This window comes from Paraburkholderia caffeinitolerans (assembly GCF_902859945.1).
Taxonomy (GTDB): Bacteria; Pseudomonadota; Gammaproteobacteria; order Burkholderiales; family Burkholderiaceae; genus Paraburkholderia; species Paraburkholderia caffeinitolerans.
Genome location: NZ_CADIKL010000037.1, coordinates 1 through 56,179 on the forward strand (window position 1 = coordinate 1; position 56,179 = coordinate 56,179).

Consider the following 56,179-nt stretch of genomic DNA (forward strand, 5'->3'; position numbering starts at 1 on the left):
CGGCCCTCGGGCCGCTGCCTGAGACGCCACCGTACGTTTCTTCTTCATCGGCATATCCATGATTTTTACCTCTCATGATATGCCTCGCCCACAAAATGCCGGATAGGTCCGCGTCCAGCGGTACCAGCGCGTGATATACCGCCCCATTCGAGAGCAAATCGGAAAAGGGCATCTGCAGTCGCCCCGCCGCTAAATCGGCCTCGATAGTAGGAAACGGTCCGATGCCAAATCCGAACCCATCGACCACGGCCTGCAACGTCACAAAAAAATGATCGAACCGCATAGTCCGGCTCGCCCGAAGCCCTGGGTGACCGACGGCCGTCAACCACGCTTCCCAATCGCCGGGACGTGTCTCGCTGGTGAGCCAGGTTTGGGCGGCCAACTGCCCGACATTCGTCAGTCCGGATCGCGCAATCAATTGGGGGCTGGCAATGACCGTGTTGCGCTCCTGGAATAACTGCCAGCTCTGAAACTGTCCGCCGGGCGGCACGTGGCGCCGTATCGCCAAATCGAAAGTGCCTCGCAATGCAGGCTCCGTTGACATCGCGGTCGAGATGCGCACGTCGACGTCCGGGCAAATCTCGGCAAAACGCGGCAGCAGCGGAATCAGCCAATGCATCGCCGCCGTTGCCGACGCGCTCACTCGAATAACCTTGACGCGCTGATTCTTCCCGTACCGCTCGGCCGCATCGGCAATATGGTCGAACGCCGCACTGATTTCGCGCGCAAAAGCGCGTGCGTGCGACGTTGCCACTATGCTCTGTCCTTCGCGCGCGAAGAGTGGCTGGCCGAGCCAGTCTTCGAGAATCGCAATGTGCCGGCTGACGGCGCCGTGCGTGAGGTTCAGTTCGCGCGCCGCAGCCGAATAGCTGCCCGCGCGCGCGGCAACTTCGAACTGATCAAGTACCGACCGCGCAACCCTGCGTGGTATGTGGGCTATCCCAACATCCCGATGCGATAGCCTTCTCGCCTTGAGTCGTTCCCGATGGCGGGCCGCTTGCATCCGGTGTCGGAGCAGCGCGAAGTGCAGACGGATCGGACCGAAGCGCGACAGGAATGCCTGCGTGCGGCGTGGATCCCGGAAACCCTGCATCTGGCAGGGTGTAGAAAGGCGCGCGCTTACTGGCGCATGAGCGCCATCATCGCGCCGAAGCCGACGAACACGCCGCCCGTCACGCGGTTGAATGCCTTCGCCACGCGGCGACTCTTGAGCGTCGCGCCGATGCGCGTGCCAAAGCCCGCATAGACCAGATACCAGCTCACCTCGCACACCGCGAAGGTCGTCACCAGCACGCCGAACTGGGGCAGCGTGGGGCGGCTCGCGTCGATGAACTGCGGCAGCAGCGCGGCTGCGAACAGGATGGCTTTGGGGTTGCTGCCCCCCACGAGGAAGCCATTGCGAAACAGCGCGGCCGGTGAGCGCCCGGCGCGAGTGGCGAGCGCTTCGGCCATGGCGTCGCTGGCATCGGCGCCGCTTTCGCTCACGGGCGAGCGCCACGCCTTCACGCCCAGATAGACGAGATAGGCCGCGCCAACGATGCGCAGCGCGTTGAACAGCGTCGGCCACGCCTGGAGGACCGCGCCAAGGCCGGCGGCCGAGACGGCCAGCATCAGCACGAGTGCGGAGAGGCAGCCGCCCATGGTCGCGCTGGTTCGGCGCAGGCCGTATTGCGCGCCGTGCGACATGATCAGCAGCATATTGGGGCCAGGAATGGCGCAAACGACGAAGACAGTGGCGAGGAACAGCCACCAAGTGTGGAGATTCATGGCGACAACCGGCAGAAAAGCAAAACCAGAATTATGCCAGCACGCGCGGGTTGGGAGGGGCGAGTGAGCTGGCGGCTTTGGGTTTCGGGTGTAGGCGAAAAGAAAAAAACGCAAGAATCGTAAGTAATTCGAACCATTAACAACCGTTAACCATTGTCAGTTCTCGAGATATATGATTGCCGTGCGTACCGCGCAAGCCCAGAATACTTCCACATCCATCGTCCTCGGCGAGCACCATGGACGCTGGGCGCGAGCGCGCGGCAGCAATGGCCTTTAATCAGGCAAAACCAGGCAGTTTCAGGCAAACGATCTGCAATCAACCGGAGGAATCAAATGGGCATTCTTGACGAAGTGGGCAAGGTCGCGGGGGCGATTGCGGCGGTGGAAGCAACGGAAAAGGTCGACGCCGATGCCGGCTTCCTGACGAAAGCGGCCGCTGCGGTCGCGGGCTTCGAAGGTGCGGGCGCGCTCGAGAAAATGGTCGAGAAGAAAGAGGATGAAAAGCCGGCCGACGACACCCAGCAAGCCGACGCAGGCGATGCGGCACAGGATTCGCAAACCTGACCCCGCAGATCCGGCCGGGGGATTCGCAACGCTCGGCATGAGAATTCCCGCGCGTGCCGCTTGAGGGAGCGGCACGCGCGGCCGATAAGAGTGGCAGAAACCTGTCTACCGCGGTCCGATGACCGCGGTTTTTTTTTGCCGCTCGAATACGCTGGCCGAATTCACGCGCCCGCTTTGCCGATTGTATCGAGCCGCGCGAGCACTTCGTCGTTCAATTCGAGCGTTTGCGCCTGCATGTTCTCGCGCAGATGCGCGAGCGACGATGTGCCGGGAATCAGCAGGATATTGGGTGCGCGATGCAGGAGCCACGCGAGCGCGACGGTCATCGGCGCGACGCCGAGCGACTGCGCGATCTCCGAGAGCGCCGTCGACTGGATCGGCGTGAAGCCGCCGAGCGGGAAGAACGGCACATAGGCGATGCCACGCGTTGCGAGCGAGTCGATCAGCGTGTCGTCGGCGCGGTTCACCAGGTTGTAGTGGTTCTGAACACCGACAATCGGGGCAATGCGCCCGGCATCCTCGATCTGCTTTGCCGTTGCGTTGGAGATGCCGATATGGCGCACGAGACCGCGTTCCTGCAGCGCCGCGAGCGTTTCCATTTGCCTTTCGATGGGGCCTTCGGCGGGCTTGTGCTGGTCGCCCATGACGCGCAGATTGACCACGTCGAGCGTATCCAGCCCCAGATTGCGCAAATTGTCCTGCACGGCGCGCTCGATATCGGCGGGCTCCTGAGCGGGCAGCCACGCACCCGCGGCGTCGCGCACCGCGCCCACCTTCGTGACGATCGTGAGATCGGCGGGATAGGGGTGGAGCGCCTCGCGGATGATCTGGTTCGTCACGTGCGGGCCGTAAAAGTCGCTCGTGTCGAGATGATTCACCCCTAGCGCGAGCGCCTCGCGCAGCACGGCGACGGCTGTCGCGCGGTCCTTGGGCGGGCCGAATACGCCGGGGCCGGCGAGTTGCATGGCGCCGTAGCCCATGCGGTTGACGGTGCGGCCCGCGAACGCGAACGTGCGGGAAGGTTGGCTGGACGATTGCGGCATGTCGTGCTCCTCGTGAACGGATGGCGCCAGTATGGGCGCGTTCGCGTTGTTGGATAATCCCACCTGATCCGCACGGGTTGTTCGAAATTCCGCACAATGCGCATGTACCCGAAGCCCGACCGACATGAGCCACGAAAGCCCTCCGCCCAAGAATTCTTCGCTCGCCGCGTTCGAAATGAACGATCTGGCCGCTTTCGCCGCCGTTGCGCGCGCGGGTGGGTTTCGCGACGCGGCGCGTGCGGGCGGTGTCTCGGCCTCGAGCCTGAGCACTGCTGTGCGCCGGCTCGAGGCGAAGCTCGGCCTGCGCCTCCTGAATCGCACCACGCGCAGCGTCGCTCCCACGGATGCGGGCCAGCGCCTGCTCGAATCGATCACGCCGCTGTTTGCCGAAATGAAAGCCGCGCTGGACGTCCTGAACGGTTATCGCGACCGCCCGGCCGGCGTGCTGCGCCTGAACGTGCCCGCCAACGTGGCGCGCAGCATTCTGCCACCGATCCTCACGCGGTTCGTGGCCGCGTATCCCGAGATTCGCGTGGAAGTGGTCGTGGAAGATGGTTTCGTCGACGTGCTACTGGCGGGCTGCGACGCGGGCATCCGCTACGACGAGCGGCTGGAGCAGGACATGATCGCGATTCCGGTCGGCCCGCGCGTGCAGCGTTTCGCGACAGCGGCGTCGCCCGCGTATCTCGCCGCGCATGGCCGGCCCGCGCATCCGCGTGATCTGCTCGGGCATGTTTGTTTGCGCGTGCGTTTTTCGGGTGGCGCGATGGCGGTCTGGGAATACGAGCGCGACGGCGAGACGCTGCGTGTCGATCCGCCCGGCGCGCTCGTGGTGAAGCCGGCGGCGGCGTTCGATCTCGCCATGGAGATGGCGTTGGGCGGCGCGGGTGTGATCGCGTTGTTCGAGGACATGCTTGAGCCACACTTCGCAAGCGGCGCGCTGGAGCCGCTTCTCCGCGACTGGTGGCCGAAATTCACCGGGCCATTTCTCTACTATCCGGGCCGGCGCCATTTGCCTGCGCCGCTCAGGGCATTCGTCGATTTCCTCAAAGCGGACGGCAGCGATCTTTAACGCGCGGCCGTTTTTTTCCAGCCGAATTCCACGAACACACGGCACAGTTCGGCCATGCCTTTGGCGTCTTCTTCGTCGAAGCGCGCGAGATGCGGGCTATCCACGTCCCACACGCCGATGAGCGCGCCGTCCGCCGCGACGAGCGGCACGACGATCTCCGATTGCGAAGCCGAATCGCAGGCGATATGGCCCGCGAATGCATGCACGTCGGCGACCACCTGGATTTCGCGTGTCTGGGCCGCGGTGCCGCACACGCCCTTGCCGAGCGGAATGCGCACGCAGGCGGGCTTGCCCTGGAACGGACCGACCACGAGTTCGGCGCCGTCGAAGAAGTAGAAGCCGGCCCAGTTCAGCCCGTCGAGCGAATTGAACACGAGCGACGAGAAGTTCGCCGCGTTCGCAACGGCATCGGCTTCGCCTTCGATCAGCGCGCGCGCTTGCGCGGCGAGGGTTTCGTAGAGGGCGGGTTTGTCGGCGGGCAGGGCGTCGGAAAGCGAAAACATGGGGAGGTACCGGGTTGGGCAAAAAGCGCGATCGCCATTGCGGCGATCGAGGGCGCCAGTTTAGGCTACTTCGCCCGCTTTTGCCGGGGCCGCGTCAGACGAGTGCGTGCGGATAGCCCTGAGCAACGAGCCACTGGCGAATCGTGTGGGCGGTGTCGGCATCGAGGGATTTAAGCGCTTCGTGCGCACTTTCGTGTGGCTTTTCGCGCGCGTTTTCGTGCATGAGCGCCTGCACGATGGGTGCGAGCGGCACGCCTTGCAGATGCCAGACGCCAAGTGGTTGGTCGGGGCTCGCGACGACGTCGGCCTCGCCGATGAGATCGCCGTCGATCACCGGCGCGCGGGCGATTGCAAGCTGGCCGAAGTCGGGAACCTGATGAGTGGGCTCGTCGTCCGGCCATTGGCTGCGTGCCTGCCAGAAGGGGCCTGCGCCAAAACGCTGCTCGAGCGCGTAGACGTCGCGGCCGGTGCGGGCGAAGTGCTTGAACAGGTGCTCGATGCGCTGTTGATGAAAGCGCAGCGCAAGCTCGGCGCGTTCGGGCCGGCTGAGGAGCGTGTGAATCACGGCGGGCGCCTGCAAGGCCGACGAAAGCGACTGCAAGATGCCGTTGCCCGCGAGCGGATCGACCGCCATCGCGGCGTCGCCTACGCGCAGCCAGTTGCGCGCGCCGGTGCGCCCGCACAGCGTGGCGGTGCTGCTGCGCGCATGAAGCCGTGCGTGTTCGCCCGTCTCGCCGGCGAAAAACGCGCTCGCGAGCGGCGAGCGCCGCATGCGCGCGCAGAACGCGAGCAACTCGTCGCGTTGCGGCAACTCTGCGCATGCGACGTCGAGCGTCATCTGCCAATAGCACCGGCCGTCCGGCAGGCGCGCCATCCATGCCCAGCCGTCTTGCAGGCTTTCGAAGGCCGAGCCGGCGGAAGCGGCAGCGGCGGGTGCACCTTGCCAGGCGTTGAGCAGGCTCAGCGTTTGCGGGCCGCGCGTGGCGTCGCGCATGAGCGGCGCAAGCCGTCCGCGGGCCTCGACGAGAAAATCGGCGTTCAGCGAGAGCGGTCCATCGGCGGTCTCGATCATCAGATCGTGCGTGTGCGCCGTGGTTTGTACCGAGCGCACCGCCGCTTCGACGATCTCGACGCCTGCTTCACGCAGATCGTCGCGCAAGGCCGCGTCGAACGCGTGCCGGTCGACCAGAAACTCCGCGTTGGCCGTCTGCATGGCGCCGTTCCAGAGCGTGGTGCGCACGCCCGGTCCTTGTGCGCACAGGGCGGCCCGAAACAGGCCTGCGCGGCGCAGTCCGTCGAGTGCGCGCAGCGACAGGCTTTCCACAGCGTCGAAGCGGCGCCGCTCGCTCACCACGGTGACCGCGTAGCCAAGCGTGGCAAGCGCGCGCGCCACGGTGGCGCCCGCTGGCCCCGCGCCGAGCACGACGATATGCGGGGCTTTCATGACGCGAGTGAGCGCGGTTCGGCGCAGAGCATCGCGCCAATTTGTTTAGACATGCCAGGCATGTGCAGAGGGTCTGGAAGTACGGCTCCGGGAGGAAGAAAGTCTTGCATGCTGTCCCCCTTGAGAGTGGTATGGGTTAAGCACCTGGAACGGTGGCGTGCGCGATAGCGCCCATTCAATCTCGCACAGATGCAAGAGCGAATCCATCCGGTGAACAACGCATATTGGAAAATTGACGGGAGTGTTTTCCCTGTGTTTTAACGAGGTTTTACTTTTGTACATGCGCGCTGAATAGGGCGCGAAGCGTGCGGGAATGGTGCATGCGTGGCGCATGATCGTTCGTTCTCGTTCGGCACGAGAGAGGCACGATCATTCGTACTGCTGCGTTAGACGCAATGAGGAGGGAGCCCCGAGGTATCGTGGGATCAGTTGCTGGTCGAGCCGCCCGTGACGTCGGCGCTTTCGATCGCCTTGCGCTCGCGCCGCTCTTCGTTGCCGCGGCGCGCGCGCATGCGCTGGCGCGAGAGGACGTGGATGACCTCGCCAGTGCTGGCATTCTCGGGAATTTCGTTGCGGATCACGTTGGCGACCATCGGCAGGCCCTGGCGCTGGCGTTGCAGCGCGCGGGCAATCGCGCCACGGCAGACCGGTCCGTGGCAATCCCACTCGTCGCGCATTTTTCCGCAGTAACGGCATTTGTCCATGGGGTGCAGTGTAACTGGAATCACATGACGTTTTAGGGGCGCGATCCCGGGTGCCGGCCAGCGGACGATGTGTCCGGGGCTGTCGCGCGGCGGTATGATCGGCTGCGGAGTTCGCGAGGCGGGAGCGGCACATGACAGCGGCGGTAATCCACGTGGTCTTGTTCGACATGGAGGGCGTGCTCTCGCATTACGATCGCGAGGCGCGCGCCGTGCGGCTCGCGGCCCTGACCGGTACGACGCCCGAGGCGGTGCGCGAGGCGATCTGGGGCTCGGGGCTCGAAGCGCGCGCCGACGCGGGCGAGCTTGCCCCCGACGTTTATCTGCGCGCGCTCGGAGAGTCGCTCGGCTGCGGCATCGATCGGGAGACCTGGCTTGCGGCGCGGCGCGCGTCCATCACACCCAACGAGGCCGCCATCGCGTTAGCCGAGCGTGTCGCGCAGCGCTGCGATATCGCGGTGCTGACCAACAACTGCCGTCTCGTCACCGATTACCTCGATTATCTGAATCCGCCCGTTGCGCGATTATTTGGCGCGCGCGTCCATGCAAGCGCGTCGTTTGGGGCGGTCAAGCCTGCTGCGCAGGCTTATCTCGGGTGCCTCGCGCAACTGGGCGCTGCGCCGCACGAAACGCTTTTCATCGATGACGGCGAGGCTAACGTGCAAGGCGCGCTCGCTGCTGGCTTGCATGCGTGCCGCTTCGTCGATGTCGATACGCTCGTGCGAGACCTGCATCGCTTTGGCGTGATCGACGCGTGAGTGCGTGCTTATCATGTGGAACGTGCATTCGGTTCACGGCGGATATGATGATCGCGGTTCGCTTGAAGGCTGAGTCTGCGATGAAAATATGTAGAGGCGTGTGCGTTGCGCTATGTGTGGGCGTGGGGCTGGGCCTGGGTGCGCCGGTGGTGCTCGCCCAGGCGAGCGGCGCAGTTGCAACGGTGCCGGTGCTGGCGCCGGTTGTCTACGTGAGCGATTTCGAACTCGACGCGGCCAGCGTCACCGCCGACCAGAATCCCGTGGCTAACGCCCGGCACCTCGCGGGCAGCCTGCTGCCCCGTCCGTTCGCGCATCACGATGACCCGCAGGCGCACGCGCGCCAGATCGTCGAGCAGATGGCCGATACGCTGGTCGCGGATTTGCGCAAGGCGGGTGTCGATGCGCGGCGTTTGCCCGCCGGCGCCACGCTGCCCGCGCAGGGCTGGCTCGTGCGCGGCGTGTTCCTCGATGTCGATGAAGGCAACCGCCTGCGCCGCTCGATGGTCGGCGTTGGCGCGGGTGCGATCGAGATCGATCTGGCCATTGCTGTCGACGATCTCGCGAAGCAGGCGCCCGCGCCGCTCTATCAGGTAATCGAAACGCATTCGAGCGAGAGCAAGCCGGGCGCAGGCGCGGCCATTGCACTGAATCCCTATGTGGCCGCCGCGAAGTTCGTGCTCGCGCGCGGCGATCAGCGCTTGAGCGTCAAGCGTGCAGCGGGCGAGGTCTCTGACGCCGTGATAGCGCGTGTGAACCCCGCCCGTTGAGATAGTTGCGCGCGCATCAATTACGCGCCGGAATCTCCAGTCCGCGCTTCACGGCGGGACGCGCGAGGAAGGCGTCGAGCGCACGCGCGACGTGACGGAAATCCTTGAAGCCGACCAGATCGCCGGCCTCGTAGAAACCGACGAGATTGCGCACCCACGGGAACGTCGCCATGTCGGCGATCGTGTAGTGCTCGCCCATGATCCACTGGCGATTCGCGAGATGCTGGTCGAGCACGCTGATGAGGCGGCGCGACTCGGCCACATAGCGGTCGCGCGGGCGCTTGTCCTCGTATTCCTTGCCGGCGAACTTGTGGAAGAACCCGACCTGACCGAACATCGGCCCGATGCCGCCCATCTGGAACATCAGCCACTGAATCGTCTCGTAGCGCTCGCGGCCTTCGCGCGCGAGAAATTGGCCGGATTTGTCGGCGAGATAGATCAGAATCGCGCCCGATTCGAACAACGGCAGCGGTGCGCCACCGGGGCCGTTGGGATCGATGATCGCGGGAATCTTATTGTTCGGATTGAGCGAAAGGAATTCCGGCGACATCTGGTCGTTTGCGTCGAAGCGAACCAGATGCGGCTCGTACGGCAACCCCGTTTCTTCGAGCATGATCGACACCTTGACGCCGTTAGGCGTGGGCAGCGAATAGAGCTGGATGCGTTCGGGATGTTGCGCGGGCCATTTGCCGTGGATGGGGAAAACGGAAAGGTCGTTCATGCGAAATCCTGTAATGATGTGCCGAGGCGCGAGAGTTCAGGGCAAACGCAGTGCGCTTAGCGCTGTGCCCACAACGTGCGGCCCCAGAACGTGAGCGTGCGATCCCACGCGCGCTGCGACCAGACCGGATCGAACTGCGTGTGCGCGATGCGGCCCGGTCCCACGGCGGTTTCGTTCGCGAAGCTGTGGTAAGCCAGGTAGCGGTGGAATTCGACATTCACGCCGCCGTCACGCAGCTTCTTTTCGAGCTCGTCGACGGTCTCCATCTTGAAGAAGGCGTCCTGTGTGCCCCAGTGGCCGAGCACCGGCGCGGTGATCTTGCTCGCGTCGAGATATTCGAGCGGGGGGAAGCCGTACCACACCACGACGCCCGCGAGGTCCGGAATCATGTTCGCGGCGAGCAGCGTGAGCGCGCCGCCCATGCAGTAGCCGCTCACGCCGACGCGGTCGGTCAGCGTCTTCAGGTGATCGACCGCGCCACGGATGTCTTGCGAGGCGGCATCGGCGAAATCGAGGCCCGTCATCAGGTGGTGCGCTTCTTCCTCTTCCACGGTGCTCTTGCCGCGGTAGAGGTCGGGCACCAGTGCGTAGTAACCCGCAAGCGCCAGGCGGTCGGCCACGCCGCGAATCTGGTCGTTCAAGCCCCACCATTCCTGGATCACGACGATAGCGGGCGCGCCCTCGGTTTTCGCGGGCGTGGCGAGATAGCCCTGGAGCGATTGGCCATCGGGGCGGTTGAAGCTGATCATGGAGCCGGCGGGGTGGGTCATGGGGTTCCTCAATGTGTGGATTGACGTGCGTTGGCGAGCAACGGGCAGCCCGTAGCATAGCGCCTGGCCGTGCGCTTTGCTTGCACGCCACGTCGTACATGCTGGTAGCATACCGGCCTTGCCGCCGCCCTGGCGGCCGACGATAGACGCAGGAGAACCCAGTTGAACCTCACCCGTTTCGCGAAAGCGCGCCATGCCACCAAGGCTTTCGACTCCACCCGCAAGATTCCCGCCGCTGTTATCGATGAACTCAAGGAACTGATCCGCTTCAGCCCCTCTTCGGTGAACTCGCAGCCGTGGCACTTCGTTGTGGCCGGGAGCGACGCGGCGCGTGCGCGTGTGGCGAAGTCCATGCAGCCGGGCTATGCCTATAACGAACCGAAGGTGATGCGCGCCTCGCACGTTCTCGTGCTGTGCGTGCGCACCGATATGGACGAAGCGCATCTGAACGCCGTGCTCGCGCAGGAAGAGGCCGATGGCCGTTTCGCGAACGCCGAGGCGAAAGTGGGCCAGCAGAATACGCGCGCGTTCTACGTGAACCTGCATCGCGAGCGTGCGGATCTGCCCGCGTGGATGGAGAAGCAGGCTTACCTCGCGCTCGGCACGTTGCTGATTGGCGCATCGACGCTCGAAATCGACGCCTGCCCGATGGAAGGTTTCGATGCTAAGGCGCTCGACGAAGAACTCGGGCTGGCCGCGAAGGGGTTGACCGCGCTGGTCGTGATCGGCCTTGGCTACCGCAGCGCCGATGATTTCAACGCGAAGCTGCCGAAGTCGCGTCTGGCCACGGAAGCGGTTTTCACTGAGCTGGCGTAAGCGTTAAGCGCTGCACGCCACGCACGTCGTACGTGGCGGCGTGGCGCGTCACGGGCTCGGCGTTGAGTTCGCCGGAGCCGTTGCATTGGGCGCGACAGCGGTCTCCGCGCTCGCAGCCGCAGCCTGACTCGACGCCGAATTCTCTACCGCGCGATCAGGATGGCGAGGATCGTGCAGCCCGCCCGTCCAGCCGCCACCCAGGTCGCCGATCAGCGCCGCCGCATCGAGCAGCCGCTGCTGCTGCACGTTGAGCGCACTTTGTTGCGTGCTCAACTGAGTGGCTTGTGCCGTCGACACCGTGGTGTAATCGACCGTGCCTGCTTCATACTCGTTTAGCGCGATTTCCGCGCCGCGGGTCGAGTCGCGCACCGCCGCATCCAGCCGCTCGCTCTGCTGCGCCAGGATACGCAGCCCCGATAGATCGTTCTCGACATTCTGGAACGCCGTGAGCACGGTGCCGCGATAGTTCGCCACCGCTGCGTCGTAGCTCGCGCGCGCTGCCGCCACCTCTGCGCTGCGCGCGCCGCCGTCGAAGATCGTCTGCGTTGCGCTCGCGCCGAGCGACCACACATAGTTGCTGATGTGCAGCAGGCCCGAAAGCGGCGCCTGCGTGAAGCCGTCGAGCGCCGAAAGCGAGATGTCCGGGTAATACGCGGCTACGGCCACGCCGATGGAGGCATTCGCCGAGGCCATCTGCCGCTCCGCCGTGGCGATGTCGGGGCGCCGCTGCAGCAGCGTGGACGGCACGCCAGCGGGAATTGCCGGCAGCACCGGGAGCCGCGCGCTGTGCGGGATCGTCATGTCCTCGGGGTTGCGGCCCACCAGCACCGCGATGGCGTGCTCGTACTGCGCGCGCGCGACGCCCAGCGCAATCAGGCTGGCCTGGGCGTTTTCCAGTTGCGTGCGCGCCGTGATGAGGTCCGAAGGCGGGATCGTGCCCGCGCTGTCCTGGTTGCTCACCACGCGCAGCGCAGCCTGGTAGGACGCTACGGTTTGGGTGAGCAAATCGATGTCGGCATCGGTCACGCGTAAATCGATCACGGCATTGGCGAGCGCAATCTGTTCGGATAGCTGAGCATTCGCGAGCGTTGCCTCGCTTGCCTGTGCAGTGGCCGATTGTTCCTCGATCTGGCGGCGCACCTTGCCCCAGAAGTCGAGTTCCCAGCTCACGCTGGCTTCCAGCGTCCCGGAGTTGACGATGAGCGCGCGGTTGCTCTGCACGGTGGGGGAAGCGCGCTCGCGCGTGGCGGAGCCCGTCACGCCCAGGGTGGGAAAGAGGCTTGCGCGCGCGACGCGCACTTCGGCCAACGCCTGCTGGTAGTTCGCGTAGCTTTGCCGCACGGTCTGGTTCGAGATGGCCACGAGCGGTTCGAGTTCGTCGAGCAGCGGGTCCTGGAACCCGGTCCACCATTCGCCCTTCGGGCCTTCGGCGGCTTCGGGCTCGGCCTGGGTCCAGCCGGGCAGTTCCTTCCATTGCGTGGGTACCGCGACCTGCGGGCGATGGTAGTCGGGGCCGACCATGCAGCCGCTCACAAGAAACGTGAAGGATGCGGCCAACGCGAGCGACAGCAATCTGCCGGCCACCCGCACGCGTGGCACGAATTCAAGCGAGGCTTTGCGCCGCCCCTGGCGGTGAATCGTCTTCATGGTGCGCTCTCATCGGCCTGGCGGTTCCAGGGCAGGCGTGCGGCCCAGCGTGCCAGGCGTGCGCGCAGGCGGTCGAGGAACAGATAGATCACGGGCGTGGTGTACAGGGTGAAAAGCTGGGAGAGGAGCAGGCCGCCCATCACGGTCACGCCGAGCGGCTGACGCAGTGAGGCGCCCTGGCCGATGCCCACGGCAAGCGGCGCCGCGCCCAGCACGGCGGCGAAGGTCGTCATCATGATCGGGCGCAGCCGCACCACGGCGGCTTCGTGAATTGCGTCGCGCGCGTTGCGGCCTTCGGTACGTTGCAACTGGATCGCGACGTCCACCATCATGATGCCGTTCTTCTTCACGATGCCGATCAGCAAGATGATGCCGATCATCGCAATGACCGAGAACGGCGTGCCGAAAATCAGCATGGCCAGAATCGCGCCGATGCCGGCCGAAGGCAGCGTCGAAAGAATCGTGAGCGGGTGGATGGTGTTTTCGTAGAGCACGCCCAGCACGATATAGACCACGCCGAGCGCTGCGAGAACGATCAGCGGCACCGTGCCCATCGATTGCGCGTAGGCTTGCGCCGCGCCGGCGAACTCGCCATGGATGGAAGCGGGCATGCCGATGTCGCGCTTCGCCTGCTCGATGATCTTGCCCGCCTCGGAGAGCGAGCCGCCCTTGGGGAGGTTGAACGAGATCGTGCCCGCCACTTCGCCGCTCTGGTGATTGACCTGGGTGGCCGTGTGGCCCGTGGTCCAGTTCATGAGCGCGGCGAGGGGCACCATGGTTTCGGCGGCGGTGCTGTTCGCGCTGCCGCTCGAACTGCCGCCCTTGCTGTTGGCAATCGAGTTGTTCTGCACGTTGGCCACGGCGTTCGCGTTGCGTTCATTGGTATTGCTGACGGAGTTGCTGGCGGTGGTGATCGCGCTATAGGGCGTGACGCCCGATATCGTGGTGCCTGGCATTTGCGTGGTGGCCGAGCCGCTCGCGTTGCCCGCCGCCGTGCTCAGAAAGATGTGGCTGAACGACTGCGGATACTGCCAGTATTGCGGCGCCACCTCCATCACCACGAAGTACTGGTTGATGGGGTTGTAAATGGTGGAGACGGCGCGCTGGCCGAACGCGTCATAAAGCACGTTGTCGATCTGGTTCGGATCGAAGCCGTAGCGCTTGGCCGTCGCGCGGTTCACGGTCATATAGGCTTGCAGGCCGTTTTGCTGCAAGTCCGAGTTCACGTCGGTGAGCGTGCCGTGGTACTTGTTCAGCTCGTCGATGAGCTTGGGCGTCCATTTGAAGAGCGCGTCGGCGTCGTCGCTCGTGAGCGTGTACTGGTACTCGGCCGCTGCCTGCCGCCCGCCGATCTGCAGATCCTGCTGCGCCTGGAGGAACAGCCGCGCGCCTGAGACCTCGTTGAGCTTGGGCCGCAAGCGGTTCACGACTTCGGTGGCGGACAGCTTGCGTTGCGCGAGCGGCTTGAGCTCGATGAAGACCGTGGCCGAGTTGAGCGCGCGCCCGCCCGTGAAGCCCGCGACCGATTCCACGGCGGGATCTTTCTGCACGATGTCCTGCAACTGCGCGAGCTTTTTCTCCATCGCCGTGAACGAGATGCTCTGGTCGGCAATGATCTGACCGATCAGGATGCCCGTGTCCTGCTCCGGAAAGAACGTGCCGGGGAGCAGGCGCGCGAGAAACACATTGCCGATCAGCAGCGCGAACAGGATGAAGATCGTGAGCCGCGCGTGGTTGAGCGCGGTGTCGAGCGTGCGTGAGTAGAACTGCTTGAAGTGCTCGAACTGCGCGTTGATCCACTGGGCCGCGCGCGAGGGTTTGTGATCCTGGCGCTCGCGCTTGAGCACGTAGGCGCACATGGCGGGCGTGACCGTGAGCGAGACCACGAGCGAGATGATGATCGCGATGGAGAGCGTCATCGCGAACTCGTGAAAGAGCAGGCCGACAATGCCCGGCATCAGCAGGATCGGCAGGAACACGGCAATCAACGAGAGACTCATCGAGAGCACCGTGAAGCCCACTTCGCCCGCGCCGAGCAACGCGGCCTCCTTGGGCTCGAGTCCGGCCTCGATATGGCGCACGATGTTTTCGAGCACCACCACGGCGTCGTCCACCACGAAGCCGGTGCCGATGGTGAGCGCCATCAGCGAGAGCGAGTCGATGCTGTAGCCGAGCAGGTACATTGGCCCGAACGAGCCCACGATGGACAGCGGTAGCGCCACGGCGGGAATGAGCGTCGCGCGCGGCGAGAGCAGGAACACGAACACCACGCCAATCACGAGCAGCACGGCAATGAACAGTGTGCGCTCAGTGTCGGCCACCGAGTCGCGCACCGCCTCCGAGCGGTCGATCGCCACGTTCACCTTGATCGTGCCGGGCAGCGCTGCCTCGATATAGGGCAGGCGCGCCTGGATCTGCTGCACGGTCTTCACGACGTTGCTGCCCGGCATCGGGTAGACGATCACGAGCACTGCCGATTTGCTGTTGAAGAGGCCGGCGTTGCGGATGTTCTCATTGGAGTCGTTCACCATGCCCACGTCGCGCAGATACACGGGCGCGCCGTTGCGGTAGGCGATGACGACGTCGCGAAACGGCGCCGCGTTGCTGATCTGGTCGTTCGATGTCACGACGAAGCGCTGTTCGCCCTGATCGATATGGCCTTTCGCGCTGTTCGCGTTGGCCGCGCCGATGGCGGCGCGCACGTCTTCGAGCCCGATGCCGTAGCTATTGAGCTTGCCGGGTTCCAGTTCCACCCGCACCGAAGGCAGCGCACCGCCGCCCAGCGTGATCTGGCCCACGCCGTCCACCTGCGAAAGCTGCTGCATGATGACCGAATCGGCGGAGTCGTAGAGCTGGGCCTTGGTGAGCGTATCGGAGGTGAGCGCGAGCACCATGATCGGCGCGCTCGCGGGGTTGTACTGCCGGTAGGTGGGGTTGCTGCGCAGCGTGGTGGGCAGGTCGGCGCGGGCGGCCTGGATGGCCGCTTCCACGTCGCGCGCCGCGCCATTGATGTCGCGGTTCAGGCCGAACACCACGACAATCAGTGAGGATCCCGTATTGTTGATCGAGGTGAGCTGGCTCACGTCGGCGATGGTGCCCAGCCGCCGTTCGAGCGGTTCGGCCACCGTGGCGGCCATGATCTCGGGGCTCGCGCCCGCCATGTTGGCCTGCACCACGATCACTGGATAGGCGATGTTGGGCAGCGGCGCCACAGGGAGCCGGAAAAACGCGAGCGTGCCGGCGAGCAGGATCGCGATCGCGAGAAGCGAGGTCGCGACCGGCCGCCGGATGAAGAGCGCCGAGAGGTTCACGACGTGCCCTCGGGCGTGGGCGGTGCGCTGGCGCCAGGACCCGAGCCAGGACCGCCCGCATCGCCATCGGTGCCGCTCGTTTCATCGCCGCTCGGGCCGCGCTTGCGCTTGCGCCCGAAGCGCTCGGCGAGCCGGTCGAACAACAGATAGATCACGGGCGTCGTAAACAGCGTGAGCAGCTGCGACACCGTGAGCCCGCCGATGATCGCGAGGCCGAGCGGGCGGCGCAGCTCCGAGCCCGTGCCGCTGCCGATCAGCATCGGCAGCGCGCCGAGCATGGCCGCGAGCGTGGTCATGAGGATCGGCCGGAAGCGCAGCAGCGACGCCTCGAAGATCGCCTCGCGCGGCGGCTTGTTGTGCACGCGTTCGGCTTCGAGTGCGAAGTCCACCATCATGATGGCGTTCTTCTTGACGATGCCGATCAGCAGCACGATGCCGATGATGCCGATCACGTCGAGGTCCTTGCCCGCGATCATCAGCGCAAGCAACGCGCCGATGCCGGCCGAAGGCAGTGTCGAAAGAATCGTCACTGGGTGGACATAGCTCTCGTAGAGCACGCCCAGCACGATATACACGGCCACGATAGCCGCGATCAGCAGATAGACCTCACTGGAGAGCGAGTCTTCGAACGCCTGCGCCGCGCCCTGGAACGACGAGGTAATCGAAGGCGGCAGCTTCACGGCGGCCTCGGCCTTGCGAATGTCGCGCACGGCCGCGGAGAGCGACGCACCATCGGCGAGATTGAACGAGATCGTCACCGAGGGGAACTGGGCGAGGTGGCTGATCATCAGCGGCGAGCGCGTGATGTCGATGGTGGCGATGCCCTTGAGCGGCACTTGGCCCGAGGCGGCGGTCTGGCTCGGCAGATAGATGTCGCCGATCGATTCCACCGTGGGCAGCGACTCGGGCTTGGCCACGAGAATCACGCGGTACTGGTCCGACTGCTGGAAGATGGTCGAGACGATGCGCTGGCCGAGTGCGTCGTAGAGCGCGTTGTCGATGGTCGCCGCCGTAATGCCGTAGCGCGCCGCGAGCTGGCGGTTCACCTGCACGTTCACGGAAAGGCCGTCGGAGTTCAGGTTGCTGGTGACGTCGGCAATCGACGGAATCTGCTTCATGCGCGCGATGAGTGCCGGCACGTATTGCTCGAACGCCTGCTGGTTCGGGCCGCGCAGCACGAAGTTGTACTGGTTGCGCGAGACCGTGGTGTCGAGCGTGAGATCCTGCTCGGGCTGCAGATAGAGGCGCACGCCTGGCACCTTCGCGACCGATTGCTGGATGCGTCGGGCGATCTCCTCGGCGGTTTCGGAGCGGTCGTCGTGCGGCTTCAAGTTGATGAGGAAACGCCCGTTGTTGAGCGTGCTGTTGATGCCATCGATGCCCACGTACGACGTGAGCGAAACTACATCGGGGTCCTTGAGAATTTCCTCGGCGAGCGCGGACTGGCGGCGCACCATGGCCTGATACGAGACCGAGTTGTCGGCCACGCTGATGCCCTGGATCACGCCTACGTCCTGCACCGGGAAGAGGCCCTTGGGAATCGCCACGTAAAGCAGGCCCGTGAGCACGACCGTGGCGACCGCCACGACGAGCGTGAGCGTCTGGTGATCGAGCACCCAGCGCAGGCCGCGCTCGTAGGCCGCTAGCGTCTTGTTGAAGAGGCCTTCGCTGATGCGCTCGAAGCGGCTCGGGTGGCGCTCGGCCTGGGCGCGCAGGATGCGTGCGCACAGCATGGGCACGACGGTGAGCGAGACCACGGCGGAGAGCACGATGGTCACCGCGAGCGTGACCGCGAACTCGCTGAAGAGCCGGCCGATCACGCCGCCCATGAAGAGCAGCGGAATCAGCACCGCGATGAGCGAGATCGTGAGGGACAGAATTGTGAAGCCGATCTGCCCCGCGCCCTTGAGGGCCGCCTGCAGGGGTTTTTCGCCTTCTTCCAGATAGCGCACGATGTTCTCGATCATCACGATCGAGTCGTCGACCACGAAGCCCGTGGCGATGATGAGCGCCATCAGCGAGAGATTGTCGATCGAGTAGCCGAGCTCGTACATGAGCGCGAGCGTGCCGATCAACGAGACCGGCACCGAGATGCTCGGAATGATCGTGGCGGGCAGGTTGCGCAGAAACACGAAAATCACGGCCACCACCAGCGCTACGGCGAGCACGAGTTCGAACGCCGCGTCGTTGACCGAGGCCTGGATCGCCCCAACGCTGTTGGAGACCACTGTGACCTTCATGCCGGCGGGCAGCGTGGCTTCGAGCTGCGGCAACTGGCGCATGATCTGGTTGACCGTGGCAATCACGTTCGCGCCCGGCTGGCGCTGCACGTTCAGCACGATGGCGGGCTCTTTGTTGTACCACGCGCCGCGCTCGACATCCTGGGCGGCCGTGGACACGCGCGCAACGTCGCGCATGAACACGGGCGCGCCGTTCTGGTACGCGATGACCGTGTCTTCGTAGTCCTTCGGGTCGGAAATCTGGTCGTTCGAGTTGATCGTGTAATCGAGCTCGGGGCCGTCGAAGTTGCCCTTCGGCGCGCTGATGTTCACGTTGGCGAGCAGCGTGCGCAGGTCGTCGATATTCAGACCGTAGCCGGCGAGCTTTTGCGGGTCGGCTTCCACGCGCACGGCGGGCACGTGCCCGCCTGCCGTGCTCACGAGACCCACGCCCGGCACCTGCGAAATCTTCATCGCGAGCCGGTTGTTGGCCGCGTCCTGCAACTGCGTGAGCGACATCGACTTCGAAGTCAGCGCGAGTGTGAGAATGGGCTGGTCGGCCGGATTGACCTTCGCGTAGGTGGGCGGCGCAGGCAGGCCGCTCGGCAAATAGCTGTTGGCCGCGTTGATGGCCTGCTGCACGTTCTGCTGCGCCACGTCGAGATTGAGCGAGAGGTCGAACTGCAGCGTAATGACCGAGGCGCCCTCTGAGCTGTACGAGACCATCTGCTGCAAGCCCGGAATCTCGCCTAGCTGCACTTCGAGCGGCGCCGTGACCGTGGTGGCCATGACGGTCGGGCTCGCCCCGGGGTAGAAGGTCTGCACCTGAATAGTCGGGTAGTCGACCGAAGGCAGCGACGACACCGGCAGGAACTTCATCGCCAGCAGGCCGACCAGCACCAGCGCGATCATCAGCAACGAAGTCGCGACGGGCCGCAGGATGAAAAGACGCGAAATATTCATCGGCGCGAGGGTGATGGATCAGGACGCCGGGGAGGCTGGGGCTGCTTGCGAGGCGGCGCTGGACGCACTCGCGCCCGATGCGGCTGGCCGCGGTCCGGATTGGGCATGCGCGGCGTTGCCCATGCGCGCCGCGCTTGCACCGTGCGGCGCGCCTGGCTTGGCTCCGGAGGGCTGGATTTTCGCGCCGTCGTTGAGGCGATCGAGGCCGTCGGTCACCACGCGCTGGCCCGCCGCGAGGCCCGCGGCGATTACCGTATGCTGGCCGTCACCCGGGCCCAGCGTGACCTTGTGGACCGACACCGTGTTGTTGGCGTTCACGAGATACACATAGTCGCCGGGCGCGCCGCTCTGCACGGCGGGCGTGGGCACGAGCACGGCGTTCTCCATCGTGTCCACGAGTAGCCGCACGTTCACGAACTCGTTGGGGAACAGCGCCTCGTCGTCGTTGGGAACGCTCGCGCGCAACGTGACCGTGCCGGTGGCCGTGGCCATCTGGTTGCTGATCGCGTAGAGCGTGCCGGTGGCGAGCTCCCGGGTGTTGTCGCTGCTATAGATCGTGACCGGCAGCTTCGCGCCGGCGTTCACGCGCTGGAGCACGCTCGACAGCGAGTTTTGCGGCACCGTGAATTGCACCGTGGTGGGTTTCATCTGCGTGATGACGGCGATGCCGGTGGAACTCGACGCCGTCACGTAGTTGCCCGGATCGACGAGGCGCAGGCCCACGCGTCCCGATACCGGCGCGGTGATGTGGCAGTAGGCGAGATCGAGCTCGAACTGCTTGATGTTGGCGAGATCGGCCTTCACGGCGGCCTCGTCCTGAGCGACGAGGAACTTCTGGTCGGTATAGGTTTGCTCGGCGATCGACTGCTTCTCGTGGAGCTGCGTGAAGCGCGCGAGGTCGGCGCGCGCCTGCGCGAGCGAGGCGCGGTCCTTGGCGAGCTGCGCCTCGGCCTGCTCCTTGCTGATTTCATACTGGCGCGGATCGATCTGCGCGAGGAACTGGCCTTTCACGACCTCCTGGCCCTCGCGGTAGCCGACTTCGGTCAGGTAGCCGCTCAGTTGCGGCAGCACCGTGACGGTGGCGATTGGCGTGACCGTGCCGAGCGCGTCGAGCGTCACCGGCATCGGGCCAAGCGTGGCGGACGCAACGGTCACGACCTGCGCGACCGCGCCGGGAGCGGGCTTCTTGCCGCGCAGCACATGCATGACGACGAGCGCGACCAGCACCAGCACGACCAGCGCGAGAATCCAGCGCCCGCGACGCTTGCGCGGCGCAGGCGCGTCGGGGGCCTTGGGTGTGGGCGGCGTCGGCGGTGTCGGGGCTTGCGGAGCAGCGGGTTGGTTTGGCGTGTCGTTCATGTCAGTCTCCGCCGGGCCGCCAGGGCGCCATGCCGGTTATCGTCGGATTGCATACGCATACTCTTGGTTATTGTGTGCCGCCGATGCTGGGCGCGATCAGGCCGAGAGGGCCGGACCGCGAAGCCTGGAAACTTGCAGTCTAACCAACTCGCGCATTAATTTCGAAACGTCAGGTATTTGAAAGATTTATCCCCATTACAAGGGGTGGATTTTGTCATCCGGCGTTACGCGGCTTTACCAGTAGCGGGCTTGTGCGGGAGAGCGGTAAGCAATGGAAAGCAGCGGTAGCATGCAGTGCGCACGCTACCCGGAAATTTTTGCAAAAAGCTTTCATTCAGTGGGGCGCTCTGCGCTAGCGCAATGGCGATGCGGGTTCGGTTTCGATCGCGCAGAGCGTGGAGGGGTGTCGTGGCGGCGGAATCCAACCGCTTGGGTTTTCTGATGGGTTTCCTGATCAATCGCGAGTGGCCACGCGCTGCGGGTCAGCCCGCCGTTCCGGCATAGGCCGCTCTCAGTGCCGCGACATCGAACTTCACCATCGACATCATGGCTTGGGCCACGCGAGCGGCCTTGATCGGATCGGAATCGGCCATCATGCGCATGAGATCGTCGGGAACGATTTGCCATGCAATGCCGAAGCGGTCTTTCAGCCAGCCGCACTCGAGCGGCGCGCCGCCGCCTTCTTGCAGCGCGTTCCAGTAACGGTCGACCTCGGCCTGATCGGCGCAGTCGACCATAAGGGAGATCGAGAGGTTGAACGCCTCGGGCTGCCCGGAGCCCATGGCAATAAACGGCTGGCCGAAGAGCTCGAAGTCAACGACTTTGGTGTCGCCGGCGCTCGTAATCGGCGTGACCTTAACGATGCGCGAATCCGGGAAGATGTTTGTGTAAAAGGCCGCGGCTTCTTCGACCTGCGCAGCGGAATACCAGAGAAAAGGCGTGATTTTTTGAATCGCCATCGTGCATCTCCTGTTGATGTCGGCACCCATGTGCGGGCCGGCCGAAAGTAACGACAGTAACGCATGTTGCCATCGATCGGCGTGATACCCTCGAAGCCCATTTTGCATTGGCATCGGCCAGCCGGTTCATCATGAAAATCATTCGTAGCAGGAACTTTACTGCTGCACGCCCTTGGGGCGCGCTCGATATTGCCAATATGCGCGGAATTACTACAAGGCTGCACTGGACGAATGAACCCTATCGATGGCACGTCAACGACGGCGAAGAGGTCTTTGTCGTACTCGATGGCCAGGTCGAAATGCGCTACCGCGAAGCGGGTGTCGAGCAATCGGCGATCCTGGAAACCGGCGATATTTTTTACGCTTCCGTTGGGACCGAGCATGTTGCGCATCCGATTGGCGAGGCGCGCATTCTCGTGGTTGAAACCGAGGGCAGTGTGTAGATAGAGGTTGCGCATCTCGACGGCGCTCATCATAGGGAGGGTGTGAGGCGTGCCCGGCGGCACCAGACCGCGCGCTGCGGTGGCGCCACGAGCGCTTCTCGGCCCGCCTCGACCCACATGATGCCGGAGACGGCATAGAGCACCTGCGCCCATGTGTGCGAGTGCGGCTCGATGGGGTGGCCTCGGGGGGGAGTGGCGGGCGAGGGCGCGGGGAAGGCCCAGGGCATCGGTGAGAGGGGGCGGGGAGGCTTGGGGCATGCGGGCGTTTGCTTGCGGCCGACATCTGCGCGCGAATATGCCCGGCGCCCAGATGTCGGCTAGTACACCTATATAGTTCCGACGGAGTCAAGCAGCAGTATCGCTTGCCGCTTCGTCGATCAGGTCTGCAACGTTGGCAGCTTTCGAAGCCAGCGAAGCATGACTTGCTGCAAGGGTAATGACCTTGCGTGCGCCGAGCCGGCCAGACATCTGCACTTGATTCGCCGGCGCGATCATTCGATCCTCGCTGGAAATCTGATACCACGACGGCTTGTTCTTCCAGGCGGGCGAAGTGATGGTGTTGCCGAAGGTACTCGCGAGCGGGGCCTTTTGCGTAACGGCCATGACAAGCGCTTCGTCATCGCTCAAGTCCTGGCAGAAGCTTTCGTGGTATTTGTCGGCCTTGATCCACAGATAGCCATCGCTGTCTGGTGCGAGGTTGGGGGCGGCCACCGGCAAATGCCGCTGGGTGATTTCGCCAGGGCTCTCGCCGGCGTCAGGAGCAAAGGCTGCAATGTATACCAGCCCCACTACATTGGCGGCATTGCCAGCTTCGGTGATGACCGCCCCTCCATAGGAGTGTCCGACGAGGAGCACCGGCCCCTGGATCTGGGCAATCATTTTTCGCGTTCGCTCGGCGTCGTCGGCAAGCGACGTCAGCGGCAGTTCAACGGCGTGCAGCGCCGGATAGCCCTTGCGCGCCAACTCGACAATGACCTTACTCCAGTGTGCAGCGCCGCCCCAAAAGCCGTGGACAAGCAGAATTGCGGGTTTGGTACTCATGTGGTTGCTCCTTTGGCTAGTTGCCAATTTCCACCGATGAAAGGTGTCCAGCGTTAGTCCGGTGCTGAGTTGGGACGACGCGCGACGGAGTGCTCCCGTGGTCGACATGCATCTGGACAAGCCTGCGTCGACAGACGAAATTATTGGGTGATGAACATGGAAAAGCCATGACCATAACGCCAAAAATTATGCTGAAACGCCAATGAAAGGTGTCAGGCGAGGATATTCCTGGGGGGCAACCGGCATGCATTCGATTGATGTGTTCTCTGAAATCTATGCGCGCACGGTCATGCAGGGGCGCGTGATCGGGGCGACGACTATCGGCAGGCGCAAGCCGCTCTGTTTAGACGAAGCGGGTTTATCCGGCGTGTACATTCATGTTGTCCAGGAAGGCGCCTGCCGACGTCACGTCGATGGACGAAAGCCCGGTGCAATGTTGGTTCCGGGCGAAGTGGTGGCCGTGACGACTGCACGATCGCACCGGATCGAACTCCTGGAGCAATCCGGAGGATTCCTTGCCGAAAATTCCGCTAACGTGTGCAATTCAAAACGTCACCAACCGCCCAGAGGAAATACGACATGATTTCGCATGTTTTTGTCGGCGTTAACGACTTTGACCGTGCCTTCAAATTCTATTCGGCCGTTATGACCGAACTCGGGCATAAACTGAAGTTCTGCGAGTTCGATCAACCTTGGGCGGGCTGGATGGCCGAGGGAATGCCCCGGCCGCTCTTCATTGTTGGCAGGCCGTACGACGGGAACGCGGCAGAACGCGGGAATGGCCAAATGGTGGCGCTGCTCGCGCCCGATCGTCGATCAGTCGACAACGCGTACGCTAGCGCGCTGGCAAACGAGGGTTCGTGCGAGGGCGCACCGGGTTTGAGAACTCACTACCACCCCGATTATTACGGGGCGTATTTCCGGGATCCGGAAGGAAACAAGATTGGCGTTTGCTGTCACGATCCCGAGCCACGGTAGGTGTAGCGAGATCTTCAATGCCGCAGCGATGGCGCCATGAAGCCAGATCACTCAATCGGACTTACTCATCTCGAGGCCGGAGGTAGCCCTGTCATTCGCCAGCAGGGCTAGCGTCCATGCGCAGCGCTTCAACTACCACCGCGAGAGCTCTCGAGAATTCGCGGCGAGCCGGATAGAAGATATGAGGCCCCGGGAAGGTCGGGAACCAGTCTTCAAGCACGTACACGAGCCGTCCGGCTGCGACATGAGGCTGTGCGAGGTCCTCCGGCACGAACGCGAGCCCGGCGCCGTCGATTGCGGCGTTCAGCATCTGATACGTGCCATTGAACGTGCATTGCCCGTCCACGCGCACCTGAATTTCCTTCTTGCCCTTTCTCAGTTCCCACGCGTACAGGCCACCGCGCGTCGGCAATCTCAGCGTAATGCAGTTGTGGTGAAGCAGGTCCTTCGGTTGCCTCGGCGCCGGATGCATTTTGACGTACGCCGGTGAAGCGACAATCGCCAGACGCGCATCGGGGCCGATGCGAACCGCGATCATGTCCTTCGCGACCTGATTGCCCCAGCGCACGCCAATATCGAACCGATCCGCGACGATGTCGGAAAGGCCATAGTCCACCACGATTTCGATCTTGATGTCCGGATAGTCCGGAAGGACTTTTGACAAACGCGGCCAGAGAATCGAATCGATTGCGTAGTCGGTGGCCGTTATGCGGATGGTGCCAGCGGGTTTCTCGCGTGTTTCGACCACCGCAGCGAGTTCGTTTTCGATCTCCTCCAGCCGCGGCGCAACCGTTTTCAACAGGCGCTCGCCGGCGGCGGTCGGCGCCACACTACGCGTGGTGCGGCTGAGAAGCCGGACGCCCATTCGTGCTTCCAGCCCACGCAGCGTATGGCTTAGCGCGCTTTGCGTTACCCCGAGTTTCGCTGCGGCGCGTGTAAAGCTGCCTTCTTGGGCGACCGCGATGAAGGCCAGCAGGTCAGTGACGTTCTCACGCAGCATTGATGAATCTCGCTCATAGGTCTTAGTTCATTCTAGCGTCTAGTCGGTCGCGCCGGCCAACTCCAGAATGGCATGGACACATTGACGATGCTGAATCAAGGAGAGGCACGATGTCCACCAAACCCACCGCCGCGCGCCAGTCGTTCGGCGATCTGGCGCCCAAGCTGGCCGAGCTCAGCGATGAAGTGCTATTCGGCGACGTCTGGGAGCGTCCCCAGTTGTCGAAGCGCGATCGCAGCCTGGTGACTTGCGCAGCGCTCATTGCACTTGGCAAGACCGAGCAGATGAACTTCCATGTTCCACGCGCCATCGAGAACGGCGTCACGCGCGATGAGCTCATTGAACTGACCACCCATCTCGCGTTCTACGCGGGCTGGCCCAATGCCATGTCGACCGTGTCGAAGCTCAAGGAGCTTTTCCCGGTCGCGAAGACTGACAACTGAGGAGGCGAGATGGAACTGAAGAGACCCGGTTCACAGCCGTCGATTAAAGGTCCCGCCGAATGGTTTACCGGCACCGTGCGTATCGACCCGCTGAACGCTCCGCCAGCGCCTGCCCGGGTGTCATGCGCAAGCGTGACGTTCGAACCCGGCGCAAGATCGAACTGGCACACGCATCCGCTTGGACAAACCTTGCTCGTGACGGCCGGCTGCGGCTGGACGCAGTGCGAAGGCGAAGCCATCGTCGCAATCCGCGCGGGCGATGTGATCTGGTGTCCGCCAGGCCACAAGCATTGGCACGGTGCGTCGCCAACGACCTCCATGACACATATCGCAATCCAGGAGGCGCTGGACGGCAAGAACGTCGAGTGGCTGGAGCCCGTGACGGACGAGCAATACCTCGCCGGGCCGCCGCAGTGATTGCGGTATCCGGGCTGGCGGACAACTATCCGACAAACCGAGCCCAAACCGCACGAATGCGCCGCGCGCGATCTTCAAGGAGATATGAGGCGATCAGTGCGAGCAGTCCTGAGAGGATCCCCGTCATGATGTGCTCGACGACGGGAATACGGTAGTGGCTCTTGTGCGAGTAGGCGTCGCCCAGCGTGGTCAGGCAGCCGACGATGAGTGCATTGCCGTATCGATGCGCATAGAGTTTTGCCGCCGGCGTGAAAGTTAGCAGTACGGCCAGAATTCCGGTGAGCAGTCCGGTATGGAGGGCAATCGTCCAGTGGGCGAGACTCGTGACATTGCCCCAGCTACCCGGCATGCAGGTCATGCACGCGCTGGTGGGCTGCCAGAAACGCTGGACGAACAGCCGGGCGCGGCGCTTCCATTCTCCTGACATGATGTATTCCCCGTCGCGATCCCGTTATCGACTCCGCTAGACGTTTCGCCAGCGTACTCTTGAGTTTCAAGGTCTGTATCGGGTGGTTCGATTGTTAAAGCCGATCGGACGGTCCACCTGCATGGCGAAACAGTCGCCGGCGTCGTGTTCTCATTTGATTACCCATCGAGCGCCACAGGGCGATTCAGATATTCGCCGAGAAATTCAACGAACAGCCGTACCTTTGCTGACAAGTTAAGCCGCTCGGGATAGGTGGCGTAAATATCGGCGGCCGGCAGCGACCAGTCCGAGAGGACCTGGACCAGCAAACCCCGCGCGATGGCGGTCCGCACGTCCCACTCCGAACGAACCAGCACGCCGTGACCGTCAATCGCCCAACGCAAGGTCGCCTCACCGTCGTTGCTGCTCATGACGCCATGCACCTTGACGAGTTCGTGCCGCTTTCCTTTCGTGAAGTGCCAGGTTCCGTAAGCGGTATCGTTTTCGCGCAACACGATGCAAGCGTGGTTGCGAAGGTCGCCGGGTGCTTTCGGTAGACCATGCTTGTTCAGGTAGTCCGGGGATGCGCAGACGAAGCGCCGGTTCAACGCAAGTCGCTTGCCCACCACCCGTTGATCGGGAAGCTCGCCAAACCGGATGCCCACGTCGTATGCCGTTTCCGCGAGATTCATCGGACGGTCGGTGAGTTCCAGCTGGATCTCGACCTCGGGGTAACGATGCCGAAACTCGGATAGCGCGGGAACGATATGGCGGCGGCCGAAGCCGAACGTCGCGTTCACCTTCAGCAGTCCTTGCGGGTAGTCCCGACTGCTAGAAACTATCCTCTCGAGTTCCTGAACCTGCTCCAGCAACCGCGATCCTGTTGTGAGGTAGACCTCGCCTTCGTGCGTCATCGCGAGCCGCCGCGTGGTTCGGTTCAGGAGCTTGACGCCGAGACGCCGCTCAATCTGGCTGAGCCGCGCGCTCACTGCCGGCGGCGTCACGCCCAGCTCGCGCGCCAGCGCAGACAGGCTGCCCTGCGTCACCAGCCGTGCAAAGAAATCGAGGTCCGCAATCGGATCCATTTTAAAGTTTAATTTAATAATAGGTTAAGCCAGCATCGATTTTAGCGCGCCACCCACCGAATTACACTACCCGAAACGTCCGGCAAGGGCGGTCAGGAGAGTGGAGAAACGATGGGAAAGACGCTTTATCAAAAGATTGTGGATAGCCACACGGTGTTCCGGGTCGATGCGCAGCACGTTGCGCTTTACGCCGACCTGCACATCATGAACGAGTACACGAGTCCGCAGGCATTCGCCGGGCTTGCCGAAAAGAACTTGCCGGTACGCTGCCCGGAAAAGCAGATGGGTGTCGTCGATCACGTGATTCCGACGCATCCCGTTTCCGTGGACAAGCGCACGATATTGATCGACGCTGCGGCGCATCAGGCCGCCAACTTCACCCACAACTGCAAGAAGCACGGCATTCACTTGTTCGATGTGAAGGATCGTGAGCAAGGCATCGAGCACGTGGTTGCACCCGAGATCGGGCTCATCCGTCCTGGGATGGTCGTGCTGTGCGGAGACAGCCATACGACTACGTATGGAGCGTTGGGCGCGCTCGGGTTCGGCATCGGGACGTCGGAAGTCGAACATGTGCTTGCCACGCAAACGCTGATTTATCGCGTGGCCCGCGATATGCGGATCGTGGTCGACGGCACATTGCCAATGGGTACCACGTCCAAAGACCTGGTGTTGTACATCATCTCGAAGATTGGTGCGCAAGGCGCGCGAGGTTTCGTTGTCGAGTACGCCGGGCAAGGCATCGAAGCGCTCTCGGCTGAAGCCCGCATGACCTTGTGCAACATGACGGTCGAGGCGGGCGCTCGGGGCGCGCTCATCGCACCCGACGCGACTACGGTTCGTTACGTGGCCGAGCGTATGAAAGGGCTGAGCGACGCTGACGTGCAAGCAGCAGCGAAGCAATGGCCCGAGTCCAAGTCGGATGCGGACGCAGCCTTCGACGTCACACACCGTTTCGACGCAACCGATGTCGCGCCGTTCGTGACATGGGGTACCAGCCCCGACCAGGCGATTCCAGTGACCGCCAATATTCCGCGTTTGCCGGAAGGTCCCGGTGAAAGCCTCAACGCGTCGAAAGCGCTTAACTACATGGGGCTGCAGGCGGGGCAGGCTGTCGACGGCCTTGCCATCGATCACGTATTTATCGGCTCCTGCACGAACGCGCGTATTGAAGATCTGCGTGCGGTTGCCGATGTCGTGCGGGGACGCAAAGTCGCGCCGTCGGTTCGTGCAATGGTCGTGCCGGGTTCGGGGCGTGTTCGCGAGCAGGCCGAAATAGAGGGCATTGCAAAAACGCTCATCGACGCAGGTTTCGAATGGCGGCAGCCCGGTTGTTCGATGTGCCTCGCCATGAACGACGACATTCTGAAGCCGGGGCAACGCTGTGCCTCGACCACCAACCGAAACTTCGAAGGCCGCCAGGGCCGTGGCGCGCGCACGCATCTCATGAGCCCGGCGATGGCTGCTGCTGCTGCGCTCGCAGGACACATTGTCGATGTACGCAAGGAGTTCGCGCATGTTTAAGCATTCCATCATTAGCGGCGTTGCCGCGCCGCTGCCGCTCGACAATCTGGACACCGACCAGATCATGCCCAAGCAGTTTCTGCTGGGAATCGATAAATCGGGTCTTGCGAAAGGGGTGTTGCACGACTTGCGCATTGACGCTGCAAGCGGCCTTCCGCGTCAAGCGTTCGTGCTCAACAAGCCCGAATATCAGCATGCGCGCATTCTCGTGGCGGGCGCGAATTTCGGCTGTGGCTCGAGTCGCGAGCACGCGGTTTGGGGTTTGCAACAAGCGGGATTCGACGCGGTCATTGCGCCGAGTTTTGGAGAGATCTTCTACTTCAATTCGCTTAACAATCGGCTGTTGCTAATCATGCTGGACGCGGAGGCTGTCGGCCAATTGACTGCCTTGGTCGGCCAGCCGGAGACGAGCGCGCTGATCATCGATCTTGAGAATCAAATGGTCGTGGCGGCGAACGGTTCGCAATATCCGTTCGATTTGCCCGCAAGACAAAAGCGCATGTTAATCGAGGGTCTCGACATGATCGGCATGACGCTCAGCGAAGGCGCGCTGATCGACCAGTTCGAGTCGCGTCATCACGCGGAGCACCCGTGGATGACGATCGATCTTCCGAAGCAGCAACGCGCAGCGAGATAAGAGGCGCGCGAAGCGTCCTTCTTCATGGGCGAATTCCGCATGGTGCGCCCATGAAACAGCTCACATTCAAATCAGGAGACATTGATGGAAAGCTCTTCCGTACGCACCGCTGGCGTACCAACCGGGACTCTCGCAAAAATCAGGTTCACCACAATTGGCGGGATGCCCATTGTGATGTTTGCGGCGCTAGCGCTGGTGACCGTCCTCGCAGCGCTAACCAAGCGGCTGCCGAACGACATGATCGGCGGCTTCGCGGTGCTGATGCTGTGCGGCCTTCTGCTTGGCGAAATCGGCGGCAGAATTCCGCTCTTCAAGCACATTGGCGGACCGGCTATCCTTTGCCTCTTCGTTCCTTCTGCATTGCTCGGCTATCAGGTGATGGACGACGCCATGCTCAAGGCGATCACCACGACCATGAAGACGGCAAACTTGCAGTACTTGTATATCGCCTGTCTGGTTGCCGGAAGCATCCTTGGGATGAATCGCAAGATCCTTATTCAAGGATTCCTGAAGATGTTCATACCGTTGCTGGTGGGAACCGTTGCGGCAATCGGCGCTGGCATGGTGGCTGGCATCGCTTTCGGGTACGACGCAAAGCACGTCTTTTTCTACATCGTCATGCCGATTCTCGGCGGCGGCATTGGCGAGGGCATCCTGCCGCTCTCGATCGGGTATTCGGAGATCACCGGGACCGCGCAGGGGCATCTTATTGCAATGATGGTGCCCGCCGCGCTGATCGGCAACGTTGTTGCAATCCTTGGCAGCGGTTTGCTTAAACGGTTTGGCGAGAAGCATCGCCGCTTCAGCGGCGATGGCATGCTGGTCAAAACCGGCGAGGATCAGGAACTTCTCAAGGCGCAAAAGGCGGAGTCGGCGCTGGATTTGCGGCTCATGGGCTTTGGCTTGCTGCTTGGCTGCACGCTTTTCATCCTGGGTAGCCTGCTGGCGCCGATTACCGGAATTCCAGGCCCGGTCCTGATGATCATTGCGGCCGCCGTCCTCAAGGTATGCCGGGGAATCCCGGAGTCGATGGAAGTTGGCGCTTATCAGATGTACAAGTTCATGTCGACGAACCTGACTTTCGCAATCCTCGTCGGCTTGGGAGCGTTGTTTGTTTCCTGGGACAAGCTGATTGGGGCATTCTCGCCAGCCTACTTTGTCATCTGCACGGTAACGGTGCTTGCCATGATCGTCTCGGGTTTCTTTGTCGGGGCTTGGCTCAAGTTGTATCCGGTCGAATCGGCGATTGTTACCGCCTGTCATAGCGGCTTGGGCGGAACCGGTGACGTTGCTATCCTTTCTTCCGCGAATCGCATGGGGTTGATGCCCTTCGCACAGATCTCGACTCGAATCGGTGGCGCCGGGATGGTTGTGTTCGCAACCTTGATGATGAAGTGGCTATCGTGAAAGATTGCCACCCGGTGTCAGGCGCTTCGCTTCAAACCCACTGATCGTTCGCAACCGTGCGCTCGCTGGCGGCGTTCTCCCCGGTATTCACAACGCCGCGCGGCTCGATCAGAAGCACTTTTACTTCGCCCAGCGCGCAGGGTTTGTGCTCGACGCCTTTCGGCACGACCGCCATTTGACCGGCGCGCAGCAGGATCGAACCTTTGCCCTGTGGGCCGCCGCGAAATTCGATGCGCAATTCGCCGTCCAGCACGATAAAGGTTTCATCGGTATCGCTGTGTTGGTGCCAGACGAATTCGCCCTCGAGCTTGACGACCTTGAATTGGTAATCGTTCATTTCCGCGACCACACGCGGTTGCCAGTGGCCGTCGATCAGGGCGATTTTGCTAACCAGGTCGATTGCTTCGCATTGGCCGCGCGCGGCGGGCGCAGTTTGGGAAGGCGTGGATGCAGACATTGTTCTCTCCATGCAGGGGTGGATGTATGGCACAGAATACTCAACCTGCGGAAATCGTGCGAGAGGCTCCAGCGATCTCGGCCCGTTGAGATTTCCACTTCGTCTAGCGTGACCACGCGCGTGAAGTTCGCATGCAGATAGTCGTGCAGCCGCACTTGCCGCCGCGCATGAACAGCGCCCTATAACAAAAAAGCCGCTCCAAAGAGCGGCTTTCGATCAGAAGGAAGGCGTCGGGTCAAAGCACCCCGGCGCCAATCCGACTTCAATCCTCGAGCAGCGAAAGATCCCGCACTGCACCCTTATCCGCCGACATCACGAGCTTGGCATAAGCCTTGAGCGCCGCCGACACCTTGCGCGGACGCGCTTTCACCGGCTTCCATCCCTTGGCGTTTTGCTCTTCGCGACGGCGTGCGAGTTCCTCGTCCGACACGAGCACGTTGATCGTGCGATTCGGAATGTCGATGCGGATCTTGTCGCCATCGCGCACGAGGCCGATCGCGCCGCCCGCTGCCGCTTCAGGCGAGCAGTGGCCGATCGACAGCCCCGAGGTGCCGCCCGAGAAGCGGCCATCGGTCAACAGCGCGCAAGCCTTGCCCAGGCCCTTCGACTTGATATAGCTCGTCGGGTAAAGCATTTCCTGCATGCCCGGGCCGCCCTTGGGGCCTTCGTAACGCACGATCACCACGTCGCCGGCCTTGACCTTGTCGGCGAGGATGTTCTCAACGGCTTCGTCCTGCGATTCGGTCACGTGCGCCGTGCCTTCGAACACGAGAATGCTGTCGTCCACGCCTGCCGTTTTCACTACGCAGCCGTCGAGCGCGATATTGCCCGTGAGCACCGCGAGGCCGCCTTCCTTCGAGAACGCATGCTCATACGAGCGGATGCAGCCTTCGGCGCGGTCCGAGTCGAGGCTCGGCCAGCGCGTGTTCTGGCTGAAGGCAACTTGCGTCGGCACGCCAGCGGGACCGGCCATGTAGAACGTCTTGACTGCGTCGTCCTCAGTGCGAACGATGTCCCATTGGTCCAGCGCATGCTTGAGCGAGGGCGCGTGCACGGTTGGCACATCGGTGTGCAGCTTGCCCGCGCGCTCCAGCTCGCCCAGGATCGCCATGATGCCGCCCGCGCGGTGCACGTCTTCGATGTGGTACTTGTTGGTGTTGGGCGCCACCTTGCACAGCTGCGGCACGACGCGCGAGAGGCGGTCGATGTCGGCCATGCCGAAGTCGATGCCCGCTTCCTGCGCAATGGCCAGCAAGTGGAGGATGGTGTTGGTTGAGCCGCCCATGGCGATGTCCAGCGTCATGGCGTTCTCGAACGCCTTGAAGCCCACCGAGCGCGGCAGCACGCGTTCGTCTTCCTGCTCGTAGTACTGGCGCGCGAGTTCGACGATGCGGTGGCCGGCGCGCTTGAACAGCTGTTCGCGGTCGGCGTGCGTGGCCACCACGGTGCCGTTGCCGGGCAGCGAGAGGCCCAGCGCTTCGGTCAGGCAGTTCATGGAGTTGGCCGTGAACATGCCCGAGCACGAGCCGCAGGTCGGGCAGGCCGAGCGTTCGACTTCGGCCACTTCGGCGTCGGAGTACTTGCTGTCCGCCGCGATCACCATGGCGTCGATCAGGTCGAGCTTCTTGACTTCGATGGCTTTGGTGACGGGGTTGGCCAGACGCGTCTTGCCGGCTTCCATCGGGCCACCCGAGACGAAGATCACGGGGATGTTCAGGCGCATGGCGGCCATCAGCATGCCCGGGGTGATCTTGTCGCAGTTGGAGATGCACACCATGGCGTCGGCGCAGTGCGCGTTGACCATGTATTCCACGGAGTCCGCGATGATTTCGCGGCTCGGCAGCGAATACAGCATGCCGTCGTGGCCCATGGCGATGCCGTCGTCCACCGCGATGGTGTTGAATTCCTTGGCCACGCCGCCCGCGGCCTCGATTTCGCGCGCAACGAGCTGGCCGAGGTCTTTCAGGTGCACATGGCCCGGCACGAACTGGGTGAACGAGTTGACCACCGCGATGATCGGCTTGGAAAAGTCGTCGTCTTTCATGCCGGTGGCGCGCCACAGGGAGCGCGCGCCGGCCATGTTGCGGCCGGCGGTGGAGGTCTTGGAACGGTATACGGGCATCGTGGTTGCTCGAGAGTGATTTTTGCAAAAAGGTAGCGGGCCGCGGGATTAAAGGCCCCCTGAGCCCGTGCGAACAACCTCTTGAGCTGCACTCTGGGCAAACGTTGATTATCCCACACCCGCCCCTGGTCAGAAGATGTGGCGCATGCCGGCTGCCACACCGGTCTGGTTGTTGCGGCTGGGGAAGTCGGCCGTTGCCGCGCCCGAGCCGTGCGCGTAGTCGACCGTGCCGTAAATCTGCGTGCGCTTGGAGAGCGCGTATTCGGCCAGCACGACGGCCGTGTAGCGAATGCCGGTGCTCAGGGTCGCGCCGTCCGCGTTCAGTGCGTTGCTGGCGTGGTCGTAGTAGTAAGCGGCCGTGAGCGTCAGCGGCGAGGTGATCTGCCACACGGCGCCGGCGTAGAGGGCGTTGTCGATGCGGTTGGTCTTCGTCACGGGCGCCGCGAAGCTGGCCGCCGGCGAATTGGCCGAGGCCATGTACAGGTCGACGATACCGGTGTTGTCCTGACCCCACAGCCAGCCGGCCATCGCCTTGACCGGGCCGATCTGGTAGACGCCGCTCACGTTGACCACGCGGTACTTGTTGTTGTACTGGTCGCTGTTCTGCTGGTAGCCGACGTCGAACGAGGCCGGGCCGTAAGCGTATGCGGCGGTGAAGCCGTACATGTTGTTCGCGCCGGTGCTGCCCGGCACGCCGCCGAAGCTGTACATGCCTTCGAGTTCGAGGCCGCCGAAATGGCCGTCGTACTTGACCGAGCTGTTCTGGCGCAGGCCGTAGCCGAGCGCGCCCGGCAGCCAGCCGTCCTGGTCGAAGTTGCCGACGGTCAGCGGGTCGTACAGATTGCCGAGCTGGTCGAACAGCGGCGTGTTCTGGCGGCCGAACGTGAGCGCGCCATACTGGTTGCTCTGCAGGCCGACGTACGCCATCCGGTTGAACAGCTGGTTCTGGCTGCCGGCCATCTGGCCGTTCCAGAGGTTGAAGCCGCTTTCGAGGCGGAACACCGTCGAAAGGCCGCCGCCCAGGTCTTCGGAGCCTTTCAAGCCCCAGCGGCTGCCGGTGATCGGGCCGACGCCCATTTGCACCTGGCTGTCGTTATGGGCGTTGGCGTTGGTCAGGTAGCGCACGCTGGTGTCGACGATGCCGTACAGCGTGACCGAGTTTTGTGCGAAAGCCGATTGGGCTGAAATCGCGAGCAGGGCGGCGCCGAGCGCTGCGGTGGTCTTCTTCATGTGTTCCCTGTTTTTAGTCGTTTGGCCTGCGTCGCACGGGGGCGTGGGGACAGGCCCGCGCGCGAAAGGGGCGATAATATTGCGAATCGTTCACATTTCCGCAACAAATTTGTCGGTGTGTCGCAGTGCTGCAACAATGGTTGACGCCGGATGCTGCCAGCCGTCCGCCGGCGGCCGTGTGCCGCCGGCGGGTAAGATGGGCAGTTCCTACCCTTGGTCGGGTCCGCGCCCCTTTTCCGATGAACGCTTCCCCTCTCGCAGTTCACGACGACGGCCCCGAGGGCGTCTACATGCGCGGTTCGGGTGATGCGCGCGAATGGTGGCGCGTCTCCCTCTCCGAGCGCGCCAATATGTTTCGCATCGAGCACGGCCATGGCGACGCTGCCACCGGCGAGGTCGATATCGATACGGTGGTCGACCTCGATAACCTTGAAGCGAAGCTCCTGAAGTGGCGTCGCGAGGGCTTCGTGTCCGACGCGGGCCGCGAGGACGAAGCACGGGCCGCCGAGGTAGGCAGCCGGTTCGGTGTAGAACTGCGGCGCGTGGCGGCTTCGGTGCGGGCGGCGCGCGAAGTGGGCGATGAAGCCGGCAGTGAAGTGCGGCCTGTGGGCGCGACCGTGCGCATCGGCACCGTCGATATGCCTGTCGCACAAGAGGGCTCGCCGGCTTCGCAAGCGCTGGTTCCGCGCATCAATAACGCGTACCTTTTCACGGCGCGCACCGACGACATCGCCATGGACATCGTCGAAAACCGGCGCGTGATGCTGATCGGCCACACGGGCTCTGGCAAGACCAGTTTCATCGAGCAGGTGGCCGCGCGCACGGGCCACGGCGTGCTGCGCGCGAACATGAACGGCCAGACCACCATCGGCGACTTCGTGGGCTTTTGGACCGTGAAGGGCGGCGAGACGGTATGGGTGGACGGCGTGCTGCCCATTGCGATGCGCGAGGGCTACTGGCTGATCATCGACGAACTCGATTTTGCCGAGCCGTCCATCCTTGCGGTGCTGACCGCCGTGCTCGAACCGAACGGCAGGCTGCTGCTCAAGGAGCGCGGCAATGAGATCGTGATACCCCATCCCGAGTTTCGCCTCTTCGCCACGGCGAATGCGGCGGGCGCGATGAGCGCGTATCGGCACTTGTATCAAGGCGCGAATCTGCTCAACGAGGCCTTTCTCGACCGCTGGCGTGTGTACCTGTTCGACTACTTGTCGAAAGATGAGGAAACCGAAGTATTGCGGCGAACCTTGCCGCAACTCCCGCCCGCGCTCGCGCCGACACTCGCTACCATCGCCGCTGACTGCCGTGCCGCGTTCGCGCGCGAGGACCTCGCGAGCACGTTCTCCACGCGACGCCTGATCGACTGGGCCGAGCTGATGCTGCGCACCGGCGACGCGGAGCGCGCCGCCGGCCCGTCGATCTACGCGAAAGTGAGCGCCGAGGACGCGGCGCTCATTCGCAGCATCATCCGCCATCACGCGATCTTCGACGCCGCTCCGGACGCGAGCTAGAGGCGGGCCGCTCATCATGGATAGCGCACGGCACGACGATCTGGAAGCGCGTCTCGGCAAGCTTGCGCGCGTGTTGACGGGCGAGCCGCGCCTTGCCGTGTCGATTGGCGCGGGCGGGCCGCGCGTGGAGCGCGGGCGCTTCGTGTTGCCTTCGCATGCGGCCGAATCCACCGATTCCACCGACCTCACCGAAGCCGATGAAGACTTGCTGACCGGCTACCTTGACCTGCTCGCGGCGCGCTGGCGGCATAGCGCGCAGCCCCGGCTCGACACCGCCCAGGCAGGGGTGACGGGGCGCATTGCGCAGGCCGTCGAGGACCGGCGCGTGCTTGCCCGGCTCGCAATGGCTTATCCGGGCGTGCGCCGTTATGTCGAACGCTTGCGCGTGCAGCTTGCGCGCGATGCATCGCGGCGCTGGGGCGCGCTCGCCTGGCGAGAGCGGCTCGTGTGGACCATCGAGCGTGCGCTGTGGGAGGAGGCGCCTGGCGCGCGCGAGCAAGACGCGGCTTCGCTGGCGGCCGCGTTGCGCGTATTGGACGACCCCGAGGGGCCGCTCGCAGCGGCACGCGCGAGCCGCTCGACTGGCGAGAGCGTGCGGGCCGCGCAGGCCATCGTCGCGGCTGTGCGTTCGCTGGCGTCGCGCGGTGCGAACAATATGATGCAGACGGCGCGTCCGCTCGAAACACTCGACGAGGCAACGCTCGCGCGCGAACTCGACGACTTCGGCGCGCACGACGACATCGATCTCGCCTCGCTGCCAGACGATGCCGCCGCCGCCGGGGCAACGCGCTATCCAGGTGCGCCGGCACTGGAAGCCGCAAGCGAGGCGCTCGGCGATGCTGCTTCGGCGCCCGGCGCCACGCTTTCCGAGGCCGATGCCGTGCCGCCGCGCGTGTCTTCCGGCGATGCTTCGCGCGCGAAGCCAGTCCGCTCACTCCCGCTCACCGCGGCGTTCGACGTCGTGACCGACCTCACCGGCAGCGGCGACGCCACGGCGTGGCGCAAGCTGCGGGCGCTGGCGCGCGCGGAGACGGGCGCGCTAAAGACCCAGCTCGAACGCGCGCTGAAAGCCGACGAACTTACGCACTGGAAACGCGAGCAGGAGCGCGGCGAGATCGACCGCGCGGCGCTCGCGCGACTTGCTGTTTCGCGCGGCTATCGCACGCCGTTTCGCGTGGCCACGCACGCGAGCGGCCGCGACGCGGCGGTGACGCTGCTGCTCGACCTCAGCGGGTCGATGGCGGGGCGCAAGATCGAACTCGCGCGGCTGTGCGCGGCCGCACTGGCCGATGCGCTCATGCAGCTCGGTTTCGATTGCGAAGTGCTCGGTTACAGCTCGATCGAGTCGCCCGAAATGCGCGTGCAATACGAGCGCGCACGCGCGGCGGGCGCGGACCTGAGCGGCTACAACCGCTTCGTCGAGCGGCTCGATCTGCGGGTTTTCAAGCGTTTCGACGCACGCAATTCACATGATGCGAGCGGTCTGGCGGCCATCGAATGCGGCCACGAGAACCCCGACGGCGAGGCGCTCGCGTGGGCCGCCGCGCGGCTTGCCGAGCGCAAGGCGCGGCGGCGCCTGCTTTTCGTGCTCTCGGACGGCTACCCCTCAACGAGCGACGGCGACCCCGCGGTCTTGCGCAGCGACTTGCATGCGCGCGTGGCCGAGCTGGGGGAGCAGGGCATCGAACTTGTCGGCATCGGCATTCAGGACGACGCCGTCGAGGCGTTCTATCCGCATGCCGTGGTCGTGCACAAGCTGCACGAACTGCCTGCCGTGGCGTTCGCGACGCTGAGCCGGATGCTGACGCGGCGCTCGCGCCGGGTTTGATTTCGGCCACTGCGATTCTTGCCGCGCGCGCCGGCGTGTTATACCTTTTCCGATAACGCCGCCACCAACGCAGCGTGGCCACGCTGCCCGACGACTAAAACATTCCACGGAATCGACACCCCGGTCATGCCCGCCTCCGACCCACGGAACCGAGAAGACTACGACCGCCTGTATTACCGGCTCGATCTCGAGCCCGGCGCCAGCGCGGCCGATATCAAGCACAACTACCGGCAGCTTGCGCAGATCTTTCACCCCGACAAATGGCGGCATCCGAGCCCCGCGTCGCTGCACTGGGCCTCCGAGCAGTTCAAGAGGATCAAGGAAGCGCGCGAGGTGCTGGAGGCGTACTGGTCCGTGCACGAGGAGGCGCCCGCGAGCCGCGTGGCCCAGAGCGATGCGCAAGTGGCCCGCGTGCGCGAACAGGTGCGCGAACTCCAGTTGAATCGCGAGCGTCTGCGTGGCGAACTCGACTCGCTGCAAAGCGCGAAGCTGCGCGGCCTTGCCGAATTCGCGCGCATGCAGACCGAGCGCGAACGCCTGATCGGCGAACTCATGCGCCTGCGCGAGGAAGCCACGCACGAGCGCGCGAGCGCCGCCGAGCGCCGCAAGCAGGCGCAGGCAGCCGGTTCAGCCAAGTCCGCTAATGGCGACGGGGGTAACAGGGGCAACAGGGGCAACGGGAACCATCAGGGCACGGATCTCGCGCTGCCCGAACGGCACCCCGTGCGCGACTTCTTCTACTCGCGTTTCGACGACCCCGCGCGCGGCTGGCTCATGACGTTGAGCGGCCTCGTCGTGATGTGCATCGTCGTTTTCGTGGTGGCGCACAAGATCGTCTTCAGCGTATTCGACGCGGCCGGTTCATGGCGCTGGCTCGGCGAAACGCTGCAAGGGCTGCTGATTGCAGTGGGCGTGGTGCTGGTAAGCGGTTTTGCGTGGGCGCAGCGCACTTTCTATCGTGCCGATCGCGCGGGGCGCGAGCATGGCATGCCGCTGCCCGCGCATGAAACGTGGCTGCGCGTGAACGCCGCGCTGCGCGGCACGGGCCGGCATGGCGCCGAATGGCACATCGAAACCGTCAAGCAGTTGCCGGGCGATACGGGTTTCGAGTTGCGCGCGGTCCTGCGCTATTCCACGGCGCGCGAGGGCCAAAGCGGGGGCGAAGCGCGCCAGGCCGTGACCTTCTTGTGTCACGCGCGGGCCGCGAGCGCGGGCGAGACGCGCATTGCGTGGGGCTTCGGCGTGCAGGCGCCCGCGTGGTGGCTTTTGCCGGCGGCGAGAGTCGTGCGCGATTTGCGCAGACGGATCGAGATGGATCTCGCGGCGCGGCTATAAGCGTTCTGCGTATAGCGCGCTTTGTTCAGAAGAATTGACGGAACACCCAATATAGCAGCGCCGAAAGCGCAATCGACGCGGGCAGCGTGAGCAACCACGCGAGCGCGAGGTTGCGCACGGTTCCCCATTGCAGGCCCGAACCATTGGCGGCCATCGTGCCGGCGACGCCGGAAGCGAGCACGTGCGTGGTCGAAACAGGCAGGCCGTAAGCGTCTGCCATGCCGATGGTGAGCATGGCCACGGCCTCGGCGGACGCGCCTTGCCCGTAGGTCAGATGCTGCTTGCCGATCTTCTCGCCCACGGTCACCACCACGCGTTTCCAGCCCACCATCGTCCCCAGCCCGAGTGCGATGGCCACCGCCACCTTGACCCATGTGGGAATGAACTTGGTGGCGTGGTCCATCTGCTTGCGGAAGCCGTCCAGTGTGGCGGCGTCGGCGGCCGAGAAGGCGGGCGCGTGCGCTTTCTCCATCAACCGGATGGCCTCGGAAGCGACATACATGTTGTTGCGTACGTTATCGACCATCGCTTGCGGCACCTGTGCCATCGAGCCGGAACTGCTCGCCTGGTCGCCGATGGTGTCGGTGAGCGCGCGCAGCGCGGGCAGCGTGGCGGGGCGCAGATGGTGCGTGCTCACGTAGGCTTCGACTTCCGCACGCGGATTCTTGGGCAGCGCCTGGAGCGACTCCTCAGGTACGTAGCGCGCGAGCGTGGCCGAAGTCGCGCGCGCGGCGGCCACGAAGGTCACGGTCTGCTCGGGCGTGACAGCCTTGTTGAGCGCGTACGCGGTGGGCACCACGCCAATCAGGATCAGCATGATGAGGCCCATGCCTTTCTGGCCGTCGTTGGAGCCGTGCGCGAACGAGACGCCCGTGCAGGTGAGAATCAGCAGCGCGCGGATCCAGAGCGGCGGCCGTTCGTTCGGTTGTGGCTCGCGATAAAGGCGCGGCGCGCGCACGAGAAACTTCAATGCGAGCAGCACGAGCGCGGAGAGCACGAAGCCCACCACGGGCGAAAACAGCAGCGCCTTGCCAACGCCCAGTGCCTGGGTCCAGTCGACCCCGGACGTGCCCGAGGGGCCGCTGATCCACTGGTTCATGATGCCCACGCCGATGATCGAACCTACCAGCGCATGCGAACTCGACGAAGGCAGCCCGAAATACCAGGTGCCGAGATTCCAGAGAATGGCCGCGATCAGGAGTGCGAACACCATCGCAAAGCCCGAGTGGCTGCCCACCTGGAGGATCAATTCCACGGGCAGCAGTTGCAGGATGCCGAACGCGACCGCGCCGCTCGATACGAGCACGCCGAGAAAATTCCACGCGCCGGACCAGATCACGGCGGTATGCGGTTCGAGCGAATGGGTGTAGATGACCGTGGCGACGGCGTTGGCGGTGTCGTGAAAACCATTCACGAACTCGAAGCCGAGTGCGATGAGGAGCGCGAGGCCGAGCAGGACGAACGGCAGTGCGGAACTGCCTTGCACCGCGCTCAGGTCGACGACGAGATGATCGATAACATAAACCGCGCCGGCCGCGATGATGAGGAAAAAGAGCGCGGCGGCAAGGCCGCGGCTGCGCGGCTGCATGGCGCGCGGCGGGCGCGGCTGGGATAGGGGAACGTCCGGCATGAATGTGCGCTGATGGTTGGGCTCAGGCGCCTCGCGTGCAGCCGTAAAAAGCCGATGTGCGATGACGCCGAAAACCGATGGCGCCGATGGCGGTGGACGCGTCGAACGCGCCAGAACCGGGGCGGCTCGATCGAGACGCGCCAGTGTCTCATAATGATTCGATCACCGGAGCCGGAATGACGCCGTTGCGCGTTGCTGCAGTGCACAGACGCCCGTGTGACGCGGGTGCGCGGGAAATTGCGTCGTATTGACGCGTGTTGATAAGCGTGGAGATGGACTTGCGTCGGCGCTGGCGCCTGCGCCGGGTCCGCAGTCACAGAAAAGCCCGGCTCGAAGCCGGGTTTCTTCATTGCGGAGTATCAGCGATTTGATTGGGATTACTGATCTATTGCCGATGTGTCGCCCGGACTCGCCGCCCGCGATCGCTGGCGGGCTTGTGCGGCGAGGCGCACTGCGGCGTTCGGCGCGCCGTAGCCGTCATAGCCGCCGCGCCGCTCCACCAGTTCCAGGAAGAAGCGTTGATCGAGCGTTTCGGTATAGGCGTGCAGAAACTCGCCGCCTTGCTCGTCGCGGTCGTACAGGAGGTTGTGCTGGCGCAGCGCTTCGAGGAATTCGGCACGCAGTGCGTGACGCGCGTCCAGATCGTCGTAGTAGTTGGCCGGCACGCGCAGCAGCGGCACGCCAGCCGCTTCGAACTCCGTCACCGCGCGGAAGATGTCGGCGGTGCTGAACGCCAGGTGGTTCAGGCCGGTGCCGTGATAGGCGCGCACGGTTTCGGCGGTGGCGGTGTGCGGGTCGACCGAGGCGTTGAGCACCATGCGCAGGCCACGGTCCGCGCTGAACAGCGCACGGCTGCGCACGAGGCCATACGGATCGGGCAGCAGGACTGCAGCGCTCGCCTGCAGGCCGAACACCGCTTTCAGGAACAGCACCCACGCATCGAACGAACCGGCCGGCAGCGAAAGGCTCACGTGATCGATGCCGATGATGGGACCGACCTCGGTGGGACCGTCCACATCGGTGAGAATGAAGTCGGCTTCGAAGAGCGTCGGTTGGCCCGGCTGCTCGTTAACGAAATAGTTAAGACTTCCATCCGGCGCTTGCACGGCCGGCACTACGCGCTCGTTGGGGCCGACGCGGCCCGAAAACGGTTGATAGCCAAAGCCTGCCGCGCGTTCGAGCGCGATGCGCGCGTCGTCCACGCGCAGTGCGGAGGCGCACAGCGAAAGCCCGTGACGCTGGAAAAACGCATCGGCGAACGAATCGGGTTCGGCGTTCAGCACGATGGCCGCCGAGCCATGCCGATAGAGCGTCACGTCCTTAGAGCGATGCTGCCCCGCGCGGCGGAAATGGAGTCTTTCGAGCCAGTCGGCCACGCGCTGACGCGCGGCGTCGTCCACCGCGAATTCGAGAAATTGCCATCCCGCATGCGCCGGCGGCGCGCTCGGGTGGTAGAGCGGCGCGGCTTTGTCCGCGTTGTCCAGTGCTTCGCGCGTGAGTTCTTCGAGTAGCAGCAACGAGCGATGGCCGTCCGCCGCCGTCGCCGCGGGTGGCGCGCCACGAAAGCCGTCGTTGAAGATCTCCAGTGAAAGCGGGCCCGTGTAACCGCTCTTCACCACCTGCGCCGTGAAGTTCGCGAGCGCGAAATCCCCCTGGCCAGGAAAGCAGCGGTAATGGCGGCTCCATTCGAGCACGTCCATGTTCATTTTCGGCGCGTCGGCGATCTGCACGAAGCCGATGCGCTCGCCCGGAATCGTTGCGATGGCATCGGGCGTGTCGTCGAGCGAGAGCGTGTGGAAGCTGTCGAGCGCAAGCGTGAGGTTCGGATGATTCACGGCGTTCACGAGCTGCCATGCATGGCGATACGTGCGCACGTGGCGGCCCCAGGCGAGTGCTTCGTAGCAGGTCACCACGCCAGCCTGGGCGGCGGCCTGCGCGAGCTGGCCAAGCTGATCGATGGCGAGCGCGTCGTCGCCGATCGCGTCGGGCGAGACGTTGCTGCACACCAGCAGCCGCTCCGTGCCCAGTTCGTGCATCACGTCGAACTTGCGCTTCACGCGTTCCAGGTTGCGCGCGAGCCGCTCGGCGCTCACGCCCTCGAAGTCGCGAAACGGCTGATACAGCACGATCGCGAGCCCGAGGTCGGCGGCCATGCGGCGCACATCGGCGGGCGAGCCTTCGAAATAGAGCAGATCGTTTTCGAAGATCTCCACGCCCGTGAAACCCGCGGCGCTGATGGCGGCGAGCTTTTCGGCGAGCGTGCCGCTGATCGAAACGGTCGCGATCGAGCGGCACAGCGGGGCGAGGGCGGAAGTTTGAGTCGGCTTGGACATGGCGTGGCGCGGCAACGAAGTGAACCTGCAGGTCGGCGGTGCGGACAAGCTGGAACACGCAAGCGCCGCCGGAGTGTTGCAAGGATAATAAAACTAACTAGTTAGTACAAATTCTCGAAAACCCCAGGGTGACCCGCACGCTTGAGCGGGGCACACTGGCGGCCATGCGTGGGGTGAGCGTATTTGTCGCGGTGCAGAGCAAATGAGCCTGCGAATGCCTCGCCAGCCGCGCTGTTGTAAAGCCGTTTTCGAGTTGTCGTTGTGTATTCTGGAGCGCCTGATGCTATTGCCGTCGGTACTGGTCCTGAACGGACCGAATCTCAATCTGCTGGGAACGCGGGAACCCGCGATATATGGGTCCGAAACGCTCGATGACGTGGCGCGCCTGTGCCGCGAAGCCGCCGAGCGGCTCCATATCGAAGTCGATTTCCGCCAGTCGAACGCCGAGCATCAGTTGATCGACTGGCTGCACGAGGCGCGCACGCGCATCGACGGCGTCGTCATCAATCCCGCCGCCTATACGCACACGTCGGTCGCGATTGCCGATGCGCTTTCCGCTATCGACAAGCCGGTGATCGAGGTCCATATCTCCAACGTCCATAAGCGCGAGGCGTTCCGGCACCATTCATTCGTGTCGCCGATTGCCGAGGCGATCATCGTCGGTTGCGGCACCCAGGGCTATGTGCTCGCGCTCGAACGCATGGCCACGCTGCTGGCAGCGAAGGTGAACAAGGTGGCGAAATGAGTGAGCACTCGAACAAGCCGCGCTCGTTTCTCTGCGGGCTGATCGGCAAGGGCATCGGCGGATCGCTTACGCCCGCAATGCATGAAAAGGAAGGGCGCGAGCTCGGCTTCAATACGGTGTACCGCCGCATCGATCTCGATGCACTCGGCCTCACGGTCGACGCGCTGCCCGAGCTCCTGCTCGCGGCACAGCGCATGGGCTTCGACGGCCTGAACATCACCTATCCGTGCAAGCAGGCCGTGATTCCCTTGCTCGACGAACTCTCCGACGATGCGCGCGCGCTGGGCGCCGTGAACACCGTGCTGTTCCGCGACGGCAAACGCATCGGCCATAACACCGACTGGTCGGGCTTCGCGAGCGCGTTCGAGCGCGGGCTGCCCGACGTCTCGCTCGAATCGGTCGTGCAACTGGGAGCGGGCGGGGCGGGCGCGGCGGTCGCGCATGCCGCACTGCAGATGGGCGCGCGCGCGCTCACGCTGTTCGACGTGGACGCCACGCGCGCTCAGGCGCTTGCCGGCGAATTGCAGGCGCGCTTTCCCACGGCGCGCGTGAGCGCGGGCAGCGATGGCGATTTGCAGCATACGCTGGCTGCCGCCACGGGCCTCATTCACGCCACGCCCACCGGTATGGCGAAGCTGCCCGGCTTGCCGCTGCCGGCCGAGTATCTGCATGCGCGCCTTTGGGTGGCCGACATTGTCTATTTCCCGATTCGCACGGCGCTGCTCGAAGCGGCCGAGGCGCGCGGCTGCCGCGTTTTGAGCGGCGGCGGGATGGCGGTCTACCAGGCCGTGGACGCGTTCCGGCTCTTCACTGGCCACGAGCCGGACGCCGAGCGCATGTACGCGCATTTGCAGTCGATGCTTGCACAGGACGCCGGCCAATAAATGGCTCGTTGAATAGCCCATCGAATAGCCCCTTATCCGCCGCTCGAGCATCACATCGGCGCACACGTATATAGAACGTCAGTCAGGAGAGAGACATGGCACCACCCGTATCGACGGGGCGCGACGCGCCTACCCTTGCCGCAGCGCCCGCAGAAGGCGCGTTGCGGCGCTCGAAGGCGCGTTACCGCATCCTCGGCCTGCTGGCCGTGGGCACCATGATCAACTATCTGGACCGCACGGTGCTCGGCATCGCGGCCCCGCAGCTCACGAAGGAGCTGGGCATCAACGCGGCGCTCATGGGACTGCTTTTTTCGGCGTTCTCGTGGAGCTATGTGGTTGCGCAGATTCCGGGCGGCGTGTTTCTCGACCGCTTCGGCAGCAAGCTCACCTATTACCTCGCCATGACGTTCTGGTCGCTGTGCACGCTCGTGCAGGGCTTCGTGGGCAGCGTGGGCGCGCTCCTCGCGTGCCGGCTGGGGCTCGGCGTGGCGGAGTCGCCGTGCTTCCCCACCAATAGCCGTGTGGTGGCGACCTGGTTTCCGCAGCACGAGCGCGCGTTCGCGACCGGAACCTATACGGTGGGCGAGTACATCGGCCTCGCGTTCTTCAGCCCGTTCCTGTTCGCGCTGATGGGCGCGTACGGCTGGCGCTCGCTGTTCTATGTGGTGGGCGGCGTGGGCATTGTGTTCGGGCTGGTCTGGTGGGCGTTTTACCGCGAGCCGCACGACCATCCGGGCGCGAACCGCGCGGAGCTCGACTATATCGAGGCGGGCGGCGGCCTCGCGAAGCACGACGCAAAACCCGCCGAAGGCGAGAAAGGGGACCAGAAAGCCGGCAAGAAGGGTTTCGACTGGCGCATGGCCGGCCAGTTGCTGCGCCGCCGCCAGCTCGCGGGCATCTGCCTCGGGCAATTCGCAGGCAACTCCACGCTCGTGTTCTTCCTCACGTGGTTCCCGACCTACCTCGCCACCGAGCGCCACATGGGCTGGCTCAAGATCGGCTTCTTCGCGATCATGCCGTTCATTGCCGCTTCGGTCGGCGTGATGTTCGGCGGCACGTTCTCAGACTGGATGCTGCGCCGGGGCTTCTCGGCCAACGTGGCGCGCAAGCTGCCGATCATCGCCGGTCTGCTGCTCGCGTCGTGCATCATTCTCGCGAACTTCGTGCAGAGCAACGTGACGGTGATCGTGATTCTCTCGGTGGCGTTCTTTGCGCAGGGCATGGCCGCGCTCGGCTGGACGCTCGTTTCCGATATCGCGCCGGCTGGCATGCTCGGCCTCACGGGCGGCATCTTCAACCTGGCGGCCAACCTCGCCGGCATCGTCACGCCGATCGTGGTCGGGCTGATCGTGGGCGCGACGGGCTCGTTCGTGTGGGCGCTAGCGTTCATCGGCGCGATCGCACTGTTGGGCGCCGCGTCGTACATCTTCGTGGTGGGCGATATCAAGCGCATCGAGCTGTAAAAAGCGCGCGTGCCTGGCGCTCCGGCGACCCGCGCCGGGGCGCGTCGCCGGGCTCATCGGGAGGCTCACTAGACGGCCCGCGAGAAGACGCACTGAAGGTCCAGTGAAGGTGCGCTGAAGGCCCACCCAGCGCGGCCAGACCGGCCGGTACGCGCCGGACCCCATGCTAGAATCGGCCGCATTCCTTCCCACTCGCGCACTCCAGAAAAATGGCAAGACCGGCGGCTTCGGCCGAAAGCAACGACGCTCAATCCGAAAGCCGGCGCAAGTACGACCCGGAGCAGACCAAGCGCAATATTCTCGAAGTGGCGACCGCCGAGTTCTCGGCCATGGGTCTTGCGGGCGCGCGCGTGGATCAGATCGCCGAGCGCACCCATACCACCAAGCGCATGCTTTATTACTACTTCGGCAGCAAGGAAGGGCTGTACGAAGCCGTGCTCGACAAGGTCTACGCCGATATCCGCGCGCTGGAGCAGGACCTGCATATCGACGAGCTCGATCCCGAGGAGGGCTTGAAGCGTCTCGTCGAATTCACCTTCGACTATCACGACCGTCATCGCGACTTCGTGCGCCTCGTGACGATCGAAAACATTCATGGCGCGAAGTACCTCGAGCGGCTCAAGACGTTCCGCAGCCGCAATGCCAGCGTGATCCGCACTATCGAGGACCTGCTCGCGCGCGGTGTGAGCACGGGTGCGTTCCGCGACGACATCGACCCCATCGACCTGCATTTGCTCATCAGCTCGATGTGCTTTCATCGCGTGAGCAACCGCCATACCTTCGGCGCGGCGTTCGGGCGCGATCCCTCGCATCCGCGGCTGCGCGCGCGTCATCGCGAGATGGTGGTGGACGCCGTCGTGAGGTTCGCGCGCAAGGCCGGCTGAACCCCGCCACTGCCCGCAAGTAATCCCGATATTCGCGCTGCATAGTGTGGCGTCGGCGCATCCTGTTCTTCCCTCATCCCATAAAAGTGCCGGGACGCATTACACTACGCCCCGGAAGCCCGGCTGACGGGCTTTTGCTGCGTCGTCTGTTCGCTCGCGCACATGGCGCGGGCGGCGGGCGTCGTCCCTCGCCAATCGGATAAGGCCACGCGTAATGAGCACAGCCATGCCCCGTTCCGGCTCCGCCGGATTGCCGCGCCAGACCCAGGGTCGCTACACACTCGGAGCGCGCATCGTCTTGAGCTTCGGCTTGCTGTTCGTGCTTATGCTCGTGATGGCCGCGATCTCCTACGACCGCCTGCGCAACATCGACGATGAAGCCGTGAGCCTCACGCGAGATTCCGTGCCTGGGCTGTTCTATTCGACGGCCCTGCGCACCTCCGCCGCCGAGGTGCACGATGTTCTCGAGCGCGCCACCTTTGTCGAGCCCGATGCGGCCGGCATGACGCGCGTGCTCGGCCAATTGCCCGCCGCCGTCAAGCAGGTCGACGAGAACGCCGCGCATTACGAAGCCACGGTGTTTCGCAGTGACGACCGCGAGCGCTATCAACGCTTTCACGACGCCTACGCGCGCTTTCTGCCGCAACTGAAGGCCGTCGCGCAACAGTTGCCGGCGCAACGCGCGGCCGCGCAGGCGGCGTTCTTCCAGCTCGATGGCGCGTGGCAGGAGGTGCTCGCCGCCGCCAATACGCTCGTCGACGAAAACCGCAACCAGGCCGACGACTCCGCGCAGACCATCCGCGGATCGGTCACGGGCACCGAAATCACGCTCGCGACGGCGCTCGCTGTCGTGCTGCTCGCCTCGCTCGTGACCGGCTATGCGCTGCATCGCGCGATCACGCGGCCGATGGCGCGCTTGGTCGAGGTGCACGATTCGATGCGCATGGGCAATCTCTCGCAGCGCCTGCAACTGAACCGCCAGGACGAATTCGGCGTGCTCGAAGACGGCTTCAACCGCATGAGCGACGAGCTCACGAGCCTCGTGGCCCAGGCGCAGAAGTCGTCGCTCCAGGTGACCACTTCGGTGGCCGAGGTGGCGGCCACCTCGAAGGAGCAGCAGGCCACGGCGAGCGAGACCGCGGCCACCACGACCGAGATCGGCGCGACCTCGCGCGAGATTTTCGCGACCGCGCGCGACCTCGTGCGCACGATGGGCGAGGTGGCGACCGTGGCCGAGCAGTCGGCGGCGCTCGCGAGCACGAGCCAGAGCGGCCTCACGCACATGGAGGACACCATGCGCAGCGTGATGGAGGCGGCGGGCTCGGTGAACGCCAAGCTTTCGATCCTCAACGAGAAGGCCGTGAGCATCAATCAGGTGGTGGCGACCATCACCAAGGTCGCCGACCAGACCAACCTGCTTTCCCTGAACGCCGCCATCGAGGCGGAAAAGGCTGGCGAGTACGGGCGCGGCTTCGCGGTGGTGGCGACCGAGATCCGGCGTCTCGCCGACCAGACGGCGGTGGCCACCTATGACATCGAGCAGACCGTGAAGGAGATCCAGTCGGCGGTCTCGGCGGGCGTGATGGGCATGGACAAGTTCGCCGAGGAAGTGCGCCGCGGCATGCACGACGTGCAGGAAGTGGGCGCGCAGCTTTCGCAGATCATCGGCGCGGTGCAGACGCTCGCGCCGCGCTTCCAGGTCGTAAACGACGGCATGCAGGCGCAGGCCACCAGCGCCGAGCAGATCACCCAGGCGCTCACGCAGCTTTCGGAAGCCGCGCAGCAGACGGCGGAGTCGCTGCGGCAGTCTTCGCAGGCCATCGACAATCTCACGCTCGTGGCCAACGAGCTGCGCACGGGCGTGTCGCGCTTCAGGATCGAGGCGTGAGCGGATTGATGCCGATGCTTGCGGGCGAGGGCGTGGATGGCGGCGGGCCTTGCTTGCCGGTTCATTGAACGGAGCCGCAATGCTGTTTCTCGTGTTCGAGCTGGACGGCGAACGCTACGCGCTCGATGCGCGCGAGATCGTGCGCGTGCTGCCGCTGCAGCCGGTGCGCGCGTTCGCGGGCACGCCGCCGTATATCGCGGGCGTGATCGATCACGAGGGCGCGCCGGTGCCGGTGATCGACATGGCGATGCTCGCGCTCGGTCGGCCCGCGCGCATGCTGATGTCGACGCGGCTCGTGCTGGTGGATGACAACGCGCCGGCCGCTTCCAATGTGGTTTCGGCCGCTGGCGAAAGCGTGCCGCCGCGCCGCATCGCGCTGCTGCTCGAATGCGCGACGCGCACCCAGACCCTCGCGCCCGAAGCGTTTGCCGAAGCCGGCATCGCCACGCCCGAGGCGCGCTGGCTTGGCCCTGTGGCCCGCGATGCACATGGTTTCGTGCAATGGGTGAAGGTCGGGCAGTTGCTCGACGAGCGGGTGCGCGCGCTGCTGTTTCCCGATCCGCCCACCTGGCGCGACGCGGCTTCCGGCAACGTTTCGCCGACCGGGCGCGCGCCATGATGTCCGCCCAGCCGCACGTGGACCCGCGCTTCGTGACCTGGCTCGCGCAGGAGACCGGCATCGACGCCGAATCGCTGGGCGCCCACGCGCTGGCGCGCGCGGTGGCCGCGCGCGCAGCGCTGACCGTGGCCGGCGGCGATCACGGCGGCACGACCGTGCCTCACGGGGCGAGCGCCTCGCGCGCGCTGCCGGCGCATTGGGATCGCGGCGCGGTGCTGCCTGAAGCCGTGAGCGATGCTTATTGGGCGCGACTGACGACCGACGTTGCCGAGCGCCAGACGCTCATCGACGCACTCGTGGTGCCCGAAACCTGGTTCTTCCGCGAGCGCGAGGCATTCGCGGCGCTTGCGCGCGGTGGCGTGCAGCGCCTGGCGGCCGAACCCGGCGAACTCGTGCGGGTGCTCAGCGTGCCGTGCTCGACCGGCGAGGAGCCCTATTCGGCGGCGATGGCGCTCATGGATGCGGGCCTCGCGCACGAGCAGTTCGGCATCGACGCCATCGATATCAGCGCCACTTCCATCGAGGCCGCAACGCGTGGCGTGTATGGCCGCAATGCGTTTCGCGGCGATGCGCCGGCGCTGCGTGAGTTTCGCGAGCGCTACTTTCACGCGGCGCCGGACGGCTGGCAGCTCGGCGACGCCGTGCGGCGCGCCGTGTCGTTCGAGCGCGCGAACCTGTTCGACTGGCTCGCGGCGCACCCCGTGCGCTATGACTTCATTTTCTGCCGCAACGTGCTGATCTATTTCGACCGCGAGGCGCAGGATCGCGCGATTGGCCTGCTGCGCGCGCGCCTGGCCGTTGGCGGCATGATTTTCGTGGGGCCGGCCGAGACCGGGCTCATGATGCGTCATGAGTGGATCTCAGCGCAGATTCCGCTTGCATTTGGCTTTGTTGCGCCGGGCGAGGGTGCTGCGCGTCGCGGGCATGTTTCGGATGACTTACGGATTGCCCGGGCTGCTGCGCCCGCCGCATTGCCGGATCCTGCAGTGCAGGCGCTGCCGCTGGCGCGGCGTTCGCCGCCCGTCGCGCTGTCTGCGCGCGCGGGCAGTGCGGCTGGCGTGGTGGCCGGCAAAGCGTTTTCCGTTGCGAGCGCCGCTGGAGCGCTAAGCACACCGTCGGCGGTGCAAGCGAATGGCGCATCCGCCGCGCCGCGCGTCGCTACCTCAGGCGTCGCCATGCCGGGCGTCGCTACGCTGGCCTCCGCGCGCCGCCTCGCCGATTCGGGCGCACTCGACGAAGCTGCCCGCGCCGCCGCGCAAGTCGCGCAAGCGTCCCCGCAAGATGCCGAGGCGTGGTATCTGCTCGGTGTGATCGCCGACGCCCAGGGCCGGCCCGCGCTGGCGCTGGAGCACTATCGCAAGGCGCTGTATCTGGAGCCCGGCCATTACGAAGCGCTGACCCATCTGGCCGCGCTGCTCGAAGTGCAGGGCGACGCCCAGGGCGCGCGTCGGCTGATGCGTCGCGCCGAACGCGCCGCGCCAAACCTGTCGCGTCGCCCGGGCCATGGAGGCGCGGATGCGTGACTCGACCTCTGAGCACCTGAACGACATGCAAGCGAACCCGCAAGAGCATGACGCCATGCACGATTTGACCGCGCACGCCGCGCCGCTCGACGATTGCTGGAACCGCATCGGCACGCGCGGCGATAGTTCGTGCGAGCGTCTCGCGCAGCATGTGCGCTGCCTGAATTGCCCCGTCTTCGAAGACGCTGCCGCGCGCATGCTCGATCGCCCCGCGCAGCGCACGCTCGAAGCCGGAACCGGCCACTCGGGGCAATCCGCCACCCAAACCGGCGCGGCGCGGCGGGAAGGTTCGCTGGTGTTCCGCGTGGGCGCGGAGTGGCTCGCGCTCAGCGCGCAGGCGCTGCGCTACGTGGGCGAGGCGCGGCCGATTCACTCGCTGCCGCACCGGCGCAGCCCGGCTGTGCTCGGCGTCGTGAACGTGCGCGGCGTGCTCACGCTGGCGGCTTCGCTCGCCGAACTGCTGCGTATAAACGTAACAGCCGACGTAACGGCTAATTCCACAACCGCAACCGCCACGCCGCGCCTGCTCGTGGCGGAGTGGGATGGCGAGACGACGGCATTCCCCGTCGACGAGGTTGAAGGCGTGGCGTACTTTGGCGCAGGCGACTTGCTTCCCGCGCCGGCCACGCTCGCACACGCGGCGGGCCGGCACGTGCGCGGCGTGTTCGCGTGGCGCGGGCGCTCGGTGGGCGTGCTCGAACCCGACGCGCTGTTCGGCGCGCTAACCCGGAGCCTGCGATGAGCGACGACGAACTGAGCCGCCGCTCGCTGCTCGACCTCTTCCGCGAAGAAGCGCAGACGCAGACGCGCACCCTCTCGGCGGGCCTGCTCGCACTGGAGTCCGCGCCCGCCGACGCGCCCACGCTCGAAGCCTGCATGCGCGCGACGCATTCGCTCAAGGGCGCGGCGCGCATTGTCGGCTTGCCCGAGGCCGTGGACGTGGCGAGCGCGATGGAGGATTGCTTCGTCGCCGCGCAGCACGGCGATGTGACGATCGACGCGGCGCGCATCGACGTGCTGCTGGTGGGCATCGATTTACTACTCGCGGCAGGCGACGCGTCGGCGCCGCCGCTCGCGCGCGAGCTCGTCGACGATTTCGTCGCGCGGCTGGCGGCGGCGGGGAGCGCGGCGGGTTCCGGTGCAGAGCCCGACGGACTGGCGGACGAGACGTACCAGCCGCACGTGGAGGACGCGACCGACGACGATGCCGCCGAGGCCCTGCTGGCCGCGAGTCTCGCAGGCTCGCCGGGTTCGAGCGTCGCCACGGTCGAACCTGCACGGCCGGCCGATACGCACGAAACCCACGCCGCTCACACCACCCGAACCGCCCACGACCGCGACCGCATGCTGCGCGTTCGCGCCGGTACGCTCGACCGCCTGCTGGGTCTCGCGGGCCAGTCGCTGGTGGAGTCGCGGCGCATGCGCCCGTTCGCGAACAACCTGCTGCGCGCGCGCCGCGCCCAGGGGGAAGTGCTGGCCGCGCTCGGTCATTTCCACGAACGCCACGCGCAGACGCTCGGCGCCGAGGCGCGCGCCTCGCTCGCGGGCATCCGCGAGCAGCTTGCCGCGCTGGAGCGCCAACTCGTCGAGCGTTTCGACGACCTCGATCGCATCGACCGGCGCGGCGCGCAGCTCGCGCAACGGCTTTACGACGAAGCCCTGCAATGCCGCATGCGCCCATTCGGCGACGCGGCGCACGCGTACCCGCGCATCGTGCGCGACCTTGCGCGCTCGCTGGGCAAACGTGTGCGCCTGGTCGTCGAAGGCGAGACGACCCAGGTGGACCGCGACATCCTCGAAATGCTCGACGCGCCGCTCGGCCACCTGCTGCGCAATGCGCTCGATCACGGCGTCGAAGATCCCGAGACGCGACGCAGCGCCGGCAAGCCCGAAGAGGCGCAACTCACGCTCGAAGCGCGCCACAGCGCGGGCAAGCTGCTGATCGCCGTGGCCGACGACGGCGCGGGCGTCGACCTCGCTGCGCTGCGGCGCGCGATTGTCGCGCGCGGTCTCGCGCAACCCGACGCCGTGGCGGCGATGTCCGAGCCCGAACTGCTCGAATTCCTGCTGCTGCCCGGCTTCACGATGCGCGAGCGCGTGACCGACGTGTCGGGGCGCGGCGTGGGGCTCGACGCGGTGCAGAATTTCGTCAAGGCCGTGCGCGGCACCGTGCGCATTGAAAGCGTGGCGGGGCGCGGCACGCGCTTCGTGCTGCAATTGCCGCTCACGCTTTCGGTGATGCGCAGCCTGATCGTCGAGGTCGCGGGCGAGGCCTATGCGTTCCCGCTCGCGCATGTGCGGCGCGCGTTGCGCGTGCCGCGTGCCGCCATCGAGATGCTGGAAGGCCAGCAGCACATCATTCACGACGGTCGGCCCGTGGGGCTCGTCACCGCGCGCCAGCTGCTCGGCGCGAGCGGCGAGCCGGCGAGCGCGGACGACGTGTGCGTCGTGCTCATCAGCGCGGGCCTCGGCGCCGACCATGAAGCGGCGCTCTACGGCATCGCGGTGGACCGCTTCGCGGGCGAGCATACGCTGGCGGTGCAGCCGCTCGACGCGCGCCTCGGCAAAGTGCGCAACGTGGCGGCCGCCGCGCTGCTCGAAGACGGCGCCGTGGCGCTGATCGTCGACGTGGAGGATCTCGTGGCCTCGGTCGCGCGCCTCGTGCGCGAAGGGCAGCTTGCGGGCGTGGCGCGCGGCAGCGACACCCAGGCGCGCGAACGCAAGCGCATTCTCGTGGTGGAGGATTCCTTGACCGTGCGGGAGCTGGAGCGCAAGCTCCTCGAAAAACGCGGCTACGCGGTGAGCGTGGCGGTGGACGGCATGGACGGCTGGAACACGCTGCGCAACGGCCAGTACGATCTCGTGATCACCGACGTGGACATGCCGCGCATGGACGGCATCGAACTCGTGACGATGATCCGCAACGACCCGCAGCAGCGCGGCGTGCCGGTCATGATCGTCTCGTACAAGGACCGCGAGGACGACCGGCGGCGCGGCCTCGACGCCGGCGCCGACTACTACCTGACCAAGGGCAGCTTCCACGACGAAGCGCTGCTCGACGCTGTGAACGATCTGATCGGAGAGGCGACCTGATGAACATCGGTATCGCGAACGACATGCCGCTTGCCGTGGAGGCGCTGCGCCACGCCATTGCGGCGCGGCCGGGGCATCGCGTGCTGTGGGTGGCCGCCGATGGCGAGCAGGCCGTGGACTTTTGCGCCGCGCAGCCGCCCGACGTGGTCCTGATGGATCTCGTGATGCCGCGGCTCGACGGCGTGGAGGCCACGCGGCGCATCATGGCGCGCTCGCCGTGCCCGATCCTGATTGTCACGAGCAGCGTGGGCGCGAACGCCTGGCGCGTGTACGAGGCGATGGGCGCGGGCGCGCTCGACGCGGTCGATACGCCCACGCTCGCGGGCGCCGCCGCACGCAGCACGATGGACCTCTTGCTCGCCAAGATCGACCGGATCGGCCGCGTGAACGGCACGCTGGAGACAGCGCGCCCGCCCGAGGCGTTCGCGGCCGGCGCCGACGCGCGCACGCCGCTGGTGGCGATCGGCGCCTCGGCGGGCGGGCCCACGGCGCTCGCGGCGGTGCTGGGCGCACTGCCGGCGAACCTGAGCGCGGGCATTGTGATCATCCAGCACGTGGACCAGTCGTTCGCGCTCGGCATGGCGGATTGGCTCGACGGGCAAACTGCGCTCAAGGTGCGCGTGGCGAATGAGGGCGACCGCGCGGTAGCGGGCGAAGCGCTGCTTGCGGCAACCAACGACCATCTGCGCATGACGGCTTCCGGGCGACTCGCTTACACACGCGAACCGGCTGAAACGCCGTATCGCCCATCCGTGGACACCTTTTTTCATAGCGTGGTCGAGCATTGGCCGGGCGAGGCGATCGGCGTGCTGCTCACCGGCATGGGGCGCGATGGCGCGATCGGCCTGAAAGCGATGCGCGCCAAGGGCTACTACACGATCGCCCAGGACGAGGCGACGAGCGCGGTCTACGGCATGCCGAAGGCCGCCGCCGCGCTGGGCGCCGCGCGCGCGATCCTGCCGCTTCCGGCGATTGCCGGCGAACTGGCGAGCCGCCTGGGCATGGTGGGGATAGCGAGCCCGCCGGCGCCTTAAAGACTGCCCGTGAAAAACCGTAATAGCTGCTGATGGACGTAATGCGGACATCAGGAAGACATCAAGCAAGTGAAACACCGACCGTGAAAGCGACAGACACCATGACCGAGAAGCCGAACCCCTCGACCGCAGCCGACTCCGCGCTGGCCGAAGGCGGGCCCGACGAGGCCTCGCTCGAAGGCGCGCTGGCCGCCGTGCGCACGGCGCTCGCGCAGCCGCTGCCCGGCGCCGAAGCGCCGATGATGGTGCTGCTGGTGGACGACCAGGCTATCGTCGCCGAGGCCGTGAGGCGCGCGCTGGCGAGCGAGCACGAGATCGACTTCCACTACTGCGCTCACCCCGATCAGGCCGTGCGCATGGCCGAGCAGGTGCGCCCGACCGTGATCCTGCAAGACCTCGTGATGCCAGGCACCGACGGCCTCACGCTGGTGCGCGCCTATCGCGCCAACGACGCCACGCGCGACGTGCCCATCATCGTGCTCTCCACCAAGGAGGAGCCGGCGATCAAGAGCGCGGCTTTCGCCTCGGGCGCGAACGACTACCTCGTGAAGCTGCCGGACAGCATCGAGCTTATCGCGCGAGTCAAATATCATTCGCGATCCTATGTAAATATGCTTCAGCGCGACGAGGCCTACCGTGCGCTGCGCCGCTCGCAACAGGAACTGCTCAAGGTGAATCTGGAACTGCGCCGGCTCACGCAGTCAGATGGCCTCACGGGGCTCTCGAACCGGCGCTATTTCGACGAATTCCTTGGGGCGGAATGGCGGCGCGCGCAGCGCGAGAACACGGAGGTCTCGCTGCTGATGATCGACGTGGATTACTTCAAGCCCTATAA

The 56,179-nt window shown here is 65.0% G+C and carries 49 protein-coding genes and 1 pseudogene (1 of these 50 cut by a window edge); 27 read left to right on the forward strand and 23 right to left on the reverse strand.

What is annotated here, in order from left to right:
• A partial coding sequence (locus tag HV773_RS27675) for a LysR substrate-binding domain-containing protein (protein ID WP_175197413.1) occupies window positions 1-1,003 on the reverse strand: 1,003 nt, incomplete at its 3' end.
• Between the two features lie 116 nt (window positions 1,004-1,119).
• Window positions 1,120-1,767 (reverse strand): LysE family translocator, encoded by a 648-nt coding sequence (locus HV773_RS27680; protein WP_175197348.1) that lies wholly within the window; start codon window positions 1,765-1,767, stop codon window positions 1,120-1,122.
• A gap of 333 nt (window positions 1,768-2,100) precedes the next feature.
• On the opposite strand from HV773_RS27680, the gene HV773_RS27685 reads away from it, so the two are divergent.
• Entirely contained in the window at window positions 2,101-2,331 is a 231-nt protein-coding gene (locus HV773_RS27685; RefSeq protein ID WP_175197349.1) for a hypothetical protein, read from the forward strand.
• A gap of 161 nt (window positions 2,332-2,492) precedes the next feature.
• Here the strand turns inward: HV773_RS27685 and HV773_RS27690 are convergent, their stop codons facing one another.
• Entirely contained in the window at window positions 2,493-3,374 is an 882-nt protein-coding gene (locus HV773_RS27690) for an aldo/keto reductase family oxidoreductase (RefSeq protein WP_175197350.1), read from the reverse strand.
• 124 nt (window positions 3,375-3,498) lie between these two features.
• Here HV773_RS27690 and HV773_RS27695 point away from each other — a divergent pair, with 124 nt between their 5' ends.
• Entirely contained in the window at window positions 3,499-4,446 is a 948-nt protein-coding gene (locus tag HV773_RS27695) for a LysR family transcriptional regulator (protein WP_175197351.1), read from the forward strand.
• On the opposite strand, the gene HV773_RS27700 is transcribed toward HV773_RS27695, so the two are convergent.
• The 3 genes from HV773_RS27700 to HV773_RS27710 form a co-directional block, all read right to left on the reverse strand.
• Entirely contained in the window at window positions 4,443-4,949 is a 507-nt protein-coding gene (locus HV773_RS27700) for a GAF domain-containing protein (protein WP_175197352.1), read from the reverse strand. The genes HV773_RS27695 and HV773_RS27700 overlap by 4 nt on opposite strands.
• 94 nt (window positions 4,950-5,043) lie before the next feature.
• Window positions 5,044-6,393 carry a flavin-dependent monooxygenase QhpG gene (gene qhpG / locus HV773_RS27705; RefSeq protein ID WP_175197353.1) on the reverse strand — a complete coding sequence of 450 codons (1,350 nt, stop codon included), beginning with the start codon at window positions 6,391-6,393 and terminating at the stop codon, window positions 5,044-5,046.
• Window positions 6,394-6,818: 425 nt separating this feature from the next.
• Window positions 6,819-7,097 (reverse strand): hypothetical protein, encoded by a 279-nt coding sequence (locus HV773_RS27710; protein WP_175197354.1) that lies wholly within the window; start codon window positions 7,095-7,097, stop codon window positions 6,819-6,821.
• Window positions 7,098-7,228: 131 nt separating this feature from the next.
• On the opposite strand from HV773_RS27710, the gene HV773_RS27715 reads away from it, so the two are divergent.
• Window positions 7,229-7,852 carry an HAD family hydrolase gene (locus tag HV773_RS27715; protein ID WP_175197355.1) on the forward strand — a complete coding sequence of 208 codons (624 nt, stop codon included), beginning with the start codon at window positions 7,229-7,231 and terminating at the stop codon, window positions 7,850-7,852.
• A gap of 80 nt (window positions 7,853-7,932) precedes the next feature.
• Window positions 7,933-8,619, forward strand: coding sequence for a DUF4410 domain-containing protein (locus HV773_RS27720; protein ID WP_175197356.1), 687 nt, complete (start codon window positions 7,933-7,935; stop codon window positions 8,617-8,619).
• Window positions 8,620-8,635: 16 nt separating this feature from the next.
• Here HV773_RS27720 and HV773_RS27725 read toward each other — a convergent pair whose 3' ends face one another.
• Entirely contained in the window at window positions 8,636-9,340 is a 705-nt protein-coding gene (locus HV773_RS27725; protein WP_175197357.1) for a glutathione S-transferase N-terminal domain-containing protein, read from the reverse strand.
• A gap of 56 nt (window positions 9,341-9,396) precedes the next feature.
• The gene (locus HV773_RS27730) at window positions 9,397-10,110 is read right to left on the reverse strand and encodes a dienelactone hydrolase family protein (protein WP_175197358.1); all 714 of its coding nucleotides are present in this window, start codon (window positions 10,108-10,110) and stop codon (window positions 9,397-9,399) included.
• A 162-nt stretch (window positions 10,111-10,272) separates the two neighbouring features.
• Between HV773_RS27730 and nfsB the strand changes: the two genes are divergently transcribed.
• Window positions 10,273-10,926 (forward strand): oxygen-insensitive NAD(P)H nitroreductase, encoded by a 654-nt coding sequence (nfsB, locus tag HV773_RS27735; RefSeq protein WP_175197359.1) that lies wholly within the window; start codon window positions 10,273-10,275, stop codon window positions 10,924-10,926.
• 48 nt (window positions 10,927-10,974) lie between these two features.
• Here the strand turns inward: nfsB and HV773_RS27740 are convergent, their stop codons facing one another.
• From HV773_RS27740 to HV773_RS27760, 5 genes are all read right to left on the reverse strand, one after another.
• On the reverse strand, window positions 10,975-12,573 hold the full coding sequence (locus HV773_RS27740) for an efflux transporter outer membrane subunit (RefSeq protein WP_175197360.1): 1,599 nt from the start codon (window positions 12,571-12,573) through the stop codon (window positions 10,975-10,977).
• Window positions 12,570-15,884, reverse strand: a complete 3,315-nt coding sequence (locus HV773_RS27745; protein ID WP_175197361.1) for an efflux RND transporter permease subunit — start codon at window positions 15,882-15,884, stop codon at window positions 12,570-12,572. The genes HV773_RS27740 and HV773_RS27745 overlap by 4 nt, the downstream gene beginning before the upstream one ends.
• The gene (locus HV773_RS27750; protein WP_175197362.1) at window positions 15,881-19,066 is read right to left on the reverse strand and encodes an efflux RND transporter permease subunit; all 3,186 of its coding nucleotides are present in this window, start codon (window positions 19,064-19,066) and stop codon (window positions 15,881-15,883) included. The genes HV773_RS27745 and HV773_RS27750 overlap by 4 nt, the downstream gene beginning before the upstream one ends.
• An 18-nt stretch (window positions 19,067-19,084) precedes the next feature.
• A complete protein-coding gene (locus HV773_RS27755) occupies window positions 19,085-20,425 on the reverse strand; it encodes an efflux RND transporter periplasmic adaptor subunit (protein ID WP_175197363.1) in 1,341 nt (446 codons plus the stop codon).
• Window positions 20,426-20,907: 482 nt separating this feature from the next.
• Window positions 20,908-21,384, reverse strand: coding sequence for a VOC family protein (locus HV773_RS27760; protein ID WP_175197414.1), 477 nt, complete (start codon window positions 21,382-21,384; stop codon window positions 20,908-20,910).
• A 131-nt stretch (window positions 21,385-21,515) separates the two neighbouring features.
• On the opposite strand from HV773_RS27760, the gene HV773_RS27765 reads away from it, so the two are divergent.
• On the forward strand, window positions 21,516-21,827 hold the full coding sequence (locus HV773_RS27765; protein ID WP_175197364.1) for a cupin domain-containing protein: 312 nt from the start codon (window positions 21,516-21,518) through the stop codon (window positions 21,825-21,827).
• A gap of 345 nt (window positions 21,828-22,172) precedes the next feature.
• Here the strand turns inward: HV773_RS27765 and HV773_RS27770 are convergent, their stop codons facing one another.
• On the reverse strand, window positions 22,173-22,868 hold the full coding sequence (locus HV773_RS27770) for an alpha/beta hydrolase (protein ID WP_175197365.1): 696 nt from the start codon (window positions 22,866-22,868) through the stop codon (window positions 22,173-22,175).
• 244 nt (window positions 22,869-23,112) lie between these two features.
• Between HV773_RS27770 and HV773_RS27775 the strand changes: the two genes are divergently transcribed.
• Window positions 23,113-23,451, forward strand: coding sequence for a cupin domain-containing protein (locus HV773_RS27775; protein WP_175197366.1), 339 nt, complete (start codon window positions 23,113-23,115; stop codon window positions 23,449-23,451).
• A complete protein-coding gene (locus HV773_RS27780) occupies window positions 23,448-23,846 on the forward strand; it encodes a VOC family protein (RefSeq protein ID WP_175197367.1) in 399 nt (132 codons plus the stop codon). The genes HV773_RS27775 and HV773_RS27780 overlap by 4 nt, the downstream gene beginning before the upstream one ends.
• Window positions 23,847-23,937: 91 nt before the next feature.
• Here HV773_RS27780 and HV773_RS27785 read toward each other — a convergent pair whose 3' ends face one another.
• Entirely contained in the window at window positions 23,938-24,846 is a 909-nt protein-coding gene (locus tag HV773_RS27785; RefSeq protein WP_175197368.1) for a LysR family transcriptional regulator, read from the reverse strand.
• Window positions 24,847-24,956: 110 nt separating this feature from the next.
• On the opposite strand from HV773_RS27785, the gene HV773_RS27790 reads away from it, so the two are divergent.
• Together HV773_RS27790 and HV773_RS27795 are read left to right on the forward strand one after the other, a co-directional pair.
• Window positions 24,957-25,289: a carboxymuconolactone decarboxylase family protein gene (locus tag HV773_RS27790; protein WP_175197369.1), complete on the forward strand. Its 333-nt coding sequence runs from the start codon at window positions 24,957-24,959 to the stop codon at window positions 25,287-25,289.
• 9 nt (window positions 25,290-25,298) lie between these two features.
• Window positions 25,299-25,706, forward strand: a complete 408-nt coding sequence (locus tag HV773_RS27795; RefSeq protein ID WP_175197370.1) for a (R)-mandelonitrile lyase — start codon at window positions 25,299-25,301, stop codon at window positions 25,704-25,706.
• A 25-nt stretch (window positions 25,707-25,731) separates the two neighbouring features.
• On the opposite strand, the gene HV773_RS27800 is transcribed toward HV773_RS27795, so the two are convergent.
• Together HV773_RS27800 and HV773_RS27805 are read right to left on the reverse strand one after the other, a co-directional pair.
• Window positions 25,732-26,133 (reverse strand): hypothetical protein, encoded by a 402-nt coding sequence (locus HV773_RS27800; protein ID WP_175197371.1) that lies wholly within the window; start codon window positions 26,131-26,133, stop codon window positions 25,732-25,734.
• Window positions 26,134-26,291: 158 nt separating this feature from the next.
• A complete protein-coding gene (locus HV773_RS27805) occupies window positions 26,292-27,197 on the reverse strand; it encodes a LysR family transcriptional regulator (RefSeq protein ID WP_175197372.1) in 906 nt (301 codons plus the stop codon).
• Window positions 27,198-27,308: 111 nt separating this feature from the next.
• Here HV773_RS27805 and leuC point away from each other — a divergent pair, with 111 nt between their 5' ends.
• The 3 genes from leuC (at window position 27,309) to HV773_RS27820 (ending at window position 30,765) form a co-directional block, all read left to right on the forward strand.
• Window positions 27,309-28,721, forward strand: a complete 1,413-nt coding sequence (leuC, locus tag HV773_RS27810; RefSeq protein ID WP_175197373.1) for a 3-isopropylmalate dehydratase large subunit — start codon at window positions 27,309-27,311, stop codon at window positions 28,719-28,721.
• A complete protein-coding gene (gene leuD / locus HV773_RS27815) occupies window positions 28,714-29,358 on the forward strand; it encodes a 3-isopropylmalate dehydratase small subunit (protein WP_175197374.1) in 645 nt (214 codons plus the stop codon). The genes leuC and leuD overlap by 8 nt, the downstream gene beginning before the upstream one ends.
• 84 nt (window positions 29,359-29,442) lie before the next feature.
• Complete coding sequence (locus HV773_RS27820; RefSeq protein ID WP_175197375.1) at window positions 29,443-30,765, forward strand: 2-hydroxycarboxylate transporter family protein; 1,323 nt, start codon at window positions 29,443-29,445, stop codon at window positions 30,763-30,765.
• A 31-nt stretch (window positions 30,766-30,796) separates the two neighbouring features.
• On the opposite strand, the gene HV773_RS27825 is transcribed toward HV773_RS27820, so the two are convergent.
• From HV773_RS27825 to HV773_RS27835, 4 genes and pseudogenes are all read right to left on the reverse strand, one after another.
• Window positions 30,797-31,222, reverse strand: a complete 426-nt coding sequence (locus HV773_RS27825; RefSeq protein ID WP_175197376.1) for a cupin domain-containing protein — start codon at window positions 31,220-31,222, stop codon at window positions 30,797-30,799.
• 47 nt (window positions 31,223-31,269) lie between these two features.
• A pseudogene (locus HV773_RS37025) lies at window positions 31,270-31,374 on the reverse strand (AraC family transcriptional regulator); the annotation flags it as partial.
• 110 nt (window positions 31,375-31,484) lie between these two features.
• Window positions 31,485-33,344 (reverse strand): dihydroxy-acid dehydratase, encoded by a 1,860-nt coding sequence (ilvD, locus tag HV773_RS27830; protein ID WP_175197377.1) that lies wholly within the window; start codon window positions 33,342-33,344, stop codon window positions 31,485-31,487.
• Window positions 33,345-33,473: 129 nt separating this feature from the next.
• Window positions 33,474-34,574, reverse strand: coding sequence for a porin (locus tag HV773_RS27835; RefSeq protein WP_175197378.1), 1,101 nt, complete (start codon window positions 34,572-34,574; stop codon window positions 33,474-33,476).
• 239 nt (window positions 34,575-34,813) lie between these two features.
• Between HV773_RS27835 and HV773_RS27840 the strand changes: the two genes are divergently transcribed.
• The 3 genes from HV773_RS27840 (at window position 34,814) to HV773_RS27850 (ending at window position 39,248) form a co-directional block, all read left to right on the forward strand.
• Window positions 34,814-36,085, forward strand: a complete 1,272-nt coding sequence (locus tag HV773_RS27840; protein ID WP_175197379.1) for an AAA family ATPase — start codon at window positions 34,814-34,816, stop codon at window positions 36,083-36,085.
• A 16-nt stretch (window positions 36,086-36,101) separates the two neighbouring features.
• Window positions 36,102-37,913, forward strand: a complete 1,812-nt coding sequence (locus HV773_RS27845; protein ID WP_175197380.1) for a cobaltochelatase CobT-related protein — start codon at window positions 36,102-36,104, stop codon at window positions 37,911-37,913.
• A 126-nt stretch (window positions 37,914-38,039) separates the two neighbouring features.
• Window positions 38,040-39,248 (forward strand): J domain-containing protein, encoded by a 1,209-nt coding sequence (locus tag HV773_RS27850; protein ID WP_175197381.1) that lies wholly within the window; start codon window positions 38,040-38,042, stop codon window positions 39,246-39,248.
• Between the two features lie 25 nt (window positions 39,249-39,273).
• On the opposite strand, the gene HV773_RS27855 is transcribed toward HV773_RS27850, so the two are convergent.
• Window positions 39,274-40,878, reverse strand: a complete 1,605-nt coding sequence (locus HV773_RS27855; RefSeq protein WP_175197382.1) for an inorganic phosphate transporter — start codon at window positions 40,876-40,878, stop codon at window positions 39,274-39,276.
• Window positions 40,879-41,255: 377 nt separating this feature from the next.
• A complete protein-coding gene (locus HV773_RS27860) occupies window positions 41,256-43,175 on the reverse strand; it encodes a bifunctional sugar phosphate isomerase/epimerase/4-hydroxyphenylpyruvate dioxygenase family protein (RefSeq protein ID WP_175197415.1) in 1,920 nt (639 codons plus the stop codon).
• A gap of 316 nt (window positions 43,176-43,491) precedes the next feature.
• Here HV773_RS27860 and aroQ point away from each other — a divergent pair, with 316 nt between their 5' ends.
• The 11 genes from aroQ to HV773_RS27915 all read left to right on the forward strand — a co-directional run.
• A complete protein-coding gene (gene aroQ, locus HV773_RS27865) occupies window positions 43,492-43,956 on the forward strand; it encodes a type II 3-dehydroquinate dehydratase (protein WP_175197383.1) in 465 nt (154 codons plus the stop codon).
• Window positions 43,953-44,840 (forward strand): shikimate dehydrogenase, encoded by an 888-nt coding sequence (locus tag HV773_RS27870; RefSeq protein ID WP_175197384.1) that lies wholly within the window; start codon window positions 43,953-43,955, stop codon window positions 44,838-44,840. The genes aroQ and HV773_RS27870 overlap by 4 nt, the downstream gene beginning before the upstream one ends.
• A 95-nt stretch (window positions 44,841-44,935) precedes the next feature.
• Complete coding sequence (locus tag HV773_RS27875) at window positions 44,936-46,303, forward strand: MFS transporter (protein ID WP_175197385.1); 1,368 nt, start codon at window positions 44,936-44,938, stop codon at window positions 46,301-46,303.
• A gap of 209 nt (window positions 46,304-46,512) precedes the next feature.
• Window positions 46,513-47,187 carry a TetR/AcrR family transcriptional regulator gene (locus tag HV773_RS27880; protein WP_175197386.1) on the forward strand — a complete coding sequence of 225 codons (675 nt, stop codon included), beginning with the start codon at window positions 46,513-46,515 and terminating at the stop codon, window positions 47,185-47,187.
• Window positions 47,188-47,401: 214 nt separating this feature from the next.
• Window positions 47,402-49,075 (forward strand): methyl-accepting chemotaxis protein, encoded by a 1,674-nt coding sequence (locus HV773_RS27885; RefSeq protein WP_175197387.1) that lies wholly within the window; start codon window positions 47,402-47,404, stop codon window positions 49,073-49,075.
• Between the two features lie 79 nt (window positions 49,076-49,154).
• Window positions 49,155-49,694 (forward strand): chemotaxis protein CheW, encoded by a 540-nt coding sequence (locus HV773_RS27890; protein ID WP_175197388.1) that lies wholly within the window; start codon window positions 49,155-49,157, stop codon window positions 49,692-49,694.
• Window positions 49,691-51,217: a CheR family methyltransferase gene (locus tag HV773_RS27895; protein ID WP_246282426.1), complete on the forward strand. Its 1,527-nt coding sequence runs from the start codon at window positions 49,691-49,693 to the stop codon at window positions 51,215-51,217. The genes HV773_RS27890 and HV773_RS27895 overlap by 4 nt, the downstream gene beginning before the upstream one ends.
• Before the next feature lie 55 nt (window positions 51,218-51,272).
• The gene (locus tag HV773_RS27900; protein WP_175197417.1) at window positions 51,273-51,959 is read left to right on the forward strand and encodes a chemotaxis protein CheW; all 687 of its coding nucleotides are present in this window, start codon (window positions 51,273-51,275) and stop codon (window positions 51,957-51,959) included.
• Window positions 51,956-54,310 carry a hybrid sensor histidine kinase/response regulator gene (locus HV773_RS27905; protein ID WP_175197389.1) on the forward strand — a complete coding sequence of 785 codons (2,355 nt, stop codon included), beginning with the start codon at window positions 51,956-51,958 and terminating at the stop codon, window positions 54,308-54,310. Before HV773_RS27900 ends, HV773_RS27905 begins: the two co-directional genes overlap by 4 nt.
• The gene (gene cheB, locus HV773_RS27910; RefSeq protein ID WP_175197390.1) at window positions 54,310-55,344 is read left to right on the forward strand and encodes a chemotaxis response regulator protein-glutamate methylesterase; all 1,035 of its coding nucleotides are present in this window, start codon (window positions 54,310-54,312) and stop codon (window positions 55,342-55,344) included. The genes HV773_RS27905 and cheB overlap by 1 nt, the downstream gene beginning before the upstream one ends.
• A 101-nt stretch (window positions 55,345-55,445) precedes the next feature.
• Window positions 55,446-56,179 carry the 5' portion of a diguanylate cyclase gene (locus HV773_RS27915; RefSeq protein ID WP_377730723.1) on the forward strand. The gene runs 382 nt beyond the window's last position, so 734 of the gene's 1,116 nt are visible here — the first part of the coding sequence; its start codon is at window positions 55,446-55,448; its stop codon lies off the right edge, out of view.

Excerpts from the sequence above, each read along its gene's own strand:
- HV773_RS27790 (WP_175197369.1), top strand. The coding sequence starts at position 24,957 with ATGTCCACCAAACCCACCGCCGCGCGCCAGTCGTTCGGCGATCTGGCG.
- HV773_RS27700 (WP_175197352.1), bottom strand. The coding sequence starts at position 4,949 with ATGTTTTCGCTTTCCGACGCCCTGCCCGCCGACAAACCCGCCCTCTAC.
- HV773_RS27900 (WP_175197417.1), top strand. The coding sequence starts at position 51,273 with ATGCACGATTTGACCGCGCACGCCGCGCCGCTCGACGATTGCTGGAAC.
- HV773_RS27750 (WP_175197362.1), bottom strand. The coding sequence starts at position 19,066 with ATGAATATTTCGCGTCTTTTCATCCTGCGGCCCGTCGCGACTTCGTTG.
- HV773_RS27695 (WP_175197351.1), top strand. The coding sequence starts at position 3,499 with ATGAGCCACGAAAGCCCTCCGCCCAAGAATTCTTCGCTCGCCGCGTTC.
- HV773_RS27740 (WP_175197360.1), bottom strand. The coding sequence starts at position 12,573 with ATGAAGACGATTCACCGCCAGGGGCGGCGCAAAGCCTCGCTTGAATTC.
- HV773_RS27760 (WP_175197414.1), bottom strand. The coding sequence starts at position 21,384 with ATGGCGATTCAAAAAATCACGCCTTTTCTCTGGTATTCCGCTGCGCAG.
- qhpG (WP_175197353.1), bottom strand. The coding sequence starts at position 6,393 with ATGAAAGCCCCGCATATCGTCGTGCTCGGCGCGGGGCCAGCGGGCGCC.
- HV773_RS27730 (WP_175197358.1), bottom strand. The coding sequence starts at position 10,110 with ATGACCCACCCCGCCGGCTCCATGATCAGCTTCAACCGCCCCGATGGC.
- HV773_RS27845 (WP_175197380.1), top strand. The coding sequence starts at position 36,102 with ATGGATAGCGCACGGCACGACGATCTGGAAGCGCGTCTCGGCAAGCTT.
- HV773_RS27720 (WP_175197356.1), top strand. The coding sequence starts at position 7,933 with ATGAAAATATGTAGAGGCGTGTGCGTTGCGCTATGTGTGGGCGTGGGG.
- HV773_RS27890 (WP_175197388.1), top strand. The coding sequence starts at position 49,155 with ATGCTGTTTCTCGTGTTCGAGCTGGACGGCGAACGCTACGCGCTCGAT.
- HV773_RS27850 (WP_175197381.1), top strand. The coding sequence starts at position 38,040 with ATGCCCGCCTCCGACCCACGGAACCGAGAAGACTACGACCGCCTGTAT.
- HV773_RS27725 (WP_175197357.1), bottom strand. The coding sequence starts at position 9,340 with ATGAACGACCTTTCCGTTTTCCCCATCCACGGCAAATGGCCCGCGCAA.
- leuD (WP_175197374.1), top strand. The coding sequence starts at position 28,714 with ATGTTTAAGCATTCCATCATTAGCGGCGTTGCCGCGCCGCTGCCGCTC.
- HV773_RS27875 (WP_175197385.1), top strand. The coding sequence starts at position 44,936 with ATGGCACCACCCGTATCGACGGGGCGCGACGCGCCTACCCTTGCCGCA.
- cheB (WP_175197390.1), top strand. The coding sequence starts at position 54,310 with ATGAACATCGGTATCGCGAACGACATGCCGCTTGCCGTGGAGGCGCTG.
- HV773_RS27870 (WP_175197384.1), top strand. The coding sequence starts at position 43,953 with ATGAGTGAGCACTCGAACAAGCCGCGCTCGTTTCTCTGCGGGCTGATC.
- aroQ (WP_175197383.1), top strand. The coding sequence starts at position 43,492 with ATGCTATTGCCGTCGGTACTGGTCCTGAACGGACCGAATCTCAATCTG.
- leuC (WP_175197373.1), top strand. The coding sequence starts at position 27,309 with ATGGGAAAGACGCTTTATCAAAAGATTGTGGATAGCCACACGGTGTTC.
- HV773_RS27835 (WP_175197378.1), bottom strand. The coding sequence starts at position 34,574 with ATGAAGAAGACCACCGCAGCGCTCGGCGCCGCCCTGCTCGCGATTTCA.
- HV773_RS27825 (WP_175197376.1), bottom strand. The coding sequence starts at position 31,222 with ATGTCTGCATCCACGCCTTCCCAAACTGCGCCCGCCGCGCGCGGCCAA.
- HV773_RS27855 (WP_175197382.1), bottom strand. The coding sequence starts at position 40,878 with ATGCCGGACGTTCCCCTATCCCAGCCGCGCCCGCCGCGCGCCATGCAG.
- HV773_RS27780 (WP_175197367.1), top strand. The coding sequence starts at position 23,448 with ATGATTTCGCATGTTTTTGTCGGCGTTAACGACTTTGACCGTGCCTTC.
- HV773_RS27765 (WP_175197364.1), top strand. The coding sequence starts at position 21,516 with ATGAAAATCATTCGTAGCAGGAACTTTACTGCTGCACGCCCTTGGGGC.
- HV773_RS27820 (WP_175197375.1), top strand. The coding sequence starts at position 29,443 with ATGGAAAGCTCTTCCGTACGCACCGCTGGCGTACCAACCGGGACTCTC.
- HV773_RS27715 (WP_175197355.1), top strand. The coding sequence starts at position 7,229 with ATGACAGCGGCGGTAATCCACGTGGTCTTGTTCGACATGGAGGGCGTG.
- HV773_RS27905 (WP_175197389.1), top strand. The coding sequence starts at position 51,956 with ATGAGCGACGACGAACTGAGCCGCCGCTCGCTGCTCGACCTCTTCCGC.
- HV773_RS27710 (WP_175197354.1), bottom strand. The coding sequence starts at position 7,097 with ATGGACAAATGCCGTTACTGCGGAAAAATGCGCGACGAGTGGGATTGC.
- ilvD (WP_175197377.1), bottom strand. The coding sequence starts at position 33,344 with ATGCCCGTATACCGTTCCAAGACCTCCACCGCCGGCCGCAACATGGCC.
- HV773_RS27795 (WP_175197370.1), top strand. The coding sequence starts at position 25,299 with ATGGAACTGAAGAGACCCGGTTCACAGCCGTCGATTAAAGGTCCCGCC.
- HV773_RS27800 (WP_175197371.1), bottom strand. The coding sequence starts at position 26,133 with ATGTCAGGAGAATGGAAGCGCCGCGCCCGGCTGTTCGTCCAGCGTTTC.
- HV773_RS27785 (WP_175197368.1), bottom strand. The coding sequence starts at position 24,846 with ATGCTGCGTGAGAACGTCACTGACCTGCTGGCCTTCATCGCGGTCGCC.
- HV773_RS27680 (WP_175197348.1), bottom strand. The coding sequence starts at position 1,767 with ATGAATCTCCACACTTGGTGGCTGTTCCTCGCCACTGTCTTCGTCGTT.
- HV773_RS27880 (WP_175197386.1), top strand. The coding sequence starts at position 46,513 with ATGGCAAGACCGGCGGCTTCGGCCGAAAGCAACGACGCTCAATCCGAA.
- HV773_RS27885 (WP_175197387.1), top strand. The coding sequence starts at position 47,402 with ATGAGCACAGCCATGCCCCGTTCCGGCTCCGCCGGATTGCCGCGCCAG.
- HV773_RS27690 (WP_175197350.1), bottom strand. The coding sequence starts at position 3,374 with ATGCCGCAATCGTCCAGCCAACCTTCCCGCACGTTCGCGTTCGCGGGC.
- HV773_RS27770 (WP_175197365.1), bottom strand. The coding sequence starts at position 22,868 with ATGAGTACCAAACCCGCAATTCTGCTTGTCCACGGCTTTTGGGGCGGC.
- HV773_RS27775 (WP_175197366.1), top strand. The coding sequence starts at position 23,113 with ATGCATTCGATTGATGTGTTCTCTGAAATCTATGCGCGCACGGTCATG.
- HV773_RS27840 (WP_175197379.1), top strand. The coding sequence starts at position 34,814 with ATGAACGCTTCCCCTCTCGCAGTTCACGACGACGGCCCCGAGGGCGTC.
- HV773_RS27755 (WP_175197363.1), bottom strand. The coding sequence starts at position 20,425 with ATGAACGACACGCCAAACCAACCCGCTGCTCCGCAAGCCCCGACACCG.
- HV773_RS27805 (WP_175197372.1), bottom strand. The coding sequence starts at position 27,197 with ATGGATCCGATTGCGGACCTCGATTTCTTTGCACGGCTGGTGACGCAG.
- HV773_RS27685 (WP_175197349.1), top strand. The coding sequence starts at position 2,101 with ATGGGCATTCTTGACGAAGTGGGCAAGGTCGCGGGGGCGATTGCGGCG.
- HV773_RS27895 (WP_246282426.1), top strand. The coding sequence starts at position 49,691 with ATGATGTCCGCCCAGCCGCACGTGGACCCGCGCTTCGTGACCTGGCTC.